The following is a 55,787-nucleotide window of genomic DNA, read 5'->3' on the forward strand; positions in this document are numbered from 1 at the left end:
TCGTACGTCCGACGCCTCGTGCGCGAGCATCGTGTAAGCGTGCACCGCCGCGGCCCGTCGTACGTCCGACGCCTCGTGCGCGAGCACCGTGTAAGCGTGCACCGCCGCGGCCCGTCGTACGTCCGACGCCTCGTGCGCGAGCACCGTGTAAGCGTGCACCGCCGCGGCCCGTCGCACGTCCAACGTCACGTGCGCGAGCACCGTGTAAGCGTGCACCGCCACGGACTGTCGCACGCTCAACGTCAGAAGTGGTTGAGGCCTTGTCGGGCGTGCACGCCTCAGTTCAGGGCTGAGATTATCGAGCTGTGTCAGCGTGGTGATCGCTCGGTCGGGCAGGTCGTGCGGGATTTCGATTTGGCCCAGACTGTGGTGCGGTTTCGGGTGAAGCAGGTTGAGCCGGATGCCGGGACCCGCTTGGACGGGCTGAGCAGTGATGAGCGGGCGGAGCTGGCCCGTCGGCTTCGCTTGTGTCGGCTTCGCTTGTGTCGGCTTCGCCTGCGCGGGCATTGACCGCGCTTCCGGTGGTGATCAGGTAGAGCGCTGCCGCGTACGTCGACATCACCACGAGGTCGCGGCCCGGGAAGTCCATGTTCGCCGCGCCAACGCCGATGAGCAGGTCTGACAGCAGGAACAGCGTACCGCCGGCTCCTGTCCTTGCCGACACCGCGGTGGCGGCGCACGCCATGGCGGTCAGGGCGACGCTGTAGACGAGGATCGGGACGCGCAGCGCACCGAGTTGACTCCAGAGTGCGGCGTTGACCGCAGCCCACAGCGTGACATAGCCGACGACTGTCCATATCTTCGGTCGACGTTGACTGACGAACGCGATCGTCAACGCGATCTGTGTTCCAAGGAACGCGGCCATGCCGAGCAGGAACCACAGCTGGCCCGGGATGAGCAGCGCGATGTCGCCCGCCGTGGCGAAGGCCAGGGCAGCGACCAGGAGCCGGCCCCCGTGGTTGGTCAGCACGAACCAGATGAGCAACGGCGCGAGCAGGGGCTTAGCGATCCACTGCAGGCTTTGGATGTCCGTCGCTACGCCGATCAGTTCGACGGCTGCGGCGATGACGAACAAAGTCAAGGCGGCCTGGGGGATGACGAACAACGTTCGTGCGACATGGGGCGTGACGAACAAAGGTCGTGTTGATTTGGGAGTGACGAACAAAGTTCGTATTGATTTGGGCGCTGCGAACAAAGTTCGTGTTGATTTGCTCATGTCGCGGGTTGCCAACCCGGGCGGCCGAAGACGTAGCGTAGGCGGTCCGTCCAGGTTGTCGCCGTGCGGACGTCTTGCCAGATCGCGGTGTACTCGTGGGTGGCGACGCGCAGTGGGTTGAACGTGGTGATGTTCTTCGTCAGGCCGTACTGGACTCGGGCGCGCTCGGGTTCGAAAGTGCCGAACAGGCGGTCCCAGATGATCAGGATGCCGCCGTAGTTGCGGTCCAGGTACTCCTCGTTGGCGCCGTGGTGTACGCGGTGGTGGGACGGGGTGTTGAAGAGCCATTCGATCGGGCGCCACAGGGTGGTGACGCGCTCGCTGTGCAGGAAGAACTGGTATGCCAGGCTGATCGACTGCTGCAGGAACACCAACCACGGCGGGATGCCCAGCAGCGGCAGGAACAGCCAGAACGGGGTGCCTGTCATCGGGGTCCAGCTCTGCCGCAGCGCGGTACTCAGGTTGAAGAACACCGACGAGTGGTGCACGACGTGGCCGGCCCAGAACACGCGGACTTCGTGGTGGAGGCGGTGGAACCAGTAGTACGCGAAGTCGTCGGCGAAGAACACGATCAACCAGGTCCACGGGCTGGCGGGGTCGAGCTTGAGGGGCGTCAGGACGTACAGGCCGGCGAACGCGACGGCGACGACCAGCTTCCACGGCACGCCGATGATCTGGCTGCCCAGGCCCATCGACAGGCTGGTGGCGGTGTCGCGGACCTCGTAGCCGCGCTCCTCGTCGTCGGGGAGGAAGCGATACGAGACGGCCTCGATGATGATGAGCAGCAGGAACGCCGGCACGGCATACAACACGGCGGGGATCATGCGGGGGTTCCTCCCTTCCTTGACGTGTGCACGGGGGCGTTGAGCAGCGTCTTGGCCTGCAGTTCGGCCTCGTCCGCGCTCCCGGCGGCGATGTGCTCCCCGAGGCGGCGATGGCCGGCGATGTCGAGCAGCTCGGCGGTCCGGTGCGCGGCCGGCACCCGGCCCACGGCCAGTGCGCCGCCGACGAGGCTGTTGAAGGCCAGCAGGTAGGCGGTGTTGCCGCTGCCGAGGAGGATCGTGCGCCAGAGGGCGATGTTGGCGGCGCCCATACGTTCTAGGTCGGGCGCCTGCTGGCTGTACACCTCGATGGCTTGGTTGATTTTGGTTTTGTCGTCATGACTTGCACGTTGTGCGCACAGTCGTGCGGCGTCGGCGCCGAGGCAGGCCCGCATTTCGAGCACGTCGCGGACCAAGTTGTCGACGGGGAGCCGGTCCTGCGCGCCGGCCGCCATCGCCAAGTCGAGGCCGGCGTGTTCGCGCCAGTCGAGGACTTTCGTCGCGCCGCCCTGGCTGACCCGGACGAGGCCGAGCTGCTGCAGTCGGCGCAGCGCCTCCCGGACCGCATGCCGGTTGACCTGGAACGTCGCCGCGAGGTCGCGCTCGCTGGGCAGCCCGGCGTCCGGTGGGTAGTCCCCGGCCAGGATCGCGTCGCGGACCTGCGCGAAGACGTGATCGGACACCGAGCTGCGGCTGGCGGGCACGAACTCCACGCGGCACACTCTGCCACCCATCAACTGGTTGGACCAGTGGCACGCAAGAAAAGCCACGCGGCCGCCAAGGAAAGACGGCCTCCGCGCGGCCGCAAAAGACAAGGCCGGCCCCAGGGAAAGGCCGGCCACCGCGTGGCCTAATCGTCGATGTTGAGCGCGTCCACGATCTTCTGCGCCAGGGTCGCGTGCTTCGCGTAAGCGCTGGCGAAGGCGCTGCGCTGGACGGCCTGGGCGGCGTTCGTGACGCTCATCTTCTCCCAGCCGCTCACTGCCTGGAGTTTCGTGTAGAACTTCGCCGACGCGTACGCCGGGTCCATGAGCTGCTCCGGAGTGCCCCAGATGCTGGCCCGCTGCTGGAAGATGCCGAGCGAGTCGAAGTTGGTGCCGGTGCCCTCATGCGGCAGCTTCATCGACGCCGGGACCTTGGGGTTGGCCAGGTTCTTGAGGTACGTCTCCTGCAGCGCCGTCGCGATCGCGACCACCATGGCCCGCTCGGGCAGGTTCATCTGCCGGCCCACCTGCACCACGATGTAGGCGTTGTTGGTCTGCTCCTGGGTCAGCCCGGCCACCGGCTTCGGCACCAGCGGCTGGCCCGGCACGACGGCCTGGGCGGCGCCGCGGGCCGCGTTCGCGCGGACGTGTGTCTCATAGAATTTGGCGGAGTCGAAGCTGGTGTCGTCCGCGACGGGAGTCGGTGCTGACTGGGGGAAAATCGCCCAGGACACACCGACACTGATCAACGAGGCGACGAGGCTGACCACGGTCAGCAACATCAATCTGCTGAAGTGCAGACGACGTGCGGCCGCGCGCCTGCGCCGGGGGGTGGCGCCACGCACCGCGACAGCTTAGGGAACGTGGCGCCAGTACCGAAAGATGGGATTCGGCCCTTTAAACCAAACCTAAGGAAACCTAAGGAACTTCACGCAGCGTCACCGAGCAGGCCCCGACGCTTGAGCAGCGGTTCGATCAGCGGGTCACGGCCGCGGAACGCCCGGTAGACGTCCATCGCGTCGGCGCTGCCACCCTTTGCGAGGAGGCCGTCACGGAACGCGTCGCCGCTGTCACGCCGCAGGCCACCGCGTTCGGTGAGCCAGTCGACGGTGTCGGCGTCGAGGACCTCGCTCCACAGGTACGAGTAGTAACCGGCACTGTACGCGGCGCCACTGAAGATGTGCGCGAAGTAGGGGCTGCGGTAACGTGGCGGGACGAACGGCGTCGCGACTCCGGCCCGCTCCAGCGCCTCGGCCTCGAATGCCATGACATCGGTGACCGCCTCCGCCTCCTCGGCGCTCAACGTATGCCAGGCCAGGTCGAGCAGGGTCGCGGCCAAGTACTCCACCGTTCCGAAACCCTTGTTGAACTGCTCGGCGGCGTGCAGGCGATCGATGACCTCCTGTGGCAGGCGGTCGCCGGTGACGTGGTGGTGGGCGTAGTGCTCCAGCACTTCGGGCCACAGCATCCAGACCTCGTTGACCTGCGAGGGGTACTCCACGAAGTCGCGCGGCACACGAGTACCCGCAAACTTGGGGTATTGCACTGCCGAGAAAAGCGTGTGCAGAGCGTGACCGAACTCGTGGAACATGGTGCGGACCTCATCCAGGGTGAGCAGCGTCGGCTCGCCCTCCGGGGCCCGGTTGATGTTGAGGTTGTTGCACACGACCGGTGACGTGCCGAACAGCCCGGACTGCGGCACGAGCGCGTTGGCCCACGCACCGCCCCGCTTCGAGGCGCGCGTGAAGAAGTCGCCGATGAAGAGTCCGAGCTGACTGCCGTCATGGTCAAAAACTTCAAAGACCCGGGCATCTTGATGGTACGCCTTGAGGTCGGGCCGTTCGCTGAAGCGCAACCCGTAGAGCTGCCCCGCGGCGTAGAAGACACCGTCGTGCAGGACGCGCTCGAGCTCGAAGTATGGCCGCAGCGCACTCTCGTCGATGGCGTAGCGCGCGCGGCGGAGCTGTTCGGTGTTGTACGCCCAGTCCCAAGGCTGCAGCGTGTATTCGTCGCCGATGACGGCCTGCAGGTCGTCGGCCTCGGCGGCGGCGTTGGCCATCGCCGGCGGTACCACCTTCGCCAGCATCTCCTCGACGGCCGCGACCGAGCGGGCCGTGTTGTCGGCGATGTTGTAGGCGGCGTGGTGCTCGTAGCCGAGCAGCCGGGCCCGTTGGGCCCGCAGCCGCGCGATCCGCAGCACCAGCCCGGTGGTGTCGTTCTCGCCGTCGGCGCCGCGCCCGATGGACGCGTTGTGCAGCCGCTCGCGCAGGCCCCGGTCGTGCAGCGCGGCCAGCGGCGGCTGCGAAGTCGGCAGGATCAGGTTGAGCACGTACTTCCCGTCGAGCCCGCGGTCCTTGCCGGCGACCGCGGCGGCCGCGATCGCGTCGGCGGAGAGCCCGTCGAGGGCCGACTCGTCGTCGACGACCACGGCCCGGGCCTTCATCTCGTCGCGGACCCGGTTGCCGTAGTCGGTGGCCAGCCCGGCCAGCTCGGCGTTCAGCGCGCGCAGCCGCTCGTGCTGCTCGGCCGTGAGCTCGGCCCCGGCCCGCACGAAGTCGGTGCGGTACCGCTCCAGCAGCCAGGCCTGCTCCGCGTCGAGCCCGAGCTCGCCGCGGCGGGCGTAGAGGTCGCTGATGCGCGCGTAGAGCCCGGCGTCGAGCATGATGGCGTCGCTGTGCGCGGACAGCTCCGGCACGACCTCACCCTCGATCGCCTGGAGCTCGTCCGACGTGTGCGAGCTGGTCAGGGTGAAGAAGGCGGCCGAGACACGCTGCAGGGTCCGCCCCGAGCGTTCCAGGGCCACGAGCGTGTTGTCGAACGTCGGCTCGGCGGGGTCGGCGACGATGGCCGCGACCTCGGCCCGCTGCTCCTCCATCCCACGCTCGAAAGCCGGCCGGTAATGCCCGACCTCGATGCGGTCGAAGGGCGGCAGCTGATAGGGCAGGTCACTCGGCGCGAAGAACGGGTTGTCCGTGGTCACCTACCGACTGTATCGACCCGCCGGCTATTCCGTGGGCCCTGTGTAGGCGGCGCGCAGTCGCAGACGCGTGGGTTTCTGGTACTCCTCCATCGCGTGCGCCAGCCACCCGGCCGTCCGGGCAATGCCGAAGATCGCCTCACCGGCACCGCGGGGCATGCCGGCGAGATGGGTCAGGAGGCCGAGCGGGAAGTCCACGTTTATGGCCGGCAGCCGGTGCGTCGCGGCCTCCTCGAGCACCGCATCGGCGACGGCGAGGCGAGGATGGCCGCGCACCGCTCGGCGGACCTTCGCGAGCAGGGCGTCGGCGCGGCCGTCACCGTCGTGGTAGACGGCGTGCCCGAAGCCGCTGATCCGCTCACCGCGCCGCAGCCGCTCCCCGATGACGTGCGCGGCCCGGTCCGGCTCGGTGATCTCGGCCAGCATCGACTCGACGCCGAGCGACGCCCCGCCGTGCAGGGCGCCGCTGGTGACCCCGAGCCCGGCCGTGACCACGGCGTAGGGGTCGGCCCGCACGGAGGCGGCGACCCGCGCGGCGAGCGTGGAGGCGGCCAGCTCGTGGTCGGCCAGCAGCACCATGGCGAACCGCAGCGCGTCGGCCAGCCGCTCGTCGGCCTTCGACCCGGCGAGCTTGCGCCACAGCCGGGCGTGCAGCGACTCGCTCTGCTGCAAACCGGGGTCTCCACCCCGGCGCTGGCGGCGGCTGGGCAATGCGTCGACCATGCCGGCCATGAGCGCCGTGCCGGTCGCGATGACGGCCTCGGTTTCGAGGTTGAGCCGGACCGGGTTCACCGCGGCGAGGGCGGTCACGATGAGCTGGAGCCGTTCCAGCGGCAGCACGGCGGCGGGGAGCCCTTGCTGGGCCTGCTCGGCCGCCGCGAGGGCGGCCGGGTCGGCGTCCCAGCTGCCCAGACGGTTGATGGTTATCAGGCTTTCAATACTGTCGAACCGCAGGCCGGTCCACAGCCAGACAGCGGTCTCCTCGAGCGTCCAGTCCTCGGCGAGCCCGACCGCGTCCCGGCCGCGATAGCTGTGCCGGTCCTCGCCGAGCAGCGTGATGGCCGACTCGATGACGAGCTCGGTGGAGCCGGCTTGCCGCCGCGGCCGCCCGCGGCGGGCCAACTCCTCGATCTCGGCCCGATTGAAGGTGCTACGGCCGTCTGGGCTTTTGCGCCTGGTGAGGGTACCGCGGCTGACGTACGAGTACAGCGATGTGGACTTGACCCCCAACCGCCGAGCCGCCTCGTCCGCACTCATCCAGTCGTTCACGTTGACGCTCCCATACTGCCCGTTGCCCGTTGCCCGTTGCCCGTTGCCCGTTGCCCGTTGCCCGTTGCCGGTTGCCGGTTGCCGGTTGCCGGTTGCCGGTTGCCGCTTTCGCCGCCGCCGCCGCGTGCATTCTGCCGCCACCAAGTTCCTTCCGCCGCTCCGGCACTGCCGTAGCCCCACGTTGACCTGCGCACCCCCCGTTGAACCCGCGCCCTCATGTTGATTTGCGCGCTCGGACGTTGACTTGCCTGCCCGACGTTGATCTGCGCGTCCCACGTTGATTTGCGCGCTCGAACGTTAACTTGCCTGCCCGATGTAGATCTGCGCCCCACGTTGACTTGCGCGCTCGGACGTTGACTTGCCTGCCCGACGTTGATCTGCGCGCCCCACGTTGACTTGTGCGCTCGGACGTTGACTTGTGCAGCACATGTTGATTTGCGCGGTCGCACGTTGATTGGCGGTTTGCACGTTGACTTGCGCCAGGCACGTTGATTTTAGTCAACGTTGACACAAATCAAGGATTAGCGTCAACCTGGATCCATGTCAACCAGTGATCGCCGGCCGCGTATCCACTTCCTCGACGTCACCAACCGCGACGGAGTGCAGACAGCCCGGACCGGGCTGTCCAAGTTCGGCAAGACGATGGTGAACTTCTACCTGGGGCGGCTGGGCGTCGCGCAGTCCGAGATCGGGTTCCCGTTCCTGTTTCACGAGGTGCCGTACGTCCGCGCGCAAACCGCCCTTGAGCAGGCCGGTGCGTTCGGGTCGCTGCGGCTGTCGGGCTGGTGCCGGGCCGTCGCGGCCGACGTCGAGCGGTCAGCCGGGCTGGGACTGCGGCACTACAACCTGTCCATCTCCACCTCCGACCAGATGCTGCAGAACAAGTTCCGCGGCAAGCTCGACCGGGACGCGCTGATCCGGGAGATGGTCGCGGCGGTGAAGGCGGCGGTCGACGCCGGGGCCGAGACCATCGGCGTCAACGCCGAGGACGGCTCGCGCACCGACGAGGGCTTCCTGACCGAGTTCGCCCTGGCCGCCCGCGAGGCCGGGGCGGTCCGCCTGCGCTACTGCGACACCATCGGCGGCGACACACCAGGGCGCATCGGTGAGCGTTTCGCAAAGCTGGCCGGCGCCACCGGGATGCCGATCGAGACGCACTGCCACAACGACCTGGGCATGGCTGTGGCCAACTCACTCGCCGGCGCGTTCGGCGATCTGGCGGCCGGCCAGGATGCGTGGATCAACACCTGCGTCAACGGCATCGGCGAGCGCTCCGGCAACGCCGACCTGGTCTCCTGCATCCTGGCACTGCGCCACGGCTTCGGCGTGCCCGACGGCGCCGAGATCGGCGACGAGCTCGACCTGACCTGGGCCAGGCGATTCTCGAGCTGGGCCGCTTACGCGTTCGGCCAGCCACTGCCCAACAACCAGCCCGGCGTCGGCCCAAACGCATTCGCGCACGAGTCAGGCATCCACGCCGACGGAGCGCTCAAGGACCACCGCAACTACGAGCTCTACGACGAGGAGCTGCTGGGCCCACACCCCGCCGACCGCCACGCACGGGCCGGCCGGATCGTGCTCACCGGCGAGTACGGCGGCTTGGCCGGCTTCCGTCACGTCATGGACGACCTGGACATCGAGGTCACGGACGAGACGAAGACGTTCCAACTGGTCCAACTGTGCAACGCGGCGACGGGCCGCCCACTGACCGACGACGAACTACGCCTGATCGCCGCCTACCCGAACGAACTCGCACTGCTCTACCCCGGTCTCCTGTAGCCGTTCCGCACGTCCGCACGTCCCGCAGGTCCGCACGTCCCGCATGTCCGCTCCCTGCACGTCCCGCACGTCCCGCGTGTCCCGCGGTCCCGCATGCCCGCACGTTCGCTCCGCGCACGTCCGGCACGTCCATTCCCGTCCATAGGCCCGTTCGCGCGCGTGTTGGTTCGTCCGTACGTCCATCGCGCGTACGTTCGCGCTTTCGTCCACTGCATGCGTGCGTTGCGTCCGCGCGCGTGGCGTTCGCGTGCCCGTTTCGTACGTCCGTTCTTTCGCGTACGTGCGTCCGCAGTGCGCACGTCCGAGCGTTCGCGTGCCCGTTGCGCGCATGCGTGCGTCCGTGCACCCGTTGCGTTCGTGCGTTCGTGCGTTCGTGCGTTCGTGCGTTTCAGAGCATTGCGTGCGCGACGATGTTCTGCACGTGCAGGGTCTCCTCGGCGTTGAACTCCAGGTGCACCATCTCGGTGAAGCGGCGGGTCACCTGCAGCGGCGTGAACCGGTGCACGGCGCACTCCATCCACACCGGGATGCGGGCGGCCGGGTTGGCCAGCACGACGTGGCGGCCGCAGCGATGGGCTCTCATGCCGACCAACGCTAGGCGCGGCCCTACGGGGCACCCACCCGGTCACCGGGAGCCGGGGCCTGCACCAAATGGTGTACGCCCCGGTGTCTCCGCGCGGACGACGCCACGACCGCCGGCGATCCCTAGCGTCAACGGCATGATTATGGACAACACCATGCGGGGGCTGGTGATCGGTCTGGCCACCGCACTCATCGGCGTACTCCTCACACAAACGCACACCATCGACGTCACCGGCGTCGGGCGTGGGACGGTGGTCCAATGCAACCGCTGACCCGCCGCATGACCGCCGTGTTCACCGTCGTCACGGTCGTCGGCGTGTTCACCGGCTCCGCGGTGGCCGGGACGGCGCTCACCGAGCCGGGCCCGATTGCCCTGGCCTGGACTTTGGGGCTGCTGCTCTGGCTGCAGCGCCGCTACCCGCTGACCGGCCTGCTCATCGGCGCCGCCGCCATCGCCGCGCAGCGCGTTTCGCTGCTGACCGAGGTGGGCTGGCTGTTCCCGGCGACGATGCTGTATGTGCAGGCCGCACTTGTTCGCAGTACCACCACAGTCGTCATAATCGCTGTCGTCAACGCACTGACCGCGTTCAACCTGAACTGGACCGTGCTGATGCACACAGCCCGTGAGTCCACCGCCAGCGTCGGCACCGACGCGTTGTGGCTGTCCGCGGTGCTGGCGATCACGGTGTCGTACCGCACCTGGCGCCGCCTCCAGGCCGAATCCCTCCAGCGCCTGCGCACCGAACTGGACGAACAGCGCACGGCTGAGCGATTGCGACTCGCTCAGGAGGTACACGACGCGGTCGCGCACACACTTGCAGTGGTCGGTGTCCATGTGAACGTCGCGGCCGACGCTCTCGACTCCGACCCTGACGAGGCGCGCGCGGCGCTCCGGCTGGCCCAGGACGTCCGCCGCCGCGCGATGGCCGACCTGTCCGCGCTGGTCGGCGTCCTGCGCACACCTGGCGAGACGACGGGCAGCACGCCGTCCGCCGACGGGTCCGCCATCACGCCGCCGGTCGCCCCGCCCGACATCGATGCTTTGGTGAAGGACATCCGATCGACGGGGCTGGACGCGACCCTGGAGATCGACGGCTCCCCGGATGATGTGCCTTTGCCGGTACTCCTAGTGACCGCCGCGATCATCAAAGAGTCCTTGACGAACGTCGTGAAACACGCCGCGGCCCAGCACGCCACCGTACGAGTCCACTATGGACCGCCCACCTCGGTCACCGTCATCGACGACGGCACCGGCCCGGCCCCGGCCACCTCCAGCCGCGGCTCCGGCACCACCTTCGGCCGCGGCTCCGGCTCCGGCTCCGGCTCCGGCTCCGGCTCCGGCTCCGGCACCGTCTCTGGTCGCGGCTCCGGCGCCGGTACCGCCTCTGGCCACGGCTCCAGCTCCAGCACCACCTCCGGCCGCGGCTCCGGCTCCGGCACCGCCTCTGGCCACGGCTCCAGCTCCAGCACCACCTCCGGCCGCGGCTCCGGGACCGCTTCCGGCTTCGGCTCCGGGATCACCTCCGGCCGCGGCTCTGACACCGCCTCCGGCTGCCGCTCCAGCTCCGGCACCGCCTCTGGCCACGGCTCCGGCACCAGCACCAGCGCGAACCGGCCCGCAAGCCGGAGCGGGAACGGCCTGCGCGGCCTCGCCGAGCGCGTGACGGCCCTCGGTGGCACCTTCCGCGCGGAGGCGGCCGAGCACGGGTTCGCTGTACACGCGAAAATTCCGGCATGACCGTGCGCGTGCTGCTCGCCGATGACCAGGCCCTGGTCCGGGCCGGGTTCGGGAGTCTGCTGCGGCGGAGCCGGGACATCGACGTCGTGGCGGAAGCGGGCACCGGGGACGAGGCCGTGCGGGCCGCCCGGGCGCATCGGCCCGACGTCGTGCTCATGGACATCCGGATGCCGGGGCTGGACGGGATCGCGGCGACCGAGCGGATCTGCGGCGATCCCGGACTGGCGGGGACCCGCGTGATCGTGTTGACGACGTTCGAGACCGATGACTATGTCTTCGCGGCGCTTCGGGCCGGGGCCAGCGGGTTCCTGACGAAGGAGGTCGAACCGGACGAGCTGCGGCGGGCGGTGCGGGTGGTGGCCGCGGGCGAGGCGCTGCTGTCGCCGAGCGTCACCGCGCGGGTGGTGACGGAGTTCGCGCGGCGGCCGCTCGCTGGGGCGGGGCGGCGGCTCGACTTCCTCACCGCGCGTGAAGTTGAAGTGGTCCGGCTGGTCGCGAGTGGACTGTCCAATGACGAGATCGCGCGGGAGTTGTACATCAGCCCGCTCACCGCCAAGACGCACGTCACGCGCGCGATCGCTAAGGCCGGCGTGCGCGATCGGGTGCAGTTGGTCATCCTGGCGTACGAAAGTGGGCTCGTCACCGCGCAGCGCGAGAACTGAACGGGTTCGCACATGCGGGAACAGGGCTGCGCATCAAGCGTGCGTCAACCGCACTTCCCTGTGCGATTTAGCCGTTTTGCCCGCACATGGTAGCGACGTTCGGATGAGCTGGCGGCGCCGAACGGACGACTCACCGGATCGCGATCGCGACTCACCGTATTGAGGGACGCCGTCCGCTAATCCGTGACTTTCCGGAAACGCACAGTTCACTGGTTCAACCTGACAGGACGGCCACGACGGGTGATGATTTGCCCGTGACTAGCCAACTGCGCGTGATGTCGATCTATGAGGGCTTCTTCTCCGGCGGTGCCCGGGCCCTGCACACGACGGTCGTGGCCGGGCTGCACACCGGGGGAAGTCATCAGCATTCGGTGCTGAGCATCTATGGGGCCATGCGGCGGGAGACGATCCTGCAGCGTATGGAGGACGACGCCAGCTATCGATCGCTGCACGCGATCGGCGTCGAGGTGCGGGCACTGGGCCGGCGGATCGGGGGCGACACCGCGGCCCGCAAAACGTTCACGGCGGCCGAGGTGGCGAATGCGTTCGCGCACGCTGAGCGGGCCGATATTGTCCTTTCGCTCAAGGAGCAGCCGCTGCGGCTGGTCAACCTGCCGGGCTTCCCGCGCAAGCCGGTCATCGTGTGCCTGCACCGCTCCGACCCGGAGAACCAGGGCAGTGCACTGGCGGAGTTCAAGACCGCGGTCGCCGACGGTCGGGTGGCCGCGGCGATCTGTTGTGCGGAGTCGACACGCGCGGCGTACCAGAAAGCGGGCATTCCGGGAGGGCTCCTGAAGGTCGTTCCGAACGGCGTCGACCTGACCCGGTTCCAGCCGGTGACGGGCCGCAAGCGGGCCGCGCTGCGCCGGTCGCTGGGCGTGCCGGCCAAGGCCGAGGTGGTGACGCTGGCCGCGCGGTACGACGCGATGAAGAACATTCCGCTGTTCCTGGCCGCGGGCCGCCGCTACCTCGAGCGGGAGCCCAACGGCCACGTCCTCATGTGCGGCGCGGGCATGACCACGGCCAACGTGGAGCTGTGCGGCCTGCTCAACGACCTGTTCGACGACGAGCCGCGGTTCCTCGGCCGGCTGCACCTGCTGGGCATCCGCCGCGACATGGAAGCCGTGTACGCCGCGACCGACGTCGTCGCCCTCACGTCCACCAGCGGCGAGGCCGCCCCGCTGTGCCTGATCGAGGGCGCGATGTGCGGCGCGGTCCCGGTCTCCACCGACATCGGCGACACCGCCCGGATCGTCGACGGCATCGGCCTCATCACCGCACCCGAGCCGGACGCGATCGCGGCGGCCTGGTCCGAGGCCGTCGACCGCCGCGCTCAGTTCACCCCGCGCCTCCTCGGCAGCCGCGAGCGGTTCAGTCACACACGGATGATCGCCTCGTACGCCACCGTCATCAACCGCGCGCACCGCGACCTCGGCCTGCGCGTCCCGCAGCACCTCTGACCACGAGCCCGCGCAACACTGACCGCAGCGGTGCACGCTGGCGCGGTGGTTGTGCGTGCTCGCGCGTCTGACCACGAGCCCGCGCAACACTGACCGCAGCGGTGCACGCTGGCGCGGTGGTTGTGCGTGCTCGCGCGGTGGTTGTGCGTGCTCGCGCGGTGCTGGTGCGCGCTCGCGCGCTGTTCGTGCAGGTGACGTCAGGTGCGCGACCCGGCGGGGGCGAGGTATGCCGGCCTCACCGGGTCGTCCGCGCGAAGCAAGGCTGTCGCCCGTTGCAACATGCCGAGGTCCGGCTGCGACCGGCGGCTCTTCGCAAGCCGGCGTGAACAGCCGGCGTCAGTGGGCGTGAGCGGGGACGGAGAGCCGCAAACTGTCGGTCAGGACCGGGATCTCGTCGCCGGGGGAGTAGTCGAAGCGGACCCGGATCTCGTCGCCCGGCAGTACTTCGACCGGCTCGCTGACCGGCACGACCAGGTAGTTCATGGTCCAGTCGACGCTGCCCGCCGGGTCGTACGTCAACGCCAGGAGGTTCTTGGTGAGCAGGCGGACCGCGTTGACCAAAGCTGGGCGTTCGGCCACGAAGACCAGGTCGGCGCCGCAGCGGGTCGGGAGCGGCTCGCTGTAGAAGAACTGCTGGAACACCTGCGGCGGCGCGACCTCGACCGTGCGCGGCTGGATGCTCTCCGGCAGCTGGAACACCGGCGCCGGCACCGTGTAGCCCATGTAGGTGAAGTCCTGCTCGACCGGCTGGACCGCCTGCACTGTCGCCTCGGGCAGGAACCGGGGCAGCGGGCCGCCGACGTGGTGGAGGTACCGCCGCTTGAACGCCCCGATCACCTCGACCTGCCGCTCCCGCAGCAGCCCGACGTGCAGCATCTCGCACAGCACCAGGTCCACCGGCTCGTCCGGCAGGTAGTCGCGGGCGTCGGCGTGCAGGATCCGCACGGTGTCGCCGGTCGCGGCGCGCAGTGCGGCCCGGGCCGTGGCGAACACCCGCGGCTCGCGCTCGATCGCGGTGACGATCCCGCCCGCGCGGGCCGCGAAGTAGCTGAGCACGCCGGTGCCGGCGCCGAGGTCGAGGACCCGCATTCCCGGCTGCACGGCCGCGGCGATGGCGTCGGCGAAGGCCCGCATCCGCCGCTCGTCGGTCAGCAGCAAAGCTTGATACTGCAGCGGGATCACATCGGCCGGGAACCCGGTGTACTCGGTGCTGAGGTGATCCATGCGCACAGGGTAGCCGGGCGAGCTACTCTGCGTAGTCGCTTTTGTGGAGGTCGAGCCCGTCCCAGCCCGCATATCCGCGCAGCCGCTGCGGCCGCCGCCGCGACCGGACGAACAGCCAGGCGACGAGCGCCAGCCCGGCCCCGGCCAACACGTCGAGCAGGTAGTGGTGCCCGGTCAGCACCACCGACCAGAGCAGCAGCGCGGCCAGCCCGGCCCCGGCGACGCGCATCCATACGCGATCGACGACGGCGACGATCGTCAGGCCCAGCACCACGTCCCACGCGGCATCGAGCGACGGCAGCGACGCCAGGCCCCCGCTCAGGTCAGGGGGCGCGACCGGGTAGACGACGAACGCGAACAGCGCGACCCCGGCCGTGACCAGCATCGTGTCCCGGGCCCGGTAGTACAGCGCGGGCGCCCGCCGGGCCAGCCAGACCAGCAGCGCCACCATCAGAAGCCAATGCCCCCAGGTGTACAGCCACTCGCCCGCGCCCGCCAAAGAAGGCGCCACGAATTCGCGCAACCCCAGCGAGCGCTCGAGCCGCGCGACAGCGTCCGCATTCGCCTGCGCCCGCCCGTCAACCGCGCTGACGGCCCCGCGGACCGTCAGGTAGGCCACCGCCGCCCCCAGCCCGAGCGCCGCCTGACGCCCGAGCGAGACCTCGCCGCGCGCAGCCTCCGCCGTGATGCTCATATCGAGCGCCTGATGCTCATGCCGAGCGCCTGATGCTCATATCGAAAGCCTGATGCTCATACCGAGAGCCTCGTCCCGGCCGCGGCAAATCTCATCCGGCCGATGCCCTGAACCGGGCCCCTACTTTTCCCCGATGTTCTTCAGGGGTGTCGGGTCCTCGATGTTCGCGGGCGCGTTCCATTTCTGCAGCTTCGACCCGTCGCAGATGGCCACGGTGAGCTTGCTGACCGTGGTGCTGCCCTTGAAGATGTCGGCCGCCGGCAGCTTCGGGTCGTCGAGGTTGGTCGGGGTCAGGCACATCCCCTTGTAGTCCTTGATGACGAAGCTCGCCCCGTAGGTCTTCTCCTGGTACGACACCGTCCACAGGGTCGACACGTCGGTGGTCGCCGGGCACGCCTTCATCGTCACGAAGTGCGAGGCCGCGCCGGTCTCGAAGGTCGTCATGCAGACGTTGCCCTTCGTCTTCGAACTGTCGAACGTGAAGATCTGCCCGGTGATGCTGCCCAGTCCGGTGCCGGTGGTCGGGACCGTGAACCGCTGGTTCCAGCCCACGTTGGCCGGGTTCGGGGCCTGCTTGCACGGCCACACGATGATGAACCCGAGGCCGATGTCGAAGTTCGTCACGTCGATGCAGCGGCCGAACTGCTTGAAGTTGACGATCTGCGCGGGCGGGCCGGCCGCGCCGGCGCCGACGGCCGCCTCCGGCGCGAACGTGCGCGTGTTGTCGGAGCCGCCGCACGCGGCCAGCTCCACGAAGGCGCCGGGCGTGCTGGCCGCCTTGGCGTGGAAGCAGAAGCTGCCCAGCGACGTGCCGTTGGTCGCGGTGGACTGGAAGCTGGAGCTGTCGTTGATGCTCCAGCGCTGGTTGTACGGCACCGTCGGCGACCCGCACACCTGGAACGCGACGAGCGTGCCGGACACCGGGGTCGGCAGGGAGTCCAGGCACATGCCGAGCGGGTTGGCCGCCGTCTTCGACGACACCAGCTGCAGGGTCAGATTCTTCGTGTACGCGAAGGTCTGCCGCGCGCTGCCGGAGCTGCACGGCTGCGTGGTGACGTTCGTGCCGACGGCGGGGGAGCCGGAGCCGGCGTCCAGGCAGTAGGCGCCGCCGAGGAACTTGACCAGGCCGCCCTCGATGTTCTCGTTGGTGAACCGGAAGACGTAGGTCGCGGTGAGCGTGCGGGTGGCGGCCGGTTCGAATGCGGCCTTGAGGCTGGTGGCGTCGCCCTTGGACGTGCCCTGGGCCGTGATGACCGCGAAGTACGGCACCGACGTCAGGTGACCGCCGGCCGGGCAGGTCAGCGGGGCCTTGGTCGAGTCCTGATACTGCACCGACACCTTGAAGCGGCCCGGCAGCCCGCCGCCGACCGCGCCCAGCAGCTCCGTGCCGAGGGGGATGCAGGTGAGGCCGGAGATGACGCCACCCGACGCGCGGATGGTGCCCAGCACCAGGTCGATGCCGGCCTGCGCGGCGTGCACCGCCTTGGCCCGGTCGGCCGTCTCGGCGGTGTCGCGCAGCTGCGTGATGACGACCGGCACCATCAGCGTCGACAAGGACGTGCCGACCAGCGTCAGCATCATCGCGAGGGGCAGGGAGCCCTCGTCGCGGCGCGCGAACCGGGCGCGCAGCCGGTGCACCAGATCGGCCAACACCTCAGAGCCTCGCTTCCGGGCAGATGGTGCTCGGGTCCGTGCTGGCCTTGCTGTTCAGCGCGGTGAACTTGAGATCGGTCTTGGCCGCGGTCTGGCCGCGGCCCGGGTTGGACTGCACGTAGAGCACGACCTGCAGCCGCTGGAACGCGGTGTTCTCGGTCGTCTGCATGAGGTTGAACGTGCTCATGACGGTCTTGCCCTGGATGTCCGTCGGGGCGACGACGACGTTGCTGGCCAGGACCGCCCACTTGTTCTGCGGCTTCGTCCCGGTCGGCCACACCTGCCGGCGCAGCACCTTCGTCGCCTTGTACAGCTCCAGCTGCGCGCACTCGGGGGTGCCGCTGGCCGTGCCGGTGTTGACGAACTCGACGAACATGTTGTTGTCGGCGTCGGTGTGCACGGGGCCGAAGCCGGCCGAGTAGCGCAGCTCCCGGTCCAGGCGCAGGAAGGCGTTGTTGAGCTGGGCCTGGGTGGCCGCGACCAGCTCGTTCTTGTTGCCGGCCTGGAACAGCTGCACGATCGCGGTGGTGAAGATGGCCATGACGGCCGACATGATGCCCATCGTCACCGCCATCTCGGCCAGGGTGACGCCGCGGTCATCGCCTCGTCGTCGCAGTACCCGCGAAATCATGTGATTGTCCAGACGAACGCGAAGGCGGACGTTGCCCCGGTCTTGTCGGTGACCGTCAGGTTCACCACGGAGGCGCCGGCCGTGGTCGGGGTTCCGGTGATGGCGCCGGTACTCGGATTGAGCGCGAGCCCGGCCGGAAGGTTCGAGACGGCCCAGGTGTACGGCGCCGTGCCGGCCGTCGCCGCCACCGTGTAGGTCAGCGCGGTGCTCTTCGGGCTGGACTTGTCCGGTGCCGTGAGGGCCGGCGTGGAGATCCGTAGCCCCGTCGGCACCGTGACGTTGACCGGCACGACGGTCGAGTTCGTGACGCCGTTGCTGTCCTTGACGTTGACGGTGATCAGGTAACGCGTCCCGCTCGTCACGGTGCCGGTGACCAGACCGGCCGGGCTCATCGTCAGGCCGGGCGGCAGGTAGGGCGAGGAGAACGTGTAGCCGCCGGAGCCGCCGAACGCCGACACCGAGCCGCTGTAGGCGGCGCCCTTCGTCAGCGCGATCGGGGTCGTCGAGTTGGGGTACTGCACCGCGACCTTCGTGTTCCACTTGAACGTCGCCGTCGCGGTCTGCTTGAACGAGTCCTTCACAGTGACGGTCACGTTGGCGACCGCGGCGGCGCCGGTGGCGGTGCTGCTGCCCTTGATGATGCCGGTGGCCGGGTCGATGCTCAGGCCGCTCGGCAGCCCGGTCGCGCTCCACGTCAGCGCCGGCGTGCCACCGGTGACCGGCACCTGGTAGGAGACCGTCGATCCGGCGTCCCAGGTCTGGTCGGGCACGGTGAGCTTCGGCACCGGGTTGACGACCCAGTTGAACGAGGCGTCGTTGGTGCTCGCGTTGTCCTTCACGACCACGCGGACCACGTAGGTGCCGGGCGTGGTCGGGGTGCCGGTGACCTGTCCGGCGTCGTTGATGGTGATGCCGGCCGGCAGCCCCTCGGGCGCGGACCAGGTCAGTGGCGGGTAGGAGCTGGTCGCGGTCAGCGTCAGCGGGATGATCGGGACGCCGACGTCGCTGGCCTGGTTGCCGGGGTTGTCCGGCAGCGGCGGGGCGACGGTGACGCTCGGGTTGAACACCGGGTCGGTGCTGGACGCGGCGACGAGCGTGTCGGTGATGTAGGAGCACTCACCGCCGGCGCAGGCCCGCGAGTTCTGCCAGGTGACGGCGATGACGACCCGGTAGTAGGCCAGCGGGTTGGGGATCACCGGCGACGGCAGCAGGCAGGACGGGTCGGTCAGCAGCTTCGCCGCGTTGACGACGCAGCTGCCGACGAACCAGTGCCGCTCGAAGCTGGCGTCGTTGACCGGGATGATTTCGGGCTGGACCGGCAGCACCGGGTTGAGACTGGCCGCACCGATCGGCAGCGAGTTGTCGGCGGCCAGGGTCATCGACGACTTCAGCTGGCCGATGTCCAGGCCCGGGATCGGGTCGGAGGTCAGCAGGCCGGTGACGTCGGACAGGCTGCGGCCGACCGGGAGGCTGGAGCCGGGCAGCGACTTGACCAGCTCGACGCCGTCGCTGGCCAGCCGGATCGCCATCTGCAGGCCGCGCTCCTTGTTGACGGTGTTGGTGGTCGAGACGAAGAACGTGGTCAGCGCGGTCATGACCACGCCCATGATGGCGATGGCCGTGAGCGTCTCGACCAGGCTGAACCCATCATCGCCGCGGGGGGTGCGGGAGAGTCTCATGGTCGCCTGCTAGCTGAGGGGGGCGTAGAACGCCTGGAGGTTGATGGTCACGTTGGACTTCTCGGCGCAGCCGCAGCTGCCGGTCGTCGGGGCGAAGTTGAGGCCGCTGATGAGCACCGCGCGCGGCTGGGCGACCTGGAGCTGGTCCAGGAAGGGGTTCATCTTGCTCGTCGGGCCGGCCACGGTGAGGCTCACCGGCAGCGCGTAGACCTGGAAGCCGACCAGGGCCTTGATGTCGACGGCCGCGCCGACCGAGACGCCGCTGACGGTCACGCCGGTCAGCTCGCCGGCGCTCTGCAGCTCGCGCAGGAAGTCGGAGGCCTTGTCGGCGTCCGGCAGCGCGGCCTGGTCCTTGGCCAGGGCGGCCCGGAACTCGTCGATGTGCTCGTGCTGCTGGGCCAGCTCGGCCAGCTCCCGCCGCTGCTTGGCCACCAGCAGCTCGGCGTCGGCGGCCTCGCCGCGGATGGTGTCGGTGTCCTGCTGCTTCGGGCGGATGAAGAACAGGAAGCCGAACGCCACCAAGACGATCGCGAGAAAGGTGCCGCCGAGCAGCCACAACCGGTCGTGTCGCATCACTTGCTCCCGCTGGGGCTGGCCGACGGCGCGGCGCTGGTGAACCGGCCGCCGAGGGCGGCCTTCGTGATGTCGACGCGGATGGTGAACGCCAGGCCCTCGGTGTCCTGCGACACGTCCGACGGGAACGGGTTGGTCACCCCGGCCACGCCGCCCAGCGCGTCGACGTAGGCGGCCACGGTCGCCTTGTTCGCCGCCTTGCCGGTCAGCGTGACGGTGCCGATGATGTCGCCCTCGACCTTGCCGTTCACGGCCTCCTGGCTCAGCGCCGCGGTGACGCCGTTGAGCGTCACGTTCTTCGCGGCCGCGGTGGTGCGCAGCGAGGCCAGGAGCTTCGACCAGGACAGGTCGTAGGCGAGCAGCTTCTGCAGCTGCTGGTCGATCTTCCCGGATTCCGTCTGGATTCGCGTCAGCTCGTCGTACTGCTTGTGCTTCTGCCGCGTCAGGTCCTGACTGGTGTCGAGGATCGCCTGGCGGTCGTCGGCGGCGCTGTTGTTGTCGGCGACGGCCAGGCCGTACCAGCCGACGACCAGCGCCGCGACCAGCACGACGGCGGAGATGACCACGCTGCGGACCCGGCGGACGTGCCTGGTCTCGGAGATCTCCAGGGGTAGCAGGTCGGCGGCGATCGGCAGGATCCGGAACGTGCGCGCGGTGGCGTCCGGGAACGCGGGGTGCGGCGCCCCCTCCCAGGGGCCTTTCCGCGGTGCGACCGGCTCCTGGGCCGCCACCGGCTCCGGCTCCGGCACCGGCACCACGGCCACGGGCGCCGTCGGTTCATCGACCACGGGCTCCCACGTGGGCTCGGCGGCCGGCGGCGCGGTGACCGGCTCGACGGCGACCGGCTCGGGTTCGGCCGGCGGCTCCGGTGGGATCTCGATGGTCGGCGTGCGCGGCTGGACCTCGGCGGCCGGTGGCGCGGCCCACGACGGCAACGCATTGCGGAGGCCCTCCGGCGGCGCGGCCGCAGGGGGTTGGTGCAGGTGCGACTCGAGGACGTCGACCGGCGCGGTCAGCGGGTCGAAGCCGCCGCCGGGCGGTGCGATCGGTGCGGCCGTGGCCTCCTCGGTGGGCAGCACGAACTCGCCGTGGATGTACCGGGGAAACTCGCGGCGCGGGGAAGCGGCGACGACCGGCTCCAGCGCCGGCGGCTCCACCGGTGACACCGGCTCCGCGGTGCCGGCGGGCTCGGCGGGCGGCCAGGCCGGGGGAGGACCCGAGGGCACGAGCGGCACGAGGGGGCCGGCCGCCCCGGCCTCGGCGGCCGCCGCGCGGGCGCGGCGGTCGCGCTCGAACTCGTCCTGGTCGTCGTCCTGGTTCGGGTCCTCGAAGGACGGCAGCACGATACCCGTGAGACGCCCTTCCGGCTCTTTCCAATCGGCATTCATGCCGTCGCCCCCAGCGTCAGGCCGACGGAGATCGCGGCCGAGGCCCGGACCTGCTCCAGGCTGCCGTGGCGGACCCGGCGCAGGCCCCGGACGCGCATCACCGGGTCGACGGCGATCACCTCGACGCCGAGCTGCTCGCGCAGCGCGTCGAGCAGGCCGGGCAGCATGGCCCCGCCGCCGGAGACGGCCAGCCGGCTCACCCGGGCCTGGCGGCCGCCGGCGGTGAGGTAGGCGAAGGAGGAGCCGATCTCGTTGATGAGCGGGCGCACCGACTCGCGCAGGGCGGACGCGCTCGCCGGGTCGGCGTCGGGGCGCAGGCCGATGCGGCACTTGAGGTCCTCGGCCGCCTGCAGCGGCAGGTCGAGCCGGTCGGCGATGGTCTTGGTGATCTCGTTGCCGCCGCGGGGGATGGTGCGCACGATGAGCGGCTCGCCGTCGTGGTGCACGACCACGCTCGTCGCGTGGGCGCCGATGTCGACCAGGGCCTCGACCTGCTCGTCGAGCCGGGACGCGGCCCGCAGCAGTGCGAACGAGGCCAGGTCGACGTGGACCACGTGCAGCTTGGCCGCCTCGACCGCGCGGATCGCGGCCATCACCGGCTCCTTCGGCGCGGCGATGAGCAGCCCGCGGACCGTGTCGCCGCTGGGCTCCTCCAGGGGGTAGAAGTCGATGAGCGAGCGCTCCGGCGGCAGCGGCAGCGCGTCGCGGACCTGGAACGGCAGGGCCTTGCGCATCTCCTTGGCCGGCAGGTTGGCCACGGTTGTCTCGCGGACCACGATCTGCTGGTGGGTGACGCCGAGCGCGACCTTGCGGCTGCGAAACTTGAACGTCGACCACAGCTGCTTGAGCGCCGCGGTGACGGCCGGCTCGTCCTGGACGGCACCGTTCTGCACGACCCCGGGCGGCAGCAGGATGTGGCCGAAGTTGCTGATGATCGGCCCGTCCTTGCTGTTGCTGGTCTCCGCCGCGCGGATGGACACCGTGCCGATGTCCAGCCCGATCAGGTTGACTGCAGCCATCGTGCTCCTTCTACACAGGACCGACGGAGAGGAGGTTGCTGTACCAGGCGGTGATCGGCGCGGCGGCGAACAGCGCCAGCAGCGCGCCGGCCAGCATCGCCGGGCCGAACGGGAGGGCGGTCTTGCGCCCGGCGCGGCCGAAGGCCATCAGGGCCAGGCCGGCGGCGCCGCCGAGGACGAACGCGGCGAGGGTGCCGACGGCGACCGCGGACCAGCCGAGGAAGCCGAGGTAGAGGCCGAGGACGCCGGCCAGCTTCACGTCGCCGAAGCCCATGCCGCCCGGGTACACCACCGACAGCAGGAAGTAGAACGTCCACAGGACGGCCATCGCCAGCAGCCCGCGCAGGCCCGCGGACCAGTCCCGCTCGACGACGACCGCGGGCAGGAGCAGCAGTGGGGCGACGATGTAGGAGGGCAGCACGATCGCGTTGGGCAGGCGCAGGACGTCGAGGTCGATGAGGGCCAGGGCCACGGCGATCGCGGCCAGGTAGAGCCAGGCCGGCAGCATCAGTGGGCGGCCGTCGCCGAAGCGGGCGGCGACGGCCACGAACAGCACGCCGGTGCCGAGTTCGACCAGGGGGTACCGCACGCTGATCTTCGCCGCGCAGTCGGCGCACCGGCCGCGCAGGACGAGCCAGCCGATGACCGGGACGTTGTGCCAGGGGCGCACCGGGGCCATGCACTGTGGACAGTGGGAGGCCGGGCGCAGGAGCGACTCGCCGCGGGGGACGCGGTGGATGACGACGTTGAGGAACGAGCCGACCGCGAGGCCGAGGACGCCGGCGACGACCAGCAGGAACGCCATGGCCAGGTCTCCTTCCCGGGTCGGCGAGGTCGGTGGCGGCCCGCACCCGGTCTGCAGGTGCGGGCCGCCGCCGGACGGTGTGTATTACGGGGTGGCGCTGGCGATGCAGGCGGCCAGGTCGGTCTGGGCGGTCGCCTTCTTGACCGAGCCACCGACGGCCGAGTCGTAGACGTAGATGACCTTGCCGTCGGCGTTCATGCCACAGATGCGGTACGAGGACGTGTTGTTCTTGTACTGCATGCTGTTCTGCGGCGAGAGCGTCGCGGTCTGCGGGGTACCGCCCGTAGCCGTGGCGCCACTCGCGGTGGTGCCGAAGACGAGCTTGTCCGCGGTGCTGCCGCCGCTGAACGGGTACGAGTTGTCGTTCTCCGTGTAGAACTGCTCCACCGCGCTGACGGCGGCGCGCACGTCGGACTCGGCCGACTTGTTGGCCGCGCCCTTGCGGTAGTTCAGGTACATCGGCACGGCGATCGCGACGAGTACACCGATGATGACAACGACGACGAGCAGCTCGACGAGCGTGAACCCGCTTTCGCCGGCGGCACGCTTCTTCTGCATCCTGCGCAGCGTCTGGGTCATGGGTGAGCCTCCTGCTCCCTGGGCGGGTGGGTGATGGCGGCGAGGCTCCGCTGCCTTTTCGCCGGGTGGTGTGGTGTGCGGGTGTTGCGGTGGTGTTCTCAGTAACGGGAACGTCTGGTGCGCTCGCGTTGCCTGCTGTGGTGTCGTCCGGTTGCTTTCATATTTACATTCATCAATTACTTTGGATGTTCTGATAGATCGAGAACATCGGCAGGTACAAGCAGATGATCATGCCGCCGACCACGCCGCCCATGACGAGCACCATGATCGGCTCGATCGACGCGGTGAGTGCCTCGGCCGCGCTGTCGACCTCCCGGTCGTAGAAATCGGCAACCTTTTCGAGCATCTGACTGATTTGGCCGCTCTCTTCGCCGACCTCCACCATTTGGACCACCATGGGCGGGAAAATCTTGTGCTGCCCCAGCTGTGACGACATGGGGCGACCCTCCCGAACGGCCTGTTGCAGGTCCTGCATGGCCGCCGTGATGACGGTGTTGCCGGTGGTGGCGCCGACGACGTCGAGCGCCTGCAGCACGGGCACGCCGACGCCGAGCAGGGTGCCGAGGTTGCGGGAGAAGCGGCTCAGCGCGATCTTCGTGAACAGGGCCCCGAAGACCGGCAGCTTGAGCTTCACCTTGTCGAACCACAGCCGCACGGCCGGATTGCCGGCCATGAGCTGGCGGAACGCGACGGTGCTGACGATCCCGACGATGATCAGCAGCGGGCCCAGCCAGAACAGGGTGTGGCTGGCGGTGACGATGATCTGCGTGGGCAGCGGTAGCTCGCCGCCCAGCTGCTTGAACATCGTCTCGAAGATGGGCACGATGAAGATCAGGACCGCGCTGATCATGACCGCGGTGAAGGCGAGGACGATCACGGGGTACGTCAGCGCACTCTTGATCTTCCCGCGGAGCGCCGCGTCCTTCTCGAAGTTGGTCGCGATGCGGTCCAGGGCGTTGTCGAGGAAGCCGCCCGTCTCGCCGGCCCGGATCATCGCGACCATGAGCGTCGGGAACACCTTCGGGTGCTTGCCCAGCGCCGCGGAGAGTGACATGCCGCCCTCGATGTCGGAGCGGACCTCGCCCAGCGCCTTCTTCAGCGACGGCTTCCGGGACTGGTCCTCCAGCACCGCGAGGGAGCGCAGCAGCGTCATGCCCGACTGTGTCATCGTGGCGAACTGCCGCGCGAAGACGGACAGGTCCTTCAGCGTCGTGCGGTCGCCGAGCCCGGGAATCCGGACGTCGCGCTTCATGAGCGTGTCGGCGCTGGTGATGGCCAGGGGGGTCAGGCCCTGCTGGCGCAGCGCCTGTGCGGCCGCGAGCTCGTTGGACGCCTCGATCTTGCCCTTGGCGCGCTTCCCGTCCTGCCCGATGGTCTGGTACTCGTACGTCTTCGTGGCAACCATGAGTGACCCCTCGCGCTACTGCCGCCCGGCGAGCCGGCGGAACTCCTCGGCCGAGTGGCACAGCTCCAGCGCCGCCTCGTAGGTGATGAGCTGCTGGCGGACCCGCTCGGCCAGGTGCTGGTCGAACGAAAGCATTCCCTCGTTGCCGCTGGACTGCATGAACGACGGGATCTGGTGGTTCTTGCCCTCGCGGATCAGGTTCCGGATCGCGGGCGTGGCGAACATGATCTCGGTGATGATGGTCCGGCCCTGCCCGTCGGCCCGGGGCGCGAGCGCCTGGGTCACCACCCCCTGCAGGGCGTTGGACAGCTGCGCGCGGACCTGCTGCTGCTGGTGCGGCGGGAAGATGTCGATGACCCGGTCGACGGTCTGGGCCGCGCTCTGCGTGTGCAGGGTGGCCAGCACCAGGTGGCCGGTCTCGGCCGCGGTCAGCGCGGTCGAGGTGGTCTCCAGGTCGCGCAGCTCGCCGACGAGGATGATGTCCGGGTCCTGCCGCAGCGCGTGCTTGAGGGCGAGGGAGAACGACTGCGTGTCGGCACCGACCTCGCGCTGGTTGACCAGGCAGCGCTTGTGCTCGTGGAGGAACTCGATCGGGTCCTCGATGGTCACGATGTGCGCGGAGCGGGTCCGGTTGGCCAGGTCCAGGATCGCGGCCAGGGTCGTCGTCTTGCCGGAGCCGGTTGGGCCGGTGACCAGCACCAGGCCGCGGTGCAGGTGCGCGAACCGGGCCACCTGCTCCGGTACACCCAATTGATCGAGGGGTTTGATGTTGTGCGGGATGGCCCGGAACGCGGCGCCGAACGAGCCGCGCTGGTTGTAGAGGTTCACGCGGAACCGGGAGACGCCCTCGATGGCGTAGGCGAAGTCGAGCTCCTGGATCTCCAGGAACTGTCGCCACTGGCTGTCGTTCGTGACCGCGGCCCGGGCCAGCATCTCGCAGTCCTCGGGGGTGAGGTCGTCGTAGCCGGGGAGGTACCGCAGCCCGCCGTTGATCCGGACGGTCGGCGGCGCCCCGACGGTCAGGTGCAGGTCCGAGCCGCCGACCCGGACCAGCGACACCAGCATCGCGTCCAGGGACGCCCGTTCGTCGCTCGTGGCCGTGCGGGAGAGCAGGGCACCGGGAATGGTTTGTGTCACGAGCGCTCCTCGCGGGTAAAAGATCTCACTCGCCAGATCGGCCGCGACCAGCCCGTTCTTAGACCGCGACGCGGACCACTTCGGGGATGGAGGTCTGCCCCTCGGCGGCCTTCGCCAGGCCGTCGACGCGCAGGTCCAGCAGCCCCTCCCGATACGCGACGGCCTGGATCTCGTGGGCCGAGGCCCGGTCGATGGCGAGCTTCTCGATGTCCGGCGAGACCGGCATCACCTCGTGCAGGGCGAGGCGGCCGCGGTACCCGGTGTTGGCGCACGATCGGCAGCCGACCGGCCGCCACAGCGTCTCGGGGGTGCCGAGCAGGTCGTAGGGCCAGCGGGCGCCGATGAGCTCGGCCTCGTTGGGGGTGTATTCGGTCTTGCACCAGTCGCACAGCCGCCGCGCGAGCCGCTGGGCCAGCACGCAGTCGACCGACGAGCCGACCAGGAACGGCTCGATGCCCATCTCGACGAGCCGGGTCACCGCGCTCGGCGCGTCGTTGGTGTGCAGTGTGGACAGCACCAGGTGACCGGTGAGCGCGGCCTCGACCGCGAGCTGGGCGGTGGTCCGGTCGCGGACCTCACCGATCAGCACGACATCGGGGTCGGAGCGCAGGATGGCCGGCAGCACGGCCGCGAACGTCAGCCCGGCCTTGTGGTCGACCTGCACCTGGTTGACGCCCGGCAGCCGGTACTCGACCGGGTCCTCGACGGTGATGATGTTGACGGTGGGCTTGCTGATCTCGGCCAGCGTCGCGTAGAGCGTCGTCGACTTGCCCGAGCCGGTGGGCCCGGTCACCAGCAGCATCCCGTGGGGCTTGTTGAAGGAGGTGGCGAAGCGCTCGTAGTTGCGCTGGCTGAACCCGAGCTTGGTCAGCTTCAGGTCCATCCCGCTGGTGTCGAGCACCCGCAGCACGATCTTCTCGCCCCATACCGTCGGCAGGGTCGCGGTGCGCAGGTCGACCTGGCGCTGGTTCAGGTCCACGGTGATGCGGCCGTTCTGCGGGACCCGGCGCTCGGTGATGTCGACGTTCGACATGATCTTCAGCCGGGAGATCAGGGCCGCCTGCACGTGCTTGGGGACGGTGTCGACCTCGTGCAGGACGCCGTCGATGCGGTACCGCACCCGCATGTTGTGCTCGCCCGGCTCCAGGTGCAGGTCGGAAGCGCGGTTGACGATGGCCTGCTCGATCAGCGAGTTGACGTAGCGCACGATGGGCGCGTCCTCGTTGGCGCTGATGTTCGAGACCGCCGGCGCGGACTCGGCGGCCAGGCTCTCGGCGACCTCGCCGAGGTCGTTCTCCTCGCGCTTGAGCCGGTCGATGATCTTGCGCAGCTCGGAGCGCGCGACCACGACCGGCCGCACGGTGAGCCCGGTCGCGGCCCGCACGTCATCCAGCGCCAGCACATCACCCGGGTCGGTGATGCCGACGGTGATCTCGTGCTCGGTGAGGGCGATGCCGAGCACCCGGTGCCGCAGCACCAGCGCCATCGGGATCTTGGTGACGGCGGCCGGGTCGATCGGGTGGCCGACCAGGTCGAGCGTGGCGATCCCGTACGCGTCCGCGGACGCCTCGGTGAGCTGATCCTCGGTGACGACGTGGTCGTTGATGAGCACAGCGCGGATCGACCGGCCGGTGCGCTCGGCCTCCTCGGCCGCGCGGTCGACAGCCGCTGGATCGGCCCCGCGTTGCTTCAGCGCGTCCAGAAGCGGCCTGAACGTCTGGTACATCTCACCCCCGTGTCACTGCATGGCTTATCGGCGGCAATCCGGGTGAGTTTCGGGTTTCACCCCGGGCGCGTCGGCCGCCCGCGTTGACGCGGCCGGATGGCGTCGTGAGGATGCTTCGCTGTGTCGGTTGCCGTCGTGGAAGAACCCAGAAACGGATTGCCCGGCAATATCAGCATGTGGCGCGCGCGGTGGCTGCTGCTGCGCTACGGGGGCCGCCAGCCGGGGGACCCCTCGTATCCGGGGGTGCCCGCCGCCGCCCAGGCCGAGCTGCTGGCGCTGGTCGCCGAGGTGGCGGCCCGGGTCGGCGTGGCCCGGCCGGACGCCGTGCTGCTCACCGGCTTCGGGATGATCCGCTCGTGGGTCAGCCGCCGGCGCCGCCTGCTGCTGGTGGGGCTGCCGCTGCTGCAGTGCCTGACGGTGGACGAGGTGCGGGCGCTCGTCGCGCACGAGCTCGCCGTCGTCGACCACCGCCGGGCCCACCTGGTGGTGCGGCTGCGCGCGCTCTACGAGGAGGCCGTCGACCCGCTTTCCATCGCGCCGTCGGCCCGGGCCGAGACGATCGCCCGGGCCACCCGCGACTTCGCCGCCGCCTTGGAGCGCAAGGCCGACCAGGCGGCCAGCTCGGCGTCGGGGATGCACACCGCGGCCCGGGCGGTGGTCAAGGCCGACCTCGCCGCGTTCGAGTTCGCCGACCTCGCGTTCGACGTCGAGGAGCAGGTCTGGCAGCGCACCAGCGCCGCCGTCCAGGACCTCCACGCGGGCTGGCGGGAGGCGGTGCGGGCCGGGTCCGTCACCGCCGTGCTCGACGATGACACGCGCACCGCGCTGATGGCCCGTCACCCCAGTCTGGCCGGGGCGATCGCGTCACTGTCGCCCGCGCACGTCGCGCTCCGGGTGGTCGACGCCGTGCCGCTGGTACCACTGCCGCCCGATCTTGAAAGGGAGCTCGCCCGGCACGTCCTGCGCCGCGAGAGCGATCAGTGGGTCACGTTCGCCGCGCTGCCGGCCGGCCCCGACTGGCTCGAGCGGCAGGCCCGGGCCGTCGCCGAGCAGGTGGCCACGCTGCTGCGCCGCCCGCCGACCGGGCCGGCCGAGGTGGTGGAGGTGCTCCTGACCCGGCTCGACGAGCTGGTGGCGGCGAACTGGCCGGCCCAGCCCGAGCCGCCCGCCGAGCCGGAGGAGCTCGACGGGACGCCGTCGGTGGTCGTGGTGGCCGAGGCGGCGCTGACCGCGCAAGGCTGGCGGCGTGTCCACCCGGCGGCGGCCGGAGTCCTGATCAGCCCGGACGGTGAGCAGCAGAATCTCGGGTTGCTGGCCCGGGCCGCCCAGGACTCGCCGGCCGCGCTGGCGGTGCTGCTCGAACTGTTGTCGCGTGATCAGCTCTCGACGTGATCGCGCCAGGAATGGCTCGGTTCGTAGCCGAGCACTTCGCGAGCCGTGTCGATCGCGAGCAACGTCTCGAATTCCTGCAGAGGCCTTTTCAGGGGTACTGCCGGGAAGACCTCGCGCATCAGATCGGCCGACGGGCGGTTCATGATCGTGTCGGCGGCCGCGATGATGTAGGAGGACGAGTTTCGTATTGGAGCCGTGAGCGCCAGGCGGCAGGCCGCGGCCACGTCCCGCGCGTCCACGTAGCCCCACAGGTTCCACTTGCGGGCGTGCGCGTCGGCCCAGTAGCCGGGCACGGCCGCGTAGTCCTCGGGCACGTGGACGTTGGACAGCCGCAGCCCCACGAACGGGATGCCGCTCCAGCCGGAGACCTCCCGGGCCAGGGTCTCGCCGACGACCTTCGACAGCGCGTAGGTCGTCGTCGGGAACGGGAAGTGCTCCTCGTCGACCGGTGCGTAGCGCGGCGGCGTGTCGAACGGCAGGCCCAGCGTCGTCTCACTCGACGACCAGACGACCCGTCCGAGCCCGGCCGCCTGCGCGGCGAGGAACACGTTGGCGTTCATGGCCGAGTTGCGGTTGAAGGTCACCGCGGGCGTATACATCCCCGGCGCCGGAATGTTCGCCAGGTGTACCACCGCATCGGCTTCTTGCAGCACTTCGAACGCCTGACCGTAGTCCGTCAGGTCGGCCACCAGCAGCGGCGTGCCCAGGTGCGGGATGGACAGATGGCCGGCCGGGCCTACGGCGTCCGTGGCGACCACGGAGTGGCCGTGGGCGAGCAGCTCTTCCACAACGACTCGACCGGTCTTGCCGTTGGCACCGGTGACGACGATCCTCGACATGGATCCTTTTCTACCCGGCTCCGCTCAGGAGCCGCTGACCAGGTCGGTGTGGGCGGTGACGAACGTCTCCACCGTGTCGTGGCGGACCGCCTCCAGCAGCTCCAGGGTGCTGTCGTCGAGCGCCTCGGCCCCCGGCTGCTCGGCCGACTCGTGGAACGTGCCGTTGTTCGACTTGATGGTCAGCAGGTTGTCCCCGCCGATGCCCTTCATGGCGAAAATCCAGTCCTGCAGCGCGATGCCGCCGGAGTCGATGGTCATCGACTGGCCGACCACGTCGAGGATCTGCTTGAGCCGGGCCGGGTCGGTGAGCACGTCCCGGCTCGCGATCCCGCGGAACAGCGCCTTGATGAACTGCTGCTGGTGGCGCTGGCGGTCGTAGTCGCTGTGCGGGAGCGTGTCGCGCTGGCGCACGTAGTCGAGGGCCTGCCACGGCTCCAGGTGCTGGTAGCCGACGTGGTAGGTCTGCGGGGTGACCCCGGCGACGGGGATCAGGTCGGTGCCGCCGGAGGCGTTGAAACGCTGGATGTAGGGGACCTTCGTCTCGCCCTTGGCGTTGTGGCCGATGTGCACGGAGCGGGTCTCCTGGTCGACGTACATGTCGACGCCGCCGAGCACCTCGACGACCTTGGTGAAGCCGGCGAAGTCGACGATCGCGGCCGCGTCGAAGGTGAGGCCCCAGTTCTCCTCGAGCGTCCGCGCCAGCAGGGCCATGCCGTGCCGGCGCTGCTCCCGGCCGGTGAGCTTCAGCCCGCCGACGGCGAACGCCGCGTTGATTTTGTCGTGACCGCCGAGATACCGGGACTCCCCGTTGCTGAACGGCGGGATCCGCACCCACGTGTCGCGGGGGATCGAGATGAGGTACGCCGAGCGATGGTCGGCGGGAATGTGCACGACGATGATCGAGTCGGACCGCACGGCCTCGGACGGGTCCTGGCCGGGCCGGGTGTCGGTGCCGACCAGCAGGATGGTCTTCGCACCGCTGATGCTGACGTGGCGGCCCTGCTGCTCGGCCGCGGGGACGATGAGGTCGTCCTGCCGCACGCTGCCGGTGAGATAGCCGACGAACAGGTCCTTGGCGACGTAGGCGCCGCCGGCCAGCATCATCATGATCGCGCCGATCACCATGAGCGAGCGCGCCCATCTCGGGTCGGTACGCCGCCGCTTGATCCTCTGAAGGGGGCTGGTCTCCTCGGTCGGGGCCTCTTCGAGTTGCAGCACGCGCTCGTTGGCTCCCTCTCGAGGGCTGACCGGCGATCGCCGCCGACGGCCTCGTCAGCCGCCGACGGCGATCACCGCGATCACGATCAGGCTCACGAAGGCAGCCAGGAAGACGAGCATGCCCTGTTCGCTGTCGAGCTTGGTCAGCTTGCGGGTCGTGGTGGGGGTCGGGGTGGTCATCGTCGCCTCCTGTGCGCGGTGTGGTGACTCATACGCTACGAACACCGTGAACAGGTTTGATCCCGTGAACGTGCCATGCGTTCATGGCCCGCCCGCAGGGTTAACCGGCCACACCCGTCGGGGGTAACGGTGCTGCGCCGTCCTCGTTGACGTCCGCGATCAGCTCAGGGAACACCTTGCCCACCTTCGCCACGAGATAATCCCCATACGTCCCGGTAAATGCGCGCAGATCCTGCCCGTCCCAGCGGTTCGCATGGCTGGCCCGGAGCGAAGCGGAGCGGTCGGCCGTTGTCGTGTCGGTCGCATTGGTATCGGTGCCCGTCCGGCCCGGCAGCGGCGGGACCTCGGCCGCGAAGTCGGGGTCGAAGAAGAACGGGAACGACAGCCGCTCGTTGCCGCTGGTGTTGCGCACGCGGTGGGGCGTGGAGCGATACCAGCCCCCGGTGAGCCGGTCCAGCATGTCGCCGATGTTGCACACGAAGGTGTTCTCGATCGGCGGGGCGTCGATCCAGCCGTCGTCCTGCTTGACCTGCAGCCCGCCGTTGCCGTCCTGCAGCAGCAGGGTCAGCAGCCCGTAGTCGGTGTGCTCGCCGACGCCCCAGTCCGTGGCCCGCGGCGGGCTGGGCGGGTAATGGAAGATGCGGAAGAGCACGGTGGGGTTGCGGGTGTACCCGGCGGCGAAGTAGTCCGCGGGCAGGTCCAGGCTCTGGGCGACCCCGCGCAGCACGGCCTGGGCGGTGTCGGTGAGCGCGGAGATGTACTCCAGAACCGTTTCTTTGAGGTCCGGCACCTGCCGGGGGAAGAGGTTGGCGCCGTGCAGGGGCAGCCGCGCCGCCGGCTCCTCCGTCCCGAAGTACAACCCCTCCTTGCGGTCCGGCACCCCGGACGTCAGCTCGCCGCCGACGGGGAAGAAGCCGCGCCAGGCCCGGCCCCCGTGGACCATGGCGATCTCGGCCTTCTGCTCCTCGGGAAGCGCGAAGAACGTCCGCGCGCCCGCGTCGAGCCGCTGGATCAGGCCGGGGTCCACGCCGTGGCCGGCAATGTAGAAGAAGCCGCTGGCCCGGCAGGCCTGTTCGATCTCCCGGGCGGCCTGTTCGTCGTGACCGTGTTGCCGGAGTTCGGTGATGTCGATGATGGGGAGTTCCACGTCTTGCACGGTAGGCGTCCTGGCGTCAACTTGGGTTGACATCCGACCGAGTGTCAACTAAGGTTGACGCATGACGGAGGCAAGCGACCTCGCGAACGCCGCGGCCAGCGCCGACCCGCGGGTCGGCCTGCGCGCCGCGGTGGCCCTGCGCCGCCTCGCCGACGCGCTGGAGACGCTCCAGGTCGACAACGCTCGCCGGCAGGGGTGGTCGTGGCAGGAGATCGCCGACGCGCTCGACGTGTCGCGGCAGGCGGTCCACAAGAAGCACGCCGGTCGGGCTGTGCCCGCAAACGAGGAGGCGTAGATGTTCGAGCGGTTCACCAAGGCGGCCCGCACCGTGGTGCAGGAGGCCAGGAACGAGGCCGATGCACTCGGCCACACCCAGTTCGGCACCGAGCACCTCGTGCTGGGCATTTTGCGCACGGACGGCGGGCTGCTGACGGGGGCCGGCGTCCGGTACGACGAGTATCGGGCGGCGGTCGCGGCCGGTGACGACGCGGCCGCGCTGCGCTCGATCGGCATCGACCTCGACGCCGTACGGGCCAGCGTCGAGCAGACCTTCGGCCCGGGCGCACTGGAGCGGGCCGAGCCGGCCGAGCGCGGCGGGTTCCTGTTCCGCCGCTCGAAGCTGCCGGCCCGGTTCAACAACGGCGGCAAGAAGGCCCTGGAGCTGTCGCTGCGGGTGGCGATCGCCCGCGGCGACAAGTTCATCGGCACCGAGCACCTCCTGCTGGGCGTGCTCAAAGAGGAGCGCAGTGCCGGGGCGCGGCTGCTCCGGGAGCGCGGCGTGACCTACGACTCGGTGCTCGCCGCGCTTCGGCCGGCCGCGTGACGGTACTGTCCGCCCGGGCCCTGAACCGCGCGCTGCTGGCCCGGCAGCTGCTGCTGGAGCGGGTGGACCGGCCGGCGCCGGCGGTCCTGGAGGCGATGGGCGGGCTGCAGGCGCAGTACGCACCCTCGATGTACATCGGGCTCTGGACCCGCATCGCCGCCTTCGATCGCGCGTCGCTGACCCGGCAGCTGGAGCGGCGCGAGGTCGTCCAGGCGACCCTGCTGCGCTCGACCATCCACCTCGTGTCGCGGGCCGACTACTGGCCGTTCGCCGTCGCCGTCCGCGAGTTCCGGCCGGCGATGGACCCGGCGCTGGCGGACGCGCTCGAGGCCGCGGTCGAGCGGCTGCGCGAGGGGCCCGTGCGCCGGACCGACCTCGGCCCCGAGATCCGCCAGCGCGTGCACTACTACCTGGACCTGGTGCGCGTGCCGCCGGCGGGCACGTGGGAGCGGCGCCGGGCCGACGTCTACGGGCTCGCCGACGACTGGCTCGGGCCGGCCGCGGTGGCGGTTCCGGCGGCGCGGGAGTTGCTCGTGCGGCGGTACCTCACCGCGTTCGGCCCCGCCCACCGCTCGGAGATCGCGGGCTGGGCCGGCCTGCCCCCCGCCGTCGTCGCGGGCGTGCTGGCCGGCATGGACCTGATCACGTTCCGCGACACCCGCGGCCGGGAGCTGGTCGACCTCCCGGACGCGCCGCTGCCCGACCCGGAGACACCGGCGCCGGTCCGCTTCCTGCCGACCTACGACGCGACCCTGCTCGTACACGCCCGCCGCACGCTGATCCTGCCCGAGGAGCACCGGTCCAAGGTGTTCCATGTGCGGATGCCGCAGTCGATCGGCACGTTCCTGGTCGACGGCCAGGTGGCGGGCACGTGGACGTTCACCGGCGACCGCATCGCCTGGGAGCCGTTCGAGAAGCTTTCTTTGTTTTCGCGGCGAGCGCTCGATGCTGAGGCCGAGCTACTCCGCGCTTTCCACGTCTGAGCGGTCCTGCATCTCCCACAGGTGGTCCAGGACGTGCCAGACGAAGCGGCGGGCGGCGTAGCGGGCCGTCCAGCCCTTCTCGGTGAGCGGCCCGCCGTCGCTGGGCCGGCCCAGGGTCTCGACCGCGGCCGCCCGCAGCTCGTCGATCGCGGCCCGGTCGCCCAGCGCCGGCGGCCGGAGCTTGACGCCGATCTTGCGCAGGTAGGCGGCCTCGGACTCCAGCACGTGGCCGATCATCTTGTCGCGGTCCCGGCCGCCACCGCGCGGGCCCTTGCGCAGCGCCTCGGGGGCGGTCCCGGCGTACTCGTCGAACGCCGCCCAGGCCGCCTGCAGCAGCTTCGTGTGCCGGGCCGCGATCGCGGCGGTGACCGGCTGAGCGTCCGACTCCGGGCGTCCGTCGGGCGCGCCGAACTCGGTCGTGGCGGTGCCAGGCACCCGCTCGGCCACGGTGAGCCGGGGCGCGGCCGGGAATTTGTAGCCGGCCGCGGTCGCGATGGGCGCGTAGCGCGGGCCGTAGGCGGTGAGCGCCTCGATCGCGTCCTCCTCGCTCTTGCCGAACCGTCCCCACCCGGGCCAGTCGACAGCCCCGGCGAAGACCTTCTTCTTGCCTGTCTCGAGGTAGATCTCGGCCATAGCTGTGACCTTAAGCCCGATGTCTCGGCGGTGTAACGACTGGTACCTACCATTGCTCCTATGCACCCCCTTGTGAATCACCTTCGTGAATCCCTGCTCGCCGGCGATGTCGAGACCACCCGCGCGTCCAACCACGGCAACGCGGCCGCCTTCGCCGAGGGTCGCGAGGGGTACCTCTTCGGCCTGCCTCCGCTCAAGGCGTGGACGCACGCCGAGGTGCTCGCCGTCATGGCCGAACGGGTCGGCATCGACCCCGATCCGGAGCGCTCCACCGGCACCGACGTCATCGACCCGGAGAAGACCGCCCGCGCGCTGGAGCGCATGCGGGACCGGCTCACCCTGGCCGCGCGGCGCCAGGAGCGGGTGATCGTGGCGACCGGGCATCCGGCCGGGATCATCGAGGTGCACATGGCGGTGGCGGCGGCGCTCAAGGCGGCCGGCTGCGAGCTGCTCCAGCCGGCCGCGGGCGTGCCGTTCGAACGGCCGGGCCGGTATGACGGGCGCGAGCTTTCGCTGGCGGTGCGGTACATCGGCGGCGTCGCGGTGGCGGCCGAGAAGGCCATCGCGCTCTGGCACACCCACTCGCCCGACGGCATGCGGGCGATGCTGGCCGAGCTCGAGGCGACCGGGGCGGCGCTGCCGGACCTCGTCGTCGCCGACCACGGCTTCGCCGGTGCGGCCGCGGCGGCCGGGCTCGACGTGGTCTCGTTCGCCGACAGCAACGATCCGGCCCTGTTCGTCGGCGAGGCCGAGGGGCGCGTCTCGGTGACGGTGCCGATCGACGACAACGTGCAGCCGCACCACTACTGGCCGGTCAGCGCCTTCCTGCTGGAGGGGGTACTCGGCGCAATGGTATGACTCGGGTGCTATGAGGCAAATTGCCGGTGAATCTTGTGTGGGGATCCTTTCCGATGGAAGCATCGGTCGCGGCCGATATTTATCGGCTCCGATATTGGGAGGCCCACGTGAGACCCACCAAGACCTCATCCCGGCTGATCGCGGCGATCGTCGCCGGTCTGGCCGCCGGTGCCGTGGTCACGCCGTCCTCGGCCCTCGCGGCCCCGGACGCGACGGCGCTCGCCGCGAAGACGTCCGACGCCCTCGTCGCGCAGCTCGGCACCCGGGCGGCCGGCGCCTACTACGACACGGCCAGCGGCAAGATGGTCGTCAACGTCACCGACGCGTCCACCGCGGCGACCGTCGAGGCCAGCGGCCTCGTCGCCCGCAAGGTCGAGCACAGCGGGGCCGAACTGGCGAGAATCACCACGACCCTCGGCGCCAAGGCCTCGATCCCGGGCACCGCCTACGCCGTCGACCCGGTAGCCAACCAGGTCGTCTACTCCATCGACCCGACCGTCCCGGCCGAGCAGGTCAAGACCGTCGAAGCCCTCGTCGCGAGCCTCGGCAGCGGCGCCCGCATCGAACGCCTCGGCGCCCCGCTCACCCTGACCATCTCCGGCGGCCAGGCGATCTACGCCGGCGGTTCGCGCTGCTCCCTCGGCTTCAACGTGGTCAGCGGCAGCACCTACTACTTCCTGACCGCCGGTCACTGCACCAACATCGGCTCGACGTGGACCACCAGCAGCGGCTCCGTCCTCGGCACCCGCGCCGGCACCAGCTTCCCCGGCAACGACTACGGCATCGTCCGCTACGCCGCGGGCGTCACCCACGCCGGCAACGTCTCCCTCGGCGGCAGCTCCTACCAGGAGATCACCACCGCCGCGAACGCGTTCGTCGGCGAGGCGGTCCGTCGCAGCGGCAGTACCACGGGCGTCCGCAGCGGCTCCGTGACCCAGCTCAACGCGACCGTCACGTACTCGCAGGGCTCGGTGTCCGGCCTCATCCGCACCACCGTCTGCGCCGAGCCGGGCGACAGCGGCGGCTCGCTGTTCGACGGCACGAAGGCCATCGGTCTTACGTCGGGTGGCAGCGGCAACTGCTCCAGCGGCGGCGTGACCTACTTCCAGCCGGTCACGGAACCCCTGGGTGTGTACGGGGTCAGCATCTACTGAGGTTGCTGCTTTCCGCTTTCTCGGGCCGGGCGGTGCTTCTCCGCCCGGCCCCGTCGTCGCTCGCTCGATATGTCGGGCGCTGCGCTCGACTTCGCCTGGCCCTGTCGTGGTTCGCTCGATATGTCGGGCGCTTCGCGCCGCGCTGCGCTCGACATATCGGATTTTTCGCCCGACAGGGTATTCGCGGCGTTTGTGCAGTGGACAGCGCCGTGGCCTGCGGGGGCGGCTTTTTGTCGTACCCCGGTGGCAGAGTGGTGGCATGCAAGTCGGGGTGCTCGGGCCGCTCGCGGTCGAGATCGGCGGCCGGCCGGTCGAGGTCGGCGGGGCGCGGCTGCGCACGCTGCTGGCCCGCCTTGCCGTTGAGCCGGGCCGGTTCGTGAGCGTCGAGCGGCTCGTCGAAGCGCTGTGGCCCGACGGCCCCGTGCCCGCCGATCCCGCCAACGCCGTGCAGTCGCTGGTGTCGCGGCTCCGCAAAGCCCTCGGCAACCCACCGCAGCTGGAGTCGGGCCCGCGCGGCTACCGGCTCGACGTCGACCCGGCCGCCGTCGACGCGGTCCGCTTCGAGCGGCTCGCCGCCGATGGCCGCCGCGCGCTGCGGGCCGACGATCGCCACACGGCGGTCCGCCTGCTGCGCGAGGGCCTGGACCTGTGGCGCGGCCCGGCCCCGGCCGACCTGGGCCGTGGCGAGACGGACGCCCTCGCGGCCCGCTGGGCGGAGCTGCGGCTGGCCGCCACCGAGGACCTCATCGAGGCCACGATCCCGGACGCCGACACCCGCGCCGCCGCCATCGCCGAGCTGCAGGAGCTGGTCGTCGCGCACCCACTGCGCGAGCGTCTCGCCGCCCTGCTGATCCGGGCCCTGCACGCCGACGGCCGCCGGGCCGAGGCCCTCGCCGCGTTCGAGTCCGCCCGCGCCCGCCTGGCCGACCAGCTCGGCGCCGACCCGTCACCCGAGCTGCGGGACGCGCACGTAGCCGTGCTCCGGGCCGAGGCCAGTCCACTGCGCGGCGGCAACCTGCGGGCGGCGCTGACCAGTTTCGTGGGGCGCGCCGACGACGCCGAGCGCCTCGCGACCCAGCTCGCCGACAGCCGTCTGGTCACACTGGTCGGCCCGGGCGGCGCCGGCAAGACCCGCCTGGCCACGACGGTCGCCGCCGACCTGGCCCGGCAGCTGCCGGACGGAGCCTGGATGGTCGAGCTGGCCCCGGTCGCAGAAGCGCAAGAAGTGCCCTCGGTGGTACTGCGAACGCTGATCGCCGGCGGCCTGGCCCACCCCGACACCGCCCGTCGCCCCCGCCGCGGCGACGTCATCGAGCAGCTCGCCGAGTCGCTGGCCCGCCCCGGAGTGCTCCTCGTCCTGGACAACTGCGAGCACGTCGTCGACGCCGCGGCCGGCCTGAGCGAGGAGCTCCTCGGCCGCTGCCCGAAGCTGCGCATCCTCGCCACCAGCCGCGAGCCCCTGGCCATCATGGGCGAGACGCTGTTCCCCGTCGGCCCGCTCCCGCTCCCGCTGCCGCCACCGTCCACCCCGGCCGGCGACGACCACCTGCGGGCCGCCCTAGCCGCACCGGCGGTTCAGCTGCTGCGGGACCGGGCGGCGGCGGTACGGCCCGGATTCGCGGTCACACCGGCCAACCTGGCCGCAGTGGTCGAGATCTGCCGCCGGCTCGACGGGCTGCCCCTCGCGATCGAGCTCGCCGCGGCCCGCCTGCGATCCTTCACCCCGGAGCAGCTCGCAGCCCGCCTGGGCGACCGCTTCCGGCTCCTCACCGGCGGCAGCCGCACCGCCCTGCCCCGCCACCGCACCCTGCACGCCGTCGTGGCCTGGAGCTGGGACCTCCTGGGCGAATCCGAGCGCGCCTTCGCCGCCGCCCTCGCGGTCTTCCCCGGCACCTTCGACGCCAACGCCGCCGCGGCCGTAGCCCCTCCGCATCACACCGCAGCCTCCTCCGGCACCTCCGACGCCTCCCACGCGCACGCCGCGGTCACCCTCGCTCCTACACGTCAGGCGGTGGTCCCCTCCGACTCCTCCGACTCCTCCGACTCTTTCGGCCCGCCGGCCGCAGCAGCCGTTGCCGCTTCGCGTCAGGCGCTGGTCTCTTCCGGCTCTTCCGACGCGGCGGCTGCGGCACTCCTGGCTCCTGAGGACGGGGCGGCCGTCGAGGACATGCTGCATACGCTGGTCGATCGGTCGCTGCTGCAGGTCGCGCCCGGTGCCGACGAGCCGATCCGGTTCCGGATGCTGGAGACGATCCGGGAGTTCGCCCTCGAGGAGCTCGACCGGCGGGGCGCGGCGGCGGAGGCGCGGGCGGCGCACGCAGCCTACTTCCTGGCGCTGATGGAGGAGGCCGAGCCCCACCTGCGGACCGGCGCGCAGCTGGAGTGGCTGGCGCGGCTGCGGCCGGAGCAGGACAACGTGCACGCCGCCGTCGGTTACGTCTGCGACAGCGGCGATGTGGAGCGTGCGTTCCGGCTCGGGGCGGCGAGCGGGTGGTTCTGGACGTTCGAGGACAACCACGCCGAGTCGGCCCTGTGGCTGAGCCGGATCCTGGCCGCGGGGGAGCGCGATCGGGACCGCGTCCCGGCCGACCTGCGGGTCGTGGTGAGCTCCATGCACCTGGTCAACAGCGGGTTCGCGGGCGACTTCCAGTTCGACCCCGCGCGCCTCGACGATCTGATCGCCCACGCCAACGCCGCGCCGCCCGGCGGCCACCCGTTCGTCGAGCTGGTCGAGCCGGTGGTCGCGCTGTTCCGCGACGACAGTGAGCGCGGCACCGACCTGGTCCGGGCCCGCCTCGCCGGCCGGGTCGACCCCTGGACGCGCGGGATGCTGCACTCGGTCCTCGGCCACCTGCGCGAGAACGACGGCGACATCGACGGCATGCACCGCGAGCTCACCGCCTCGGCCGCGGCGTTCCGCATGGTCGGCGAGCGCTGGGGCCTGGCCATGACCCTGGCGTCCCTGGCCGACGCGCAGTCCCGCCGCGGCGACTTCCCCGCCGCCGTCGCCCACTTCGAGGAGTCGATCGCGCTCCACCACGAGCTGGGCATCCGCTCCAGCGAGGCCTACCTCCTGGTCAGCCGGGCCGCCCTGCGCCGGCACACCGAGGGCCCGCAAGTGGCCCGGGCCCTCCTGCGCGCGTTCGTCGAGGACGTGGACCAGTCGTCCCGCGACGTGTCGCACGCGATGCTGGAGCTGGGTCACATCGCCCGCGCCGAGTCCGACCTGACCGAGGCCGAGCGCCTCTACCAGGAGTCCTGGCGGCTGCAGCAGGAGTCGCCATTGGTCGCGCCGCAATACAAGGCGATCGTGCTGACCGCCCGGGCCGAGGTCGACCTGGCCCGCGGCGAGCTGGACCGGGCCCGCGGCCGTCTCGCGGAGGCCATGGACCTGGCCTTGAGCGCCCGCGACATGCCGGTCGTCGGCAAGGTGGCGGTCGCGGTGGCCGGCGTGGCCGCAGCGTCCGGCGACAGCACCCGCGCCGCCGAAATCCTGGGCGCCGCGCAGTCGATCGCGGGCGCGCGGGACGCCGCCAACGCCGACTGGACCGACCGCCGCGAAGCCCTCCGCGCCGAGCTGGGGGAGGGGGTGTTCGAGGCAGCCACATCCCGCGGCCTGCACCTGTCCCGCGCCGAAGCCCTGACGCTGGTCAACCCATCGACCTAGAGCGACAGAGCGCCGGCGTCGAGATTACCGGCGCTGCTCAGTCACCGCCATGGCGCCGCGGCCGGCCGTCTGCCGTCAGGAGCGGCGGCGTCGGGAGCGGCGGCGCTGGCGTTGAGATTGCGGTCGGCTGCTCAGTCACCGCCGTGGCGCCGCGGTCGGCCGTCTGCCGTCAGGAGCGGCGGCGTCTGGAGCGGCGGTGCCGGCGTTGGGATTGCGGTCGGTTGCTCAGTCACCGCCGTGGCGCTGCGGTCGGCCGTCTGCCGTCGGGAGCGGCGGCGTCTGGAGCGGCGGCGGCAGCGTTGGGATTGCGGTCGGTTGCTCAGTCATCGCCGTGGCGCTGCGGTCCACCCGAGGGAGCGCGAGCGGAGTGCCGGATGCCGGTCGTGGTCGCGCTCAGGGCTCGGTGCGAGTGAAGTTGCGGGTGCGGAGCATGCCCCAGACGACCAGGGCGGCCGCGGCGGCGGTCAGTGACAGGCCGGCGATGGTGACGGCCTGGTGGAACTCGGCCGTCTGGTGGGCGTTCCAGTGTGGCGTGGCGATGCTGCCGGTGAACAGGGCGGCCAGGATGGTGCCCGTGACCGCGATGCCCGCGCCCGAGGTGACTTCGGTGGCGGTGTCGGTCAGTGCGGCGCCGATCGTGGTGCGGGTCGCTGGCAGGCCGCGCAGGACGTTCGTGCCCGCGACGACGCCGACGACGCGGATGCCGGCGGCCATCAGGATCAGGGAGATCGCCACCCAGACGTACCCGTAGCGGCCCAGCACGCTGTAGAACGCCAGCCCGGCGACCACCGCGGCGGCGCTGAGCCAGGCCGCCCGCTCCAGGCCGACCCGCTTGACGAACGGGTTGAGCAGCGCCCCACCGGCGACCAGGACGATCACCTGGGGCAGCATCCCGAGTGACGCCAGCGCGGGCGACCAGCCCCAGTCGAGCTGCAGCTGGAGCGTCACCATGTACCCGAGCCCGGCGACGGCCAGACCCGCCGCGGCCTTGAACGCCAGGCCGCTCGAGACCAGCGGATGTGCCACCAGTCGCAGGTCCAGCAGCGGGTGCCGGGCCTTGCGCTCGCGGTACACGAACAGCATCGCCCCTATGACGGCGGCGCCCGCGCAGCTCCACGACGACCAGGCCCGGGCGCCCTGCTCGACGAAGAGCGTCGGCGCGACGAGGGCCAGCACGATGGCGGCCGTGCCGAGGACCGCGCCGGAGACGTCGATCGGGTCCCGGTGCAGGTCGGCGTCGTCGTCGGCGGCGATTCCGGTGCGGATGCCGATGATGGCCAGCACCGCGATCGGCACGTTGACCAGCAGCAGCACCTGCCACGGCGCGACGGCCAGCACGAACCCGCCCGCCGTCGGCCCGACGGCCAGCCCGACCAGGCCGACGGTCGAGATGATGTTGATCGCGCGGACGCGCAGGCCGTCGTCGCCGAAGAGCCGGAACGCGAGGGCCATCGACCCCGGCGTGGTCATGGCGGCGGCGACGCCCATCAGCGCGCGGACCGCGATGAGCTCCCCGGCCGTGGTGACGAACGCGGTGGCCAGGCTGGCCGCGGCGAGCAGTACCAGCCCGACGATCATCACCCGCCGCCGTCCGAACCGGTCCGCCACCGCGCCGAAGGCCAGCATCAGCCCGCCGAACACGACCGCGTACGCCCCGGTGACCCACTGCAGCGCGGTGGTCGAGGCGTGCAGCTCCCGCCCGATGGTGGGCAGCGCGACGTTGAGGATCGAGTTGTCGAGCATCTCGAACAGGAAGACCGCGGACAGCCCGGCGAGCGCCACCCAGGCCTCCCGCAGCGACTTCGGCGGCACCCGGACATGGTCGAATGAGATCGTGGTCATGCCACTAGGTTAATCAACTAAACTTAGTGACACAACCTAGACGTGAGGAGCCTCATGCCCAGGACCAGCGAGCGCGGCGGCCCGCAGACGCGCGCCAGGATTGCCGACGCGGCGGCGAGCCTCTTCGCGGAGCGGGGCTTCGACGCGGTGACGGTGGCCGAGGTGGCCCGCGCGGCCGGCGTGTCAAGCGTGACGGTCTTCAAGCACTTCCCGAGAAAGGAAGACCTGTACCTCGACCGGACCGCCGATGCCGTGGAGTTTCTGCACGCGGCCGTCCGCGACCGAGCCCCGGGCGCGGACGTGCTCGATTCCCTGCGAGCCATGACCCTCCGCCTGCTGGAGGAGCGCCACCCACTGTCCGGGGTCAACGACCGATCAATTCCCTTCTTCGGTACAGTCGCCGCCTCCCCAACCCTCATAGCGCGCGCGCGGGAGATCGCCGCCGAACTGCAGCGGACCCTCACCGATGACCTGACCCAGGACCCGACCTTCAAAGGCGACCCCGCCTTGTTCGCCGCCTTCTTCATCGCCGGCTACAGCACCGTGCTGGTCAACATCGCCAGTCGCCGGATCGCCGACCCAACGACCAGCACCGACCTGGACGAACACCGAGCGAGCTACGAACACCTCTTCACCGCCCTACGCACAGGCGTCGCACCAAAGCCCTAGCCCACGCGGACAAGCCGATGCCCGTGTGCCGCGGCGTCGCGGAGTTCGCAACGCCGCGGCCGGCCTCGAGGCGTTCAGGCCTTATGGCGCACGCTCGGCCTGAAGGCGCTCGAGCCTCAGGTCTTGCCATGCGCGCGCGGCCTGAAGGCGCTCGAGTCTTGGACCGTGTGACGGGTGCTCGGTCGGAAGGCGGTCGGGTCTCACGGCGCGTGGCCGGGCCCGGAGGCGCTCATGTCTCGCGGTGGGTGGTTGGGCCTGAAGGCGGTCGGGTCTCACGGCGGGGAGGTTGGGGCCGTCAGGCCTTGCGGCGGTAGGCGCGGACTGCGAGCGGGGCGAAGACGGCCAGGATGGCTATGGACCAGAGGAGGGTTTTGAGGACCGGGGTGCCGACCTCGCCCTGGCCGACCATCAGGGCGCGGGCCGCCTCCATCGCGTCCGCGACCGGGTTGACGTTCACCCAGGCCTGGAGCCAGCCGGGGAGGGTGTTGGTGGGGACGAGGACGTTGGTGCCGAAGGTGAGCGGGAACATGATGACGAAGCCGAGGCCCTGGACCGCCCCGGGCTCGCGGACGATCATGCCGAGCAGGACGAACATCCAGCTGAAGCAGAACGCCATGAACATGACCAGCAGGCAGGCGGCGACGACCTCCAGGAACGAGGTCTCCACGCGGAAGCCCAGGGCGTAGCCGACGCCGATCATGACGGCGATCGAGACCACGAACCGGATCATGTCGCCCAGGACGCCGCCGATGAGCGGGGCCGAGCGGCTGATCGGGAGGCTGCGGAAGCGGTCGAAGACGCCGTTCTTGATGTCGGTGTTGAGACTGACGCCGGTCGGGGCGGAGGCGAACAGGACGTTTTGCACCATGAGCGCCGGCAGCAGGAACTGCAGGTATTGGTGGCGGTCGCCGGCGATCGCGCCACCGAGGAGGTAGACGAACAGGACGATGAAGATGATCGGCTGCAGCGTGACGTCGAGGAGCTGCTCGGGGGTCCGCATGGTCTTGATCAGGCTGCGCCGGGCCATTACCAGGCTGTGCCGGACCAGGCCGAACGGTCGGGGCGCGACGGCGGCGATGAACTGTGCGCCCTCGCCGGTGCTGGGCGGTGTCGTCGTGGTCGTCATGCCGCCACCTCCTGATCCTGGTGCCCGCGCGTGAGTGTGAAGAAGACCTCGTCGAGGCTCGGCAGGTGCAGCGAGAGCTCGATGACGCCGATGCCCGCCTCGTCGAGGCGGCGGACCACCGCGGTCATGGCGCTGTCGTCCGTGACCGGCACGGACAGGACGCCGCGGCCGTGCGACTCCGGCTGGTTGCCCGATACGTTGGTGAGGATGGTCGCGACGGTGTCGAGGTGGGCCGGGTCGGTCGGGCGGACGCTGATCGTCTGGCCGCCCACGATGTGCTTGAGCTGGGCCGGGGTGCCGTTGGCGATGACCTTGCCGTGGTTGATCACCGAGATCTCGTCGGCGAGAGCGTCGGCCTCCTCGAGGTATTGCGTCGTGAGCAGGACCGTCGTGCCCTCCTGGACCTGGGCCCGGACCATGTTCCACACGTCCTCGCGCTTGGCCGGGTCGAGGCCGGTCGTCGGCTCGTCGAGGTAGACGATCGCCGGGCGGCCGACCAGGCTCGCGGCCAGGTCGAGGCGGCGCCGCATGCCGCCGGAGTAGGTCTTGCACGGCCGGTCCGCGGCCTCGGTCAGGTCGAACTCGGCCAGCAGACTCTTGGCCCGGGCCTTGGCCTCCTTGGCCCGCAGGTCGAGCAGCTGGCCGATCATGACCAGGTTCTCGGTGCCGGTCAGATCCTCGTCGACGGAGGCGAACTGGCCGGTCAGGCCGCTGATCCGGCGGACCTGGGCCGGGTTGCGCAGCACGTCGTAGCCGCCGACGACGGCCCGGCCAGCGTCCGGGCGCAGCAGTGTCGCCAGGATGCGCACCGCGGTGGTCTTGCCGGCGCCGTTGGGGCCCAGGACGCCCAGCACCGTCCCGGACTCGGCGGCCAGGTCCACCCCGGCCAGCGCGGTGGTCTTGCCGAAGCGCTTGACCAGGCCGGTGGCCTGGAAAGCGAAGCTCATGGCTGATACCCCTCGTGAAAGATCCGGACTCGCCTCTTCTATCGCCTTGCAGCTTGCACCGGGTCGCTGTCAAACCACGCACATCGGCCTGACATCCGCTGCCAGGCCGAGTATCCCCGGTCACACATAAGCTGAGCGTTGGGACTTTTTCCCGCATGCTGGACGGGAGTTGACGCTCCGGGGCGGCGGCGGGCACAGTCGGTTCCATGGCGCTGTTGACCCGACGACTGGTCATTGACCTCGTTCGGCACGCCGGCGCGCGCTGTCCCCGCTAGGATCGCGCTCCCGCTCGAGCCCTGAGGCTCGCGGAAGACACGTTTGATGCACTGTGACCGTGGCTGCGGTCACGAGGTCCCGCCGTCTGCTTTAATTCCTATCTAGTACGCATGAATACTGGAGAACTGAGGATGTCTCTCGTCACCACGGTCGCCCGCGCGACCGACCTGCTGTCGATCGCCCGCTCCTACGCCGCGGAGCCGGACGACTGGCCCTTCGCGCCCCGTTTCGACCCGGCCCGGCGCTGGTACGGCCGGCTCGCCAGCGCCGAGGACCACGAGGTGTGGCTGCTAACCTGGCTGCCCGGGCAGGGCACGGACCTGCACGACCACGGCGGCTCCTCCGGCGCGTTCACCGTCGTCTCCGGTGAGCTGGTCGAGCAGACGGTTCGCGGCGGGGAGCTGGTGAACTCCACATACGGCGAGGGGCAGGGCCACCGCTTCGGCGCCCACTTCGTGCACCGCATCGTGAACGCGAGCACGCGCCCGGCCGTCACCGTGCACGTGTACGGGCCGGCGCTGACCGCGATGACGCGGTACCGGCTGCACGACAGCCGCCTGACCGTCGAGTCGATCACGAAGGCGGGGGCGGACTGGTGACCGCGGCCGTAGCTCCCGGGCGCAGCATCGACGAGATCCTGGCCGAGGCCCGGTCCCGCCTCGAGCGGCTCGACGCGGACCAGGCCCGCCTGGCGTTCGCCGAGGGTGCGGTACTCGTGGACATCCGGCCGGCGGCCCAGCGTGCGCGCGAGGGCGAGATCCCGGGCGCGGTGATCGTGGAGCGCAACGTGCTGGAGTGGCGGTTCGACCCGCGCAGCGACGCCAAACTGGCCATCGCCGGGAGTTATGACCTGCCGGTGGTGGTGTTCTGCTCCGAGGGGTACACGTCGTCGCTGGCGGCCGCCGCCCTGCAGGACCTGGGGCTGCATCGGGCCACCGACCTCGACGGCGGCTTCCACGCCTGGAAGGCGGCCGGGCACCCGGTCACGGCTACTGTGGGGGCGTGAAGCTCAAACTCGACCTCCACGACATCTTCAACCGCAGCGGCGACATCGAACGCGCGCTGCGCGGGATCATCGACGAGGCGGTGGCCAAGCGGGCCACCCTCGTCGAGATCATCCCGGGGAAGGGGTCGGGGGCGTTGAAGAAGCGGGTGCTGCGATTCCTCGACCAGCGGGAGATCAAGGCGCTCTATCACCGGGTGGAGAAGGATTCGGACAACTTCGGACGGTTGTTCGTGCACTTCCGCTGGAACGAGTCTCAGGGCCGTCGACGCTGACGGCGATCGCGGGCTTGTGTCAGTACCAATGCGGAATGGGCTTTAAAAAGCGTCGGCGTCGTCCGCCAGGTGGCACACGGCGACCAGACGCAGGACCGTCCAATCAGCGTCCGCCCAGTTCACGCCGTCGGGGGTGGGCAGCGGACGGCCGTGGCGCTGGTGGACCGCGATGACCGAGCGGGCGTAGCCGGCCAGGGAGAGCGGACCGATCGGTTTACCCGCCGCGACCAGGCTTTCCCGGACGGCGGCGGCGTGCTGGTCGATCTTGGCCAGCAGGAACGGCTGGGCGAGGGCCTCGACGAGCCCGTCGACGCCGACCATGGCCATGACCTGGTCGAGGTAGAAGCGGGCGTCGAGCTCGGCGGTGGCCAGGTAGCCGGCGTCGAACTCGACGGCGGCGGCAGGGGTGATTTCGTTGTTCATGGACGATGACGTTAGGCAGTCCGCGGGCCGATCCGGCCGCCAACAACCGACCGGCACCCGTTCATGAACCACTGCACTCCGAACGGGGGACAGACGAGCGCCTGACCGGCCGCTCAAAAACTGTCGTACCCCGGGTGCAGAATGTCGTCCGTGGCCGAAGTTGATCGCACATTCTCCAGCCCGCCGCGGCGTCCCCTGGTCGCGGCGGTGGTGCTGGTGGTGCTCGCGCTGGTGGCGTTGTTGGGGATCGCCGACGTCCAGCCGCCCGCGCCGCGCCCGGCCACGATCGCCGCCGGCGAGTTCTCCGCCGCCCGCGCGTTCACGCACGTGGAGCGCCTGGGGCAGGAGGTGCACGTCACCGGCAGCCCGGCGGCCGACCGGGTGCGGGAGTACATCGTCGCCACCCTGCGCGGCTACGGCCTGCAACCCGAGGTCCAGGACACCGTCGGGGTCAACGCCGGCAAGTTCGGCAGCGGCGGCATGGCCCGCGTGCGCAACGTCGTCGCGGTTCTGCCCGGCACCGCGTCGACCGGCCAGGTCGTGCTCATGGCCCACTACGACTCGGTCCAGGTCAGCTACGGCGCCAACGACGACGGCGCCGGCTCCAGCACGCTCCTGGAGGTCGCCCGGGCCATGACCCAGGGCGGTGGCGACAAACCGCGCAACGACATCGTGTTCGTGTTCACCGATGCCGAGGAGGCCTGCCTCTGCGGCGCCGAGGCGTTCGTGAGCCGGCACCCGCTCGGCCAGCAGCAGTCCGTCGTGCTCAACTTCGAGGCCCGCGGCAGCAGCGGCCCGGCCGTCATGTTCCAGACCTCCGACGGCAACGCCGACCTGATCGACGTCTACGCGCACACCCCGCACCCGGTCGGCACCAGCCTGGCCGTCGAGGTCTACCGGCTGCTCTCCAACGACACCGACTTCACTCCCGTCCTTGCGCAGACCCGGTTCACCGGCCTCAACACCGCCTACATCGACGGTTCGACGGTCTATCACAGCCCGATGGACCGCCCGTCGACGATGAACCGGGCCAGCCTCCAGCACCACGGCGACGAGGCCCTGGCCCTGGCCCGCGAGTTCGGGCGGGCCGACCTGGCCCCGCTCATGAAGCCGGCCTCCGGCGACGCCGTCTACTTCCCGTTCGCCGGCCTGCTGGTCCGCTACCCGGCCGCCCTCACCTGGCCGCTGGCGATCCTCGCCCTGCTGGCGGTCGCGGCCCTCGTGTTCCTCGCTCGGCGCCGGGGGCTGACCTCGGTGCCGCGGACGTTCGCGGGTGTCGGCCTGGCGGTGGTACCGCTGATCGGTGTCGCGGTCGCCGCCCAGTTGCTGTGGGCCCTCCTCGTCGCCGTCCGGCCCGGCTACGGCGAACTGCTCGACCCGGCCCGGCCGACCTGGTTCCGATTCGGCGTCGTGGCGTTGTCGGCCGCCATTTTGCTGAGTTGGTACTCGCTCAGCCGGCGCCGCGTCGGGCCCGTCCCGCTCGCCACGGGCGCTCTGGCACTGCTCGCGCTGCTCGGGATCGTGTTCGCGGCGGTCATCCCGGGCGGCTCATACCTGGTCACGCTGCCCGCGCTGTTCGGGGCGCTGGCCGGGATCGGGGCCCTCTACGCCCGCCCGGCCTTCGCGCAGGTGGGCATCCTGACCGCCGGCGCCGCCGTGGCCACGTTCATCCTGGCGCCCACGGTGGCGCTGTTCTTCCCGGCGCTGGGCCTGGCCACCGGCGCGGCCGCGGCTATGTTCTCGATGCTGCTGGGCCTGGCCGTGCTGCCGGTCCTGGAGCCGCTGTACCGCGCGCCGACCGCACCCCGGCACCGGCGGCTCGGCTCCGCCCCCGCCGTGGCGGCGCTGGCGGTCGCGATCATCTGCACCACGACGGGCATGGTCGTGGACGACTGGGACGCGAGCCATCCGGAGCCCACCCACCTCATGTACGCGCTGGACAAGGACACCGGCAGAGCGGAGTGGGTCTCGCTGGAGTCGGCGCCGGGGGCGTGGACCAGCCAGTACGTCCGCTCGCACCAGCGGCTGAACCAGCAGTTCCCGGTGCTGCCGGAGGGCGAGCTGTCCGTCGGGCCGGCCCAGGCCGCCGACCTCGCCGCGCCCAAGGCCACGGTCGTGTCCGACGAGACCGCGTCCGGCCGGCGCACCCTGCACCTGCGCATCGCCTCGCAGCGCGACGTGCGGTTCCTGTCGTTCTACGGCCCGGTGGGCGACCATCGCGTCCTGTCGGCCACCGTGGAGGGGCGGGAGGCGGTCACGTACATCACGGCCCAGGACCGGTTCGGTGTGGTCTTCAACGGGCCGGCCACGTCCGCGGCGGGGCTGGACGTGACGCTGGTGCTCACCGGGGCGGAGCCGTTCAAGCTGCGGCTGGTGGACGGCAGTGACGGGCTGACCGGGCTGCCGGGCTTCACCCCGCGCCCGGCCACCGTGGGCGTCTTCGGCAGCCACTCGAGCGAGCTGGTCGCCGTGGCCACTACTCAGACTCTCTGATCCTGCCGGTCGGCCGCCACGTCAGCTGATGATCTGGAAGGCCCAGGGGCACGGGCCGTATGCGGTGGTGTTGATGCCGTGCTGCAGGGAGGCCTCGTAGGACTCCTGGCCCTGGATGATTTTGATGACCACGCGGCCGCCGTCCTCGAGGGTGATGCGGCCGTCGTGTACGGCGGCGGTGCACACGGAGGACGGGGTGGTGTAGGGGCTGGAGCCGTACACCGTGCCGATCCAGCCCTTGTTGGGGCAGTGGTAGGCGATCGTCGTGCCGGCCTTCTCGTCGAACTCCTCGGCCGTCGTCGCCCAGTCGGCGCTGGGGCGGTCCTCGTCGGCCTGGACCTCGTCGTTGCCGGAGTTGCCGTCGCCGGGGCTGTTGTCGCCGGAGTTCGTGGTGTCGGCGTTCTTGTTCAGGTACTGGTTGATGCCGTACGCGCCGCCGGCCAGCAGCAGGAGGACGGCCAGGGCGGCGGCGATCAGGACGCCGGTGCGCTTCTGCTTCGCGGGAGCCGGGGGCGGGCCCGCCGGTGGCTGGATCGAGGTCGGGGCGGCCTGGGTGGCCATCGGCCTGGTGGTGACCGGCGGGCGCGGCGGGACCGGTGGCTGGGCGCTCATCGGGAGTGCGCCGGCCGGCGCCGCGCTCACCGGAGTTCCGCTCACCGGGTTTGCACTCACTGGGCTCGCGCTCACCGGGTTTGCGCTTACCGGGTTTGCGCTCACTGGGGCGGCGGCGAAGCCGGGGGAGACCGGGGCGGCCGGGTATGAGGCGCCGCTCACGGGGACCGCGGACGTCGGGGCGGGCGTCGGGGGCGCGGAGACGGGAACTGCGGCGGCGGCGCGCGCTGGTGGCGGTGGTGTGGGCAGTGGGGGTACCGATGCTGCCGTTGTGGGGGTTGTGAATTGGGCCGAAGCACCCACCGCGCCTTGCGCCACCACCAGTTCGGGCTGCTCGACGACGGTCGGGGCGATGCCGAGGGCCTGGTGCAGCAGCGTCGCGACCAGCGGGATTCGGCTCCCGCCGCCGACCAGGAAGACGCCCTCGATGTCGGACGGGTTGAGGTTGGCGGCGGCGATCGCGGCCCGGGTCGACGTGACCGTGGCCGTCAGGATCGGGCGGGCCAGTTGTTCGAGCTGGTCGCGGCCGAGCGGGACGTCGGTCTCCAGGGCCGGGACGTGGATCATGGTGGAGGAGGTGCGGGAGAGCATCTCCTTCGCGTTGCGGACGTCGTCCCAGAGCAGGCGGTGGGCGCGGCGCTCGGCGCTGGTGGCCGGGTGGGTCAGGCTCCGCCAGGCCTGCGGGTCGCGGCCGCCGTGGACGGCGCCCAGGTAGCCGACGATCGACGCGTCGATGTCGAGGCCGCCCGACGTGCTCAAACCCTCGGCCGACAGGACCTCGAACGTGCCGTTGCCGTGGCGGACGACGGAGGCGTCGAAGGTGCCGGCGCCCAGGTCGTAGACGACGAAGGCCGATCCGGGGCGGGCCTGCGGTGCGTTCGGGCCGCCCATCGTGCGGAAGACCTCGGCGGCGGCGACCGGCTCCGGTACCAGCGTCACCGGCCCCAGCCCGGCCCGCTGCGCCGCGGCCAGGAGCACGCTCCGTCGCGTCTGGGCCCAAGCCGCCGGGCACGTGATGGTCGCGGGGCCGAGCGCGCCGCCGGAGACACGCCTTGCCTCGGCGGCCACACGGGCCAGGACGGCGGCGATCAGGTCGACCGTCGGGATCTCGTGCTCGCCCAGCAGGACGGCCGGTTCGTCGATGCGGCGTTTGGGATTGGGCTCGTATCGCTCCGGGCTGATCCGCGCCGCGTGCATCGCGTCGCGGCCCGTGAGCAGGCCCTGCTGGGCGTCGGCGTAGACCGCCGAGGGCAGCGTCGGTGACCCGTCGAACAGCAGCGGCCGGACGTGCCCGTCCGGCCAGACCAGCATCGCCACGGTGTTCGAGGTACCGAAGTCGACCCCGAGCCGGTATCCTCGCGCATCCACGCCGCCAATATACGGGCTGGTCCCGGGCCTGCGATCGGCTCATCGGGTCCGGTTTCCGCGCTTGACGGCCCCCATCGACATCCGTTAGACCGGCAGGTGTCATATTGCCGAATGTCGATGGAGGACAGCGTGGTCCGCTCTCTGCTCGCCACCGTCTTGCTCGCGGCCGCCGTCGGGGTGGCTCTGCCTGGTGCGTCTGCTGTTGCCGCCACCGGTCAACCGTCCGGGCCATGCCACTACACCCCCACTCCGGAAGAGCCGCCCGCGCGGCCCGTCTCACTGCCGCCCGACCCACGGCACACCCCGGATCGGGGGACCGTCACGGTCACGCTGTTCACCAACCTCGGGCCGATCCCGCTCACCCTCGACCGATCCCAGGCGCCCTGCACCGTACAGAGTTTTCTGCACCTGGCTCGGCACGGCTTCTACAATTTCACCGTCTGTCACCGATTGACTACGTACCCCACGCTGAAGGTGCTGCAGTGCGGCGACCCCACCGGCACTGGTGAAGGCGGTCCGGGGTACTCCTACAAGGACGAACTGCCCACAAATCTCCCGTCGGCCCCGACCGACCCGACCGGTGTCCGACGCATCTACGGGCGCGGCCTGCTGGCCATGGCCAACGCCGGGCCGGACACCAACGGCAGCCAGTTCTTCCTCGTGTTCGCCGACTCCGTGCTCCGCCCCAACTACACGGTCTTCGGCTCGGTCCGGCCGCTCGGGCTGCACACGCTGGACCGCATCGCGGCGGGCGGGGTCGCGCCCACGGACGACGATCCGGCTCCGGTCGACGGTGCTCCGGCTCTGCGCACGGAGATCCTCCTAGCCATCTGAGCGTTCCGCACCCCCTCCGGCCAGAGGGTTTGTGGGTTATCCACAGGAAGAAAATCTTGCTGGCTGGGGGGTTGGCGGGCTCCTAGCCTGGACGCATGACAGTCGATTTGGGAGCGGCTCGGGCGTTCACGGCCGACGACTTGTGGCGGGTGCCGGGTCCGGTGGGCCGCAGGGTCGGGCGGCTCGTGGCGCTCGACGCGCAATGGACGCTCGGGGCGATCCTGGAGCGGGTGGAGGTGCCGATCCTGCTGGGAGTGGACGGGCGGCTGACGTTCTTTCCGCACGACTCGTCGGACCTGATAGCGATCCGGGAGGCGCAGGCGGCGGCGCGAGCGGTGCACGCGCATCTGGCCGGGGTCATGCGGTCGACGGTGGCGGCGGTGGTGCGATGAACGGCGTCTAGATCAGACGAGTGCTTCCTGACGCCGCGGCGGCGGCGAAGGCGTGGACTCGGGCGGTCGCGCGGGTCTTGTGCCAGATCGGACCCCAGTGCAGCGGTGGTGCGTCCTGGATCGGCACGTAGGTGACGTCCGGGCGCGCGTAGAAGCGGGTGGCGTGCCGGCCAACGACGAATGCGCCCTGGCCCGCGCCTACCAGCGTCAGCGCCTCCTGGAACGTCTCCGCGACCGGGCCGGTCGGGTGCGGGCCGGTCGGGGTCAGGGTCGGCAGGGAGCACGGTGCTACGACCATTCGGCTGCGGGCCAGGTCCTGCAGCGAGACCGTGGGCCGGGCGGCGTACGGGTGGTGCGCGGCTACGGCCAGCATCCGGGGTTCGGAGAGGAGGGGTTGGCCGGTGATCAGGTCTGGGCCGTCGATCGGGAAGCAGCCGAGCAGCATGTCGATCTCGTCGGATCGGAGGCGGTCGGCGGCCGCGCCGGACTGGACCTCGTGCAGGCGTACCTCGCAGTCGGGGTGGCTCCGGCGGAAATGCTCGGCGGCGCGAATCCCCAGCCGGCCGGTCAGCGCGCCGACGAAGCCCACGCGCACCACGCCGGTCACGCCCCGGGCGTCGGTCATGGCGCGGCTCAGGGCGGCGGTGATCTGCTCGTGGGCGGGTCTGAGGTCCGCATACAGGCGGCGGCCCGTCGGGGTGAGGGCCACCCGGCGGCTGGTGCGCTCGAACAGGGGCACGCCGATCCGCCGCTCCAGGACTCGGATGATCTGGCTGACCCTGGCGGTCGTGCGGCCCAGCCGGGCGGCGGTGCGGCCGAAGTGCAGCTCCGCGGCCAGCGCCAGGAACGTCTCGAGCTCGTGCCGCTCCAAGCCTGCCTCCGCGATCGTCAAGTCCGGCTTCACGATCGTTGCATGGTTCGGCGTTGTTCGGGTCGGGGTGATCGGCGAGCGTGGAGGCCATGTACGTCACAGAGAACCACGCCCTGACCGCTGTCGATGGTGCCGAGCTGGTGGCCGAGCTGCGGGACCGGGCCGAGATCGTCGACGCGCTCTACCGGTTCGGGCTTGGGCAGGACCTCCAGGACCGGGAGTTGCTCGCGTCGGCCTTCGCGGACCGGGCCGAGCTGGACTTCCGGCCGGCGGCGGCGCGTTGGGGGGCGGAAGTGCCGCTCATGACCGGGCGGGACGCGATCGCCGACACCATCACGGGGATGTTCGCGGGGCGGGTCGACACCACCCATGTGGTCACCAACCCGCGGATCCGGATCGAGGACGGGGTCGCGGCTCGGCTCACCGCCATCGTGGAGGCCCAGCACCTGCTGACCGCCGATCACAGCCGGCATGCGCTGCTGAAGAATCTCTACGACGTCGAGCTGGTTCGCGACGGCCGGCGCTGGGTTGTGCAGCGGATGCGGATCGACAACGTCTGGTACACGGGCGAACCGAGCGTGATCTTCGGCGCGTGAGGCCAGGAAGGCGGGGGCCGTGGCCCGCAATGCGAGCCACGGCCCCGTACGAGAACGACCGGCGGCTACTTGGCGGCGCCCAACGTGTCCAAGGCGGCGGCGGCGCCGGGGTGGATCGGGACCGGGTCGGTCTTGCGGACCGTCTGCAGGGTGATGCCCTTCGCGGCCGGGTTGGCCTTGGCCAGGTCGTCGCGCTTCTCGACCAGCGTTTTCGTCAGGACGCAGGCCAGGCCCGGGTCCATGTCGGAGCGGACCAGCAGGACGTTCGGCACGACGATCGTCTTCACGTCACCGCTCGACTTGTACGTCGTGGCCGGGATCGTGCCGGCCTGATACGCCGGGCTCAACGCCTGCATCTTCGGCAGGAGGTCGTCGATGTTGATGAACTTCACCTTGTCGCCGGCAGTGGTGAACAGGTCGGTGACGCCGGACGTCGGCAGGCCGCCGGACCAGAAGAAGGCGTCGATCGTGCCCGCCTTCATGCCGTCCGTCGTCTTTCCAAGGTCCAGGCGCTGCGGCTGGATGTCCTTGTCCGGGTCCAGGCCGGCGGCCTTCAGCAGGCGCTGAGCGATGACCTCGGTGCCGGACTTCGGGGAGCCGGTCGAGACGCGCTTGCCCTTCATGTCGGCGACCGAATTGATGCCGGAGTCGGCGCGGACGACGACGTGGGTGGAGTTGTCGTAGATGCGGCCCAGCGCGGTGATCTTCACCGGCTTGCCGTCGAAGGAGCCGGTGCCCTTGACCGCGTCCGTCGCCGTGTCAAACAGCGAGAACGCGACCTGATAGTCGCCCTTGTCGAGGCTCTGGATGTTGCCGACCGACGCCTGGGTCTCGGCCGCCGTGGCCTTCACCTTGCTGCCGGTCGCCTTGGTCACCTGCTCGGCCAGGGCGTTGCCGACGACGTAGTAGACGCCGGTGGTGTTGCCGGTCGCGATCGCGATCCGGGTGTCGGACTTGACGCTGCAGTCGACTGCGGCGCCCGCGGCCGCGCTCTCAGAGGTCCCGGCCGGAGTCTGCTTACCCCCGCAGCCGGCCACCGCCGACAACAGGATCGCTGTCGCGCACAGGATCTTCAGATTTCGCACGTGAGCCCCCATTCGCTAGAAACACCAACAGTCCTGCGAGCCCGAGCAGCACCAGGCCGGCGACGACGGTCCACAGGTCGAGCCACAGCAGGGCGCAGGCGGCCAGTCCGGCGAGCGTTCGCGGTACCAATGAAGCCGCTCCTATGCCGACGAACCATCCACCCGCCGCGACCGAGAGCGCGAGGACCCCGACGGCCGACGCGGCGAGCGCGAACGCCACCCGGTCCCAGCCGCCGAGGCCCAGCAGGCCCTGCCCGGCCGGGGTGACGACGAAGGCGATCGGCACCAGATACGCCGGCAGCGCGTACCGCAGCGTCTGCCACATCGTCGGGAACACCCGCCCGCCGGTCA

54 protein-coding genes (1 of these 54 running past the window's edge) are annotated in these 55,787 nt (G+C 70.6%); 20 read left to right on the top strand and 34 right to left on the bottom strand.

The window, feature by feature from the left end; translation table 11 throughout:
• From ACIA8L_RS28275 to ACIA8L_RS28305, 7 genes are all read right to left on the bottom strand, one after another.
• A partial coding sequence (locus ACIA8L_RS28275) for a hypothetical protein (protein ID WP_395909497.1) occupies positions 1-216 on the bottom strand: 216 nt, incomplete at its 3' end.
• A gap of 79 nt (positions 217-295) precedes the next feature.
• Complete coding sequence (locus tag ACIA8L_RS28280) at positions 296-1,216, bottom strand: lysoplasmalogenase (RefSeq protein WP_395909498.1); 921 nt, start codon at positions 1,214-1,216, stop codon at positions 296-298.
• The gene (locus ACIA8L_RS28285; protein WP_395909500.1) at positions 1,213-2,040 is read right to left on the bottom strand and encodes a sterol desaturase family protein; all 828 of its coding nucleotides are present in this window, start codon (positions 2,038-2,040) and stop codon (positions 1,213-1,215) included. Before ACIA8L_RS28285 ends, ACIA8L_RS28280 begins: the two co-directional genes overlap by 4 nt.
• Positions 2,037-2,750 carry a FadR/GntR family transcriptional regulator gene (locus ACIA8L_RS28290; RefSeq protein WP_395909501.1) on the bottom strand — a complete coding sequence of 238 codons (714 nt, stop codon included), beginning with the start codon at positions 2,748-2,750 and terminating at the stop codon, positions 2,037-2,039. The genes ACIA8L_RS28285 and ACIA8L_RS28290 overlap by 4 nt, the downstream gene beginning before the upstream one ends.
• Before the next feature lie 137 nt (positions 2,751-2,887).
• Positions 2,888-3,523 carry a hypothetical protein gene (locus ACIA8L_RS28295; protein ID WP_395909502.1) on the bottom strand — a complete coding sequence of 212 codons (636 nt, stop codon included), beginning with the start codon at positions 3,521-3,523 and terminating at the stop codon, positions 2,888-2,890.
• A gap of 146 nt (positions 3,524-3,669) precedes the next feature.
• Complete coding sequence (locus tag ACIA8L_RS28300; protein ID WP_395909503.1) at positions 3,670-5,721, bottom strand: M3 family metallopeptidase; 2,052 nt, start codon at positions 5,719-5,721, stop codon at positions 3,670-3,672.
• A gap of 24 nt (positions 5,722-5,745) precedes the next feature.
• Positions 5,746-6,987 (bottom strand): citrate synthase, encoded by a 1,242-nt coding sequence (locus ACIA8L_RS28305; protein ID WP_395909504.1) that lies wholly within the window; start codon positions 6,985-6,987, stop codon positions 5,746-5,748.
• 540 nt (positions 6,988-7,527) lie between these two features.
• On the opposite strand from ACIA8L_RS28305, the gene ACIA8L_RS28310 reads away from it, so the two are divergent.
• Positions 7,528-8,766 carry a hypothetical protein gene (locus tag ACIA8L_RS28310; protein WP_395909505.1) on the top strand — a complete coding sequence of 413 codons (1,239 nt, stop codon included), beginning with the start codon at positions 7,528-7,530 and terminating at the stop codon, positions 8,764-8,766.
• A gap of 388 nt (positions 8,767-9,154) precedes the next feature.
• Here ACIA8L_RS28310 and ACIA8L_RS28315 read toward each other — a convergent pair whose 3' ends face one another.
• On the bottom strand, positions 9,155-9,349 hold the full coding sequence (locus ACIA8L_RS28315) for a hypothetical protein (protein WP_395909506.1): 195 nt from the start codon (positions 9,347-9,349) through the stop codon (positions 9,155-9,157).
• 136 nt (positions 9,350-9,485) lie between these two features.
• Here ACIA8L_RS28315 and ACIA8L_RS28320 point away from each other — a divergent pair, with 136 nt between their 5' ends.
• From ACIA8L_RS28320 to ACIA8L_RS28335, 4 genes are all read left to right on the top strand, one after another.
• Complete coding sequence (locus ACIA8L_RS28320; protein ID WP_395909507.1) at positions 9,486-9,620, top strand: hypothetical protein; 135 nt, start codon at positions 9,486-9,488, stop codon at positions 9,618-9,620.
• Positions 9,608-11,086, top strand: coding sequence for a histidine kinase (locus tag ACIA8L_RS28325; protein ID WP_395909509.1), 1,479 nt, complete (start codon positions 9,608-9,610; stop codon positions 11,084-11,086). Before ACIA8L_RS28320 ends, ACIA8L_RS28325 begins: the two co-directional genes overlap by 13 nt.
• The gene (locus ACIA8L_RS28330) at positions 11,083-11,748 is read left to right on the top strand and encodes a response regulator (RefSeq protein ID WP_395909510.1); all 666 of its coding nucleotides are present in this window, start codon (positions 11,083-11,085) and stop codon (positions 11,746-11,748) included. Before ACIA8L_RS28325 ends, ACIA8L_RS28330 begins: the two co-directional genes overlap by 4 nt.
• Positions 11,749-12,002: 254 nt before the next feature.
• Positions 12,003-13,208, top strand: coding sequence for a glycosyltransferase (locus ACIA8L_RS28335; protein ID WP_395909511.1), 1,206 nt, complete (start codon positions 12,003-12,005; stop codon positions 13,206-13,208).
• A 336-nt stretch (positions 13,209-13,544) separates the two neighbouring features.
• Here the strand turns inward: ACIA8L_RS28335 and ACIA8L_RS28340 are convergent, their stop codons facing one another.
• The 13 genes from ACIA8L_RS28340 to ACIA8L_RS28400 form a co-directional block, all read right to left on the bottom strand.
• Positions 13,545-14,432 (bottom strand): methyltransferase domain-containing protein, encoded by an 888-nt coding sequence (locus tag ACIA8L_RS28340; protein ID WP_395909512.1) that lies wholly within the window; start codon positions 14,430-14,432, stop codon positions 13,545-13,547.
• Positions 14,433-14,454: 22 nt separating this feature from the next.
• Positions 14,455-15,126, bottom strand: coding sequence for a phosphatase PAP2 family protein (locus ACIA8L_RS28345; RefSeq protein ID WP_395909513.1), 672 nt, complete (start codon positions 15,124-15,126; stop codon positions 14,455-14,457).
• 120 nt (positions 15,127-15,246) lie between these two features.
• Positions 15,247-16,779 carry an RICIN domain-containing protein gene (locus ACIA8L_RS28350; protein ID WP_395909514.1) on the bottom strand — a complete coding sequence of 511 codons (1,533 nt, stop codon included), beginning with the start codon at positions 16,777-16,779 and terminating at the stop codon, positions 15,247-15,249.
• Between the two features lies 1 nt (position 16,780).
• Positions 16,781-17,410, bottom strand: a complete 630-nt coding sequence (locus ACIA8L_RS28355; protein WP_395909516.1) for a hypothetical protein — start codon at positions 17,408-17,410, stop codon at positions 16,781-16,783.
• Positions 17,407-19,089, bottom strand: coding sequence for a putative Ig domain-containing protein (locus ACIA8L_RS28360; RefSeq protein WP_395909517.1), 1,683 nt, complete (start codon positions 19,087-19,089; stop codon positions 17,407-17,409). The genes ACIA8L_RS28355 and ACIA8L_RS28360 overlap by 4 nt, the downstream gene beginning before the upstream one ends.
• Positions 19,090-19,098: 9 nt before the next feature.
• Positions 19,099-19,662: a type 4a pilus biogenesis protein PilO gene (gene pilO / locus ACIA8L_RS28365; protein ID WP_395909518.1), complete on the bottom strand. Its 564-nt coding sequence runs from the start codon at positions 19,660-19,662 to the stop codon at positions 19,099-19,101.
• Positions 19,662-21,050 carry a hypothetical protein gene (locus tag ACIA8L_RS28370; protein ID WP_395909520.1) on the bottom strand — a complete coding sequence of 463 codons (1,389 nt, stop codon included), beginning with the start codon at positions 21,048-21,050 and terminating at the stop codon, positions 19,662-19,664. The genes pilO and ACIA8L_RS28370 overlap by 1 nt, the downstream gene beginning before the upstream one ends.
• Complete coding sequence (gene pilM / locus ACIA8L_RS28375) at positions 21,047-22,069, bottom strand: type IV pilus assembly protein PilM (protein WP_395909522.1); 1,023 nt, start codon at positions 22,067-22,069, stop codon at positions 21,047-21,049. The genes ACIA8L_RS28370 and pilM overlap by 4 nt, the downstream gene beginning before the upstream one ends.
• 10 nt (positions 22,070-22,079) lie before the next feature.
• Positions 22,080-22,874, bottom strand: coding sequence for a prepilin peptidase (locus ACIA8L_RS28380; protein WP_395909524.1), 795 nt, complete (start codon positions 22,872-22,874; stop codon positions 22,080-22,082).
• Between the two features lie 84 nt (positions 22,875-22,958).
• Entirely contained in the window at positions 22,959-23,432 is a 474-nt protein-coding gene (locus tag ACIA8L_RS28385; RefSeq protein WP_395909525.1) for a prepilin-type N-terminal cleavage/methylation domain-containing protein, read from the bottom strand.
• A gap of 193 nt (positions 23,433-23,625) precedes the next feature.
• A complete protein-coding gene (locus ACIA8L_RS28390) occupies positions 23,626-24,858 on the bottom strand; it encodes a type II secretion system F family protein (RefSeq protein WP_395909527.1) in 1,233 nt (410 codons plus the stop codon).
• Positions 24,859-24,873: 15 nt separating this feature from the next.
• Positions 24,874-25,995 (bottom strand): type IV pilus twitching motility protein PilT, encoded by a 1,122-nt coding sequence (locus tag ACIA8L_RS28395; RefSeq protein WP_395909528.1) that lies wholly within the window; start codon positions 25,993-25,995, stop codon positions 24,874-24,876.
• 58 nt (positions 25,996-26,053) lie between these two features.
• On the bottom strand, positions 26,054-27,721 hold the full coding sequence (locus ACIA8L_RS28400) for a GspE/PulE family protein (protein WP_395909529.1): 1,668 nt from the start codon (positions 27,719-27,721) through the stop codon (positions 26,054-26,056).
• Between the two features lie 174 nt (positions 27,722-27,895).
• On the opposite strand from ACIA8L_RS28400, the gene ACIA8L_RS28405 reads away from it, so the two are divergent.
• Positions 27,896-29,113, top strand: coding sequence for a hypothetical protein (locus ACIA8L_RS28405; RefSeq protein WP_395909530.1), 1,218 nt, complete (start codon positions 27,896-27,898; stop codon positions 29,111-29,113).
• On the opposite strand, the gene ACIA8L_RS28410 is transcribed toward ACIA8L_RS28405, so the two are convergent.
• The 4 genes from ACIA8L_RS28410 to ACIA8L_RS28425 all read right to left on the bottom strand — a co-directional run bounded on the left by ACIA8L_RS28410 (position 29,098) and on the right by ACIA8L_RS28425 (position 32,497).
• The gene (locus ACIA8L_RS28410; protein WP_395909531.1) at positions 29,098-29,952 is read right to left on the bottom strand and encodes an NAD-dependent epimerase/dehydratase family protein; all 855 of its coding nucleotides are present in this window, start codon (positions 29,950-29,952) and stop codon (positions 29,098-29,100) included. The genes ACIA8L_RS28405 and ACIA8L_RS28410 overlap by 16 nt on opposite strands.
• A gap of 24 nt (positions 29,953-29,976) precedes the next feature.
• Entirely contained in the window at positions 29,977-31,170 is a 1,194-nt protein-coding gene (locus tag ACIA8L_RS28415; RefSeq protein WP_395909532.1) for an LCP family protein, read from the bottom strand.
• Between the two features lie 54 nt (positions 31,171-31,224).
• A complete protein-coding gene (locus tag ACIA8L_RS28420; protein ID WP_395909533.1) occupies positions 31,225-31,350 on the bottom strand; it encodes a hypothetical protein in 126 nt (41 codons plus the stop codon).
• Positions 31,351-31,450: 100 nt separating this feature from the next.
• On the bottom strand, positions 31,451-32,497 hold the full coding sequence (locus ACIA8L_RS28425; protein ID WP_395909535.1) for an isopenicillin N synthase family dioxygenase: 1,047 nt from the start codon (positions 32,495-32,497) through the stop codon (positions 31,451-31,453).
• Positions 32,498-32,567: 70 nt separating this feature from the next.
• Here ACIA8L_RS28425 and ACIA8L_RS28430 point away from each other — a divergent pair, with 70 nt between their 5' ends.
• Genes ACIA8L_RS28430 through ACIA8L_RS28440 form a run of 3 tightly spaced genes read left to right on the top strand, consistent with a single transcriptional unit; the run spans position 32,568 to position 34,312 of the window.
• The gene (locus ACIA8L_RS28430) at positions 32,568-32,801 is read left to right on the top strand and encodes a helix-turn-helix domain-containing protein (RefSeq protein WP_395909536.1); all 234 of its coding nucleotides are present in this window, start codon (positions 32,568-32,570) and stop codon (positions 32,799-32,801) included.
• The gene (locus tag ACIA8L_RS28435) at positions 32,802-33,329 is read left to right on the top strand and encodes a Clp protease N-terminal domain-containing protein (protein WP_395909538.1); all 528 of its coding nucleotides are present in this window, start codon (positions 32,802-32,804) and stop codon (positions 33,327-33,329) included.
• Positions 33,326-34,312 (top strand): winged helix DNA-binding domain-containing protein, encoded by a 987-nt coding sequence (locus tag ACIA8L_RS28440; RefSeq protein WP_395909539.1) that lies wholly within the window; start codon positions 33,326-33,328, stop codon positions 34,310-34,312. The genes ACIA8L_RS28435 and ACIA8L_RS28440 overlap by 4 nt, the downstream gene beginning before the upstream one ends.
• Here ACIA8L_RS28440 and ACIA8L_RS28445 read toward each other — a convergent pair.
• Positions 34,289-34,945 carry a hypothetical protein gene (locus tag ACIA8L_RS28445; protein WP_395909540.1) on the bottom strand — a complete coding sequence of 219 codons (657 nt, stop codon included), beginning with the start codon at positions 34,943-34,945 and terminating at the stop codon, positions 34,289-34,291. The genes ACIA8L_RS28440 and ACIA8L_RS28445 overlap by 24 nt on opposite strands.
• A gap of 60 nt (positions 34,946-35,005) precedes the next feature.
• Here ACIA8L_RS28445 and ACIA8L_RS28450 point away from each other — a divergent pair, with 60 nt between their 5' ends.
• The 3 genes from ACIA8L_RS28450 to ACIA8L_RS28460 all read left to right on the top strand — a co-directional run bounded on the left by ACIA8L_RS28450 (position 35,006) and on the right by ACIA8L_RS28460 (position 40,624).
• Positions 35,006-35,803, top strand: a complete 798-nt coding sequence (locus ACIA8L_RS28450) for a phosphatase (protein WP_395909541.1) — start codon at positions 35,006-35,008, stop codon at positions 35,801-35,803.
• Positions 35,804-35,910: 107 nt separating this feature from the next.
• Positions 35,911-36,957 (top strand): S1 family peptidase, encoded by a 1,047-nt coding sequence (locus tag ACIA8L_RS28455; protein ID WP_395909542.1) that lies wholly within the window; start codon positions 35,911-35,913, stop codon positions 36,955-36,957.
• Positions 36,958-37,216: 259 nt separating this feature from the next.
• Positions 37,217-40,624, top strand: a complete 3,408-nt coding sequence (locus ACIA8L_RS28460) for a BTAD domain-containing putative transcriptional regulator (RefSeq protein ID WP_395909544.1) — start codon at positions 37,217-37,219, stop codon at positions 40,622-40,624.
• A gap of 393 nt (positions 40,625-41,017) precedes the next feature.
• Here the strand turns inward: ACIA8L_RS28460 and ACIA8L_RS28465 are convergent, their stop codons facing one another.
• Positions 41,018-42,466, bottom strand: a complete 1,449-nt coding sequence (locus ACIA8L_RS28465; protein WP_395909545.1) for an MFS transporter — start codon at positions 42,464-42,466, stop codon at positions 41,018-41,020.
• A gap of 54 nt (positions 42,467-42,520) precedes the next feature.
• Here ACIA8L_RS28465 and ACIA8L_RS28470 point away from each other — a divergent pair, with 54 nt between their 5' ends.
• Positions 42,521-43,135 (top strand): TetR/AcrR family transcriptional regulator, encoded by a 615-nt coding sequence (locus tag ACIA8L_RS28470; RefSeq protein WP_395909546.1) that lies wholly within the window; start codon positions 42,521-42,523, stop codon positions 43,133-43,135.
• A 295-nt stretch (positions 43,136-43,430) separates the two neighbouring features.
• Here ACIA8L_RS28470 and ACIA8L_RS28475 read toward each other — a convergent pair whose 3' ends face one another.
• Together ACIA8L_RS28475 and ACIA8L_RS28480 are read right to left on the bottom strand one after the other, a co-directional pair.
• The gene (locus ACIA8L_RS28475) at positions 43,431-44,261 is read right to left on the bottom strand and encodes an ABC transporter permease (RefSeq protein ID WP_395909547.1); all 831 of its coding nucleotides are present in this window, start codon (positions 44,259-44,261) and stop codon (positions 43,431-43,433) included.
• The gene (locus tag ACIA8L_RS28480; RefSeq protein ID WP_395909548.1) at positions 44,258-45,208 is read right to left on the bottom strand and encodes an ATP-binding cassette domain-containing protein; all 951 of its coding nucleotides are present in this window, start codon (positions 45,206-45,208) and stop codon (positions 44,258-44,260) included. Before ACIA8L_RS28480 ends, ACIA8L_RS28475 begins: the two co-directional genes overlap by 4 nt.
• Positions 45,209-45,615: 407 nt before the next feature.
• Between ACIA8L_RS28480 and ACIA8L_RS28485 the strand changes: the two genes are divergently transcribed.
• Genes ACIA8L_RS28485 through ACIA8L_RS28495 form a run of 3 tightly spaced genes read left to right on the top strand, consistent with a single transcriptional unit; the run spans position 45,616 to position 46,762 of the window.
• Positions 45,616-46,083 (top strand): cysteine dioxygenase, encoded by a 468-nt coding sequence (locus tag ACIA8L_RS28485; protein WP_395909549.1) that lies wholly within the window; start codon positions 45,616-45,618, stop codon positions 46,081-46,083.
• Positions 46,077-46,490 (top strand): rhodanese-like domain-containing protein, encoded by a 414-nt coding sequence (locus ACIA8L_RS28490; RefSeq protein ID WP_395909722.1) that lies wholly within the window; start codon positions 46,077-46,079, stop codon positions 46,488-46,490. The genes ACIA8L_RS28485 and ACIA8L_RS28490 overlap by 7 nt, the downstream gene beginning before the upstream one ends.
• Complete coding sequence (locus ACIA8L_RS28495) at positions 46,487-46,762, top strand: Smr/MutS family protein (RefSeq protein WP_223097600.1); 276 nt, start codon at positions 46,487-46,489, stop codon at positions 46,760-46,762. Before ACIA8L_RS28490 ends, ACIA8L_RS28495 begins: the two co-directional genes overlap by 4 nt.
• Before the next feature lie 42 nt (positions 46,763-46,804).
• Here the strand turns inward: ACIA8L_RS28495 and ACIA8L_RS28500 are convergent, their stop codons facing one another.
• Positions 46,805-47,185 carry a DUF6401 family natural product biosynthesis protein gene (locus ACIA8L_RS28500; protein ID WP_395909551.1) on the bottom strand — a complete coding sequence of 127 codons (381 nt, stop codon included), beginning with the start codon at positions 47,183-47,185 and terminating at the stop codon, positions 46,805-46,807.
• A 141-nt stretch (positions 47,186-47,326) separates the two neighbouring features.
• On the opposite strand from ACIA8L_RS28500, the gene ACIA8L_RS28505 reads away from it, so the two are divergent.
• Positions 47,327-49,678 carry a M28 family peptidase gene (locus ACIA8L_RS28505; protein ID WP_395909552.1) on the top strand — a complete coding sequence of 784 codons (2,352 nt, stop codon included), beginning with the start codon at positions 47,327-47,329 and terminating at the stop codon, positions 49,676-49,678.
• 21 nt (positions 49,679-49,699) lie between these two features.
• Here ACIA8L_RS28505 and ACIA8L_RS28510 read toward each other — a convergent pair whose 3' ends face one another.
• Positions 49,700-51,658 carry an Hsp70 family protein gene (locus tag ACIA8L_RS28510; RefSeq protein WP_395909553.1) on the bottom strand — a complete coding sequence of 653 codons (1,959 nt, stop codon included), beginning with the start codon at positions 51,656-51,658 and terminating at the stop codon, positions 49,700-49,702.
• Between the two features lie 111 nt (positions 51,659-51,769).
• Here ACIA8L_RS28510 and ACIA8L_RS28515 point away from each other — a divergent pair, with 111 nt between their 5' ends.
• Both ACIA8L_RS28515 and ACIA8L_RS28520 read left to right on the top strand, forming a co-directional pair.
• Entirely contained in the window at positions 51,770-52,492 is a 723-nt protein-coding gene (locus ACIA8L_RS28515; RefSeq protein WP_395909554.1) for a peptidylprolyl isomerase, read from the top strand.
• 95 nt (positions 52,493-52,587) lie between these two features.
• Complete coding sequence (locus tag ACIA8L_RS28520) at positions 52,588-52,884, top strand: hypothetical protein (protein ID WP_395909555.1); 297 nt, start codon at positions 52,588-52,590, stop codon at positions 52,882-52,884.
• Between the two features lie 7 nt (positions 52,885-52,891).
• Here the strand turns inward: ACIA8L_RS28520 and ACIA8L_RS28525 are convergent, their stop codons facing one another.
• Positions 52,892-53,788: a LysR family transcriptional regulator gene (locus ACIA8L_RS28525; RefSeq protein ID WP_395909556.1), complete on the bottom strand. Its 897-nt coding sequence runs from the start codon at positions 53,786-53,788 to the stop codon at positions 52,892-52,894.
• 56 nt (positions 53,789-53,844) lie between these two features.
• On the opposite strand from ACIA8L_RS28525, the gene ACIA8L_RS28530 reads away from it, so the two are divergent.
• On the top strand, positions 53,845-54,351 hold the full coding sequence (locus ACIA8L_RS28530; RefSeq protein WP_395909557.1) for a nuclear transport factor 2 family protein: 507 nt from the start codon (positions 53,845-53,847) through the stop codon (positions 54,349-54,351).
• Between the two features lie 65 nt (positions 54,352-54,416).
• On the opposite strand, the gene ACIA8L_RS28535 is transcribed toward ACIA8L_RS28530, so the two are convergent.
• Both ACIA8L_RS28535 and ACIA8L_RS28540 read right to left on the bottom strand, forming a co-directional pair.
• Positions 54,417-55,436 (bottom strand): TAXI family TRAP transporter solute-binding subunit, encoded by a 1,020-nt coding sequence (locus ACIA8L_RS28535; protein ID WP_395909558.1) that lies wholly within the window; start codon positions 55,434-55,436, stop codon positions 54,417-54,419.
• Positions 55,369-55,787, bottom strand: the 3' portion of a protein-coding gene (locus ACIA8L_RS28540) for a TRAP transporter fused permease subunit (protein WP_395909559.1). It continues 2,041 nt past the right edge of the window; the window shows 419 of its 2,460 coding nt (coding positions 2,042-2,460); the start codon falls outside the window, past its right edge — the gene reads right to left on this strand; the stop codon is at positions 55,369-55,371. Before ACIA8L_RS28540 ends, ACIA8L_RS28535 begins: the two co-directional genes overlap by 68 nt.

Source organism: Dactylosporangium sp. NPDC051541, assembly GCF_044454505.1.
Taxonomy (GTDB): domain Bacteria; phylum Actinomycetota; class Actinomycetes; order Mycobacteriales; family Micromonosporaceae; genus Dactylosporangium.

Coding starts and splice junctions, on each gene's coding strand:
- ACIA8L_RS28280 (WP_395909498.1), bottom strand. CDS start 1,216: ATGAGCAAATCAACACGAACTTTGTTCGCAGCGCCCAAATCAATACGA.
- ACIA8L_RS28285 (WP_395909500.1), bottom strand. CDS start 2,040: ATGATCCCCGCCGTGTTGTATGCCGTGCCGGCGTTCCTGCTGCTCATC.
- ACIA8L_RS28295 (WP_395909502.1), bottom strand. CDS start 3,523: ATGTTGCTGACCGTGGTCAGCCTCGTCGCCTCGTTGATCAGTGTCGGT.
- ACIA8L_RS28310 (WP_395909505.1), top strand. CDS start 7,528: ATGTCAACCAGTGATCGCCGGCCGCGTATCCACTTCCTCGACGTCACC.
- ACIA8L_RS28315 (WP_395909506.1), bottom strand. CDS start 9,349: ATGAGAGCCCATCGCTGCGGCCGCCACGTCGTGCTGGCCAACCCGGCC.
- ACIA8L_RS28320 (WP_395909507.1), top strand. CDS start 9,486: ATGATTATGGACAACACCATGCGGGGGCTGGTGATCGGTCTGGCCACC.
- ACIA8L_RS28325 (WP_395909509.1), top strand. CDS start 9,608: ATGCAACCGCTGACCCGCCGCATGACCGCCGTGTTCACCGTCGTCACG.
- ACIA8L_RS28330 (WP_395909510.1), top strand. CDS start 11,083: ATGACCGTGCGCGTGCTGCTCGCCGATGACCAGGCCCTGGTCCGGGCC.
- ACIA8L_RS28340 (WP_395909512.1), bottom strand. CDS start 14,432: ATGGATCACCTCAGCACCGAGTACACCGGGTTCCCGGCCGATGTGATC.
- ACIA8L_RS28345 (WP_395909513.1), bottom strand. CDS start 15,126: ATGAGCATCACGGCGGAGGCTGCGCGCGGCGAGGTCTCGCTCGGGCGT.
- ACIA8L_RS28355 (WP_395909516.1), bottom strand. CDS start 17,410: ATGATTTCGCGGGTACTGCGACGACGAGGCGATGACCGCGGCGTCACC.
- ACIA8L_RS28360 (WP_395909517.1), bottom strand. CDS start 19,089: ATGAGACTCTCCCGCACCCCCCGCGGCGATGATGGGTTCAGCCTGGTC.
- pilO (WP_395909518.1), bottom strand. CDS start 19,662: ATGCGACACGACCGGTTGTGGCTGCTCGGCGGCACCTTTCTCGCGATC.
- ACIA8L_RS28370 (WP_395909520.1), bottom strand. CDS start 21,050: ATGAATGCCGATTGGAAAGAGCCGGAAGGGCGTCTCACGGGTATCGTG.
- pilM (WP_395909522.1), bottom strand. CDS start 22,069: ATGGCTGCAGTCAACCTGATCGGGCTGGACATCGGCACGGTGTCCATC.
- ACIA8L_RS28380 (WP_395909524.1), bottom strand. CDS start 22,874: ATGGCGTTCCTGCTGGTCGTCGCCGGCGTCCTCGGCCTCGCGGTCGGC.
- ACIA8L_RS28385 (WP_395909525.1), bottom strand. CDS start 23,432: ATGCAGAAGAAGCGTGCCGCCGGCGAAAGCGGGTTCACGCTCGTCGAG.
- ACIA8L_RS28390 (WP_395909527.1), bottom strand. CDS start 24,858: ATGGTTGCCACGAAGACGTACGAGTACCAGACCATCGGGCAGGACGGG.
- ACIA8L_RS28400 (WP_395909529.1), bottom strand. CDS start 27,721: ATGTACCAGACGTTCAGGCCGCTTCTGGACGCGCTGAAGCAACGCGGG.
- ACIA8L_RS28405 (WP_395909530.1), top strand. CDS start 27,896: ATGTGGCGCGCGCGGTGGCTGCTGCTGCGCTACGGGGGCCGCCAGCCG.
- ACIA8L_RS28410 (WP_395909531.1), bottom strand. CDS start 29,952: ATGTCGAGGATCGTCGTCACCGGTGCCAACGGCAAGACCGGTCGAGTC.
- ACIA8L_RS28420 (WP_395909533.1), bottom strand. CDS start 31,350: ATGACCACCCCGACCCCCACCACGACCCGCAAGCTGACCAAGCTCGAC.
- ACIA8L_RS28430 (WP_395909536.1), top strand. CDS start 32,568: ATGACGGAGGCAAGCGACCTCGCGAACGCCGCGGCCAGCGCCGACCCG.
- ACIA8L_RS28435 (WP_395909538.1), top strand. CDS start 32,802: ATGTTCGAGCGGTTCACCAAGGCGGCCCGCACCGTGGTGCAGGAGGCC.
- ACIA8L_RS28445 (WP_395909540.1), bottom strand. CDS start 34,945: ATGGCCGAGATCTACCTCGAGACAGGCAAGAAGAAGGTCTTCGCCGGG.
- ACIA8L_RS28450 (WP_395909541.1), top strand. CDS start 35,006: ATGCACCCCCTTGTGAATCACCTTCGTGAATCCCTGCTCGCCGGCGAT.
- ACIA8L_RS28460 (WP_395909544.1), top strand. CDS start 37,217: ATGCAAGTCGGGGTGCTCGGGCCGCTCGCGGTCGAGATCGGCGGCCGG.
- ACIA8L_RS28465 (WP_395909545.1), bottom strand. CDS start 42,466: ATGACCACGATCTCATTCGACCATGTCCGGGTGCCGCCGAAGTCGCTG.
- ACIA8L_RS28470 (WP_395909546.1), top strand. CDS start 42,521: ATGCCCAGGACCAGCGAGCGCGGCGGCCCGCAGACGCGCGCCAGGATT.
- ACIA8L_RS28475 (WP_395909547.1), bottom strand. CDS start 44,261: ATGACGACCACGACGACACCGCCCAGCACCGGCGAGGGCGCACAGTTC.
- ACIA8L_RS28480 (WP_395909548.1), bottom strand. CDS start 45,208: ATGAGCTTCGCTTTCCAGGCCACCGGCCTGGTCAAGCGCTTCGGCAAG.
- ACIA8L_RS28485 (WP_395909549.1), top strand. CDS start 45,616: ATGTCTCTCGTCACCACGGTCGCCCGCGCGACCGACCTGCTGTCGATC.
- ACIA8L_RS28500 (WP_395909551.1), bottom strand. CDS start 47,185: ATGAACAACGAAATCACCCCTGCCGCCGCCGTCGAGTTCGACGCCGGC.
- ACIA8L_RS28505 (WP_395909552.1), top strand. CDS start 47,327: ATGTCGTCCGTGGCCGAAGTTGATCGCACATTCTCCAGCCCGCCGCGG.
- ACIA8L_RS28515 (WP_395909554.1), top strand. CDS start 51,770: ATGTCGATGGAGGACAGCGTGGTCCGCTCTCTGCTCGCCACCGTCTTG.
- ACIA8L_RS28520 (WP_395909555.1), top strand. CDS start 52,588: ATGACAGTCGATTTGGGAGCGGCTCGGGCGTTCACGGCCGACGACTTG.
- ACIA8L_RS28530 (WP_395909557.1), top strand. CDS start 53,845: ATGTACGTCACAGAGAACCACGCCCTGACCGCTGTCGATGGTGCCGAG.